This window comes from Amycolatopsis sp. (assembly GCF_036008905.1).
Lineage (GTDB): Bacteria > Actinomycetota > Actinomycetes > Mycobacteriales > Pseudonocardiaceae > Amycolatopsis.
The window spans coordinates 1-55,972 of record NZ_DASYMU010000017.1 but is presented as its reverse complement, the minus strand read 5'-3'; the positions used below and the strand labels follow the sequence as shown (position 1 = coordinate 55,972).

Sequence of the window (55,972 nt, the reverse complement as noted above, 5' to 3'; positions counted from 1 at the left end):
CGGATCGACCCGGCGAGCCCGGAAACGGCCCACTTCGTCGCGGAGTAGAGGTTGCCGCGGCGGATGTGGCGCCCGGCGACGGAGCCGGTGAGCACGAGGTGCCCTTTCGTGGTGGCGAGCGCGGGAAGTGTCGCGCGGGCGGTGTACGCGGCGCCGAGGACGTTGGTGCGCACCATGTCGCCCCACTTTTCGGGATCGGTGCCGCCGTTGCCGAAGAACGACACGTCGACCATCTGCCCGGCGTTGGCGAACACCGCGTCGAGCCGCCCGAAATGCTCGACGGTCTCGGCCGCCGCGGCCGAGATCTGGCCCCAATCGGCGACGTCGGCGGCGAGGGCGAGCGCGCCGAGTTCTTCCGCGAGCGGTAACAGGGACTCGCGTTTGCGGGCGACGAGCGCGAGGCGGTAGCCCTCGGCGGCCGCGCGGCGTGCGGTGGCCTCGCCCAGTCCTCGTGAGGCTCCGGTGATCAGCAGAACTTGGTCCGTCATGATCCCCAAACTATGGGAAAGTGCTGCCATGCGAGCGATGCGAGGGTTACTGATCCTGGCGGGCACGGTCCTGCCGCTGCTGCTTCCCGTGACCGCGAACGCGGCTTCCCGGTCCGAACCGGCGTGGCAGCCCACCCCGACCGGGGTCGACGCGCAGCTGCGCGGGCTGGACGCCGTCGACGGGAGGACGGCGTGGGCCAGCGGCAGCAAGGGGACGATCCTGCGCACGACAGATCGTGGGCAGACCTGGAAGCAGGTCGCGCCGCCGGACACCGCGACCCTCGACTTCCGCGACATCCAGGCTTTCGACGCCGATCACGCTGTCGCCCTGTCCATCGGCCCCGGTGACGCCTCGCGTATCTACCGGACCGCCGATGCCGGGCGCAGCTGGCAGCTGACTTTCCGCAACACCGAGGAGACCGCGTTCTACGACTGCGTCGCCTTCTTCGACGCCCAGCGCGGCTTGGCGATGAGCGACCCGGTGGACGGCAAGTTCCGCGTGCAGTCGACGTCCGACGGTGGCCGCACCTGGCGCCCGATCCCCGCCGAAGGCATGCCGCCCGCGCTTCCCGGCGAGGCCGGTTTCGCCGCCAGCGGCCAGTGCATCACCACGTCGGGCCCGTTCGACGCCTGGATCGCGACCGGCGGCGGCGACCGCGCGCGGGTCCTGCACTCCGGCGACGGCGGCCGGCACTGGCAGGCGTCCGACACCCCACTGCCGAGCAGCCCGTCGGCCGGTGTCTTCGCGCTGGCCTTCCGTGACCCGTGGCACGGTGTCGCCATCGGCGGTGACTTCGCCGCCCCCGACGCGCCCACACCCGCTGTGGCACTGAGCAATAACCGTGGGCGCACCTGGGAAGCCCCGCCGCAGGCCCCGGCCGGGTACCGCTCGGGGTTGGCGTGGGTCGGGCTCACCTCGGTCATCGCCGTCGGCCCCGGTGGCAGTGACATCAGCCGGGACGGCGGGCGGCACTGGACGTCGTTCGACAGCGGCAGTTACGACACTGTGAGCTGCAGCCGGCTCGGTGAGTGCTGGGCGAGCGGTGCCCACGGCGCCGCCGCCCGCTTGACGCGCTGAGGGACATGTCGCGAACGGCGCGTTAGTGTCACTCAACGACCTGAACGCGTCGTTCATGGCAGGTCCGCCCGCGGGATCGAGCGCACATCGGGGCGGGGCCGTGCCGCGGCGGCTCGGTAGGTGGCTCGTAGTTCCTCGGCGACGGCGGCCGGATCGGTGCGAAGCCGGGTCGGAAGCGTCTGGACGACGAGCACGCCCGCCGAGGTGTAGCGGACGTCGCGGTTGAGCGTCCTGGCGTAGCCGTTGCGCCCGAAGTGGAAGTCGTACGAGTCGATTTCCCATGTCATGGCGACTTCGTCGCACCAGGCGTCGGGATTCGCGATGTACTGGCCTTCGGGGCCGCGCAGTTCGAAGTTCCAATCCGGCGCGGGGAGCCCGGTGCGGGCCCATACCGCCATCGCGTCGATCTCCGCGACCGATCGAGCGCCGTTGAGCACCTTGTCGAGTATTTCGCGCGGCACGGCGGTCCCCCGTTGGCTGCCTTCGTTGAGTTCGCGGCGCAGGTGATACGGATTGACCCGTCCCCGCTGCACCGCTTCGGTCATCAAGGCGCTGACCGGATCGAACGCCCGCAGCCGTCTGCACTCGTCGAGCACCGCCCGGACCAGCGGCGCCAGCGGCAGCTCGGACCGGACAACGGGAACGGGCAACCGGATCGTTCGCTCGACGATCACGTAATCGCTGCTCTTGACCTTCCGCTCATCGGGAACGAGCAGATGAACCCGTCGATCGTCGGGCGGACTTCGCAAACCTTGGAGACGGCAAGCTTCGGCACCGGTCACCACCGCGTCCGGTCCGCCGTAGAGCAACGCGGCTTCGACCAGCTGACGCCGAGTGGGTTCGGCGGAGCTGAGCAGCACGACGCCCGGAAGCGGCCGCTGCCACGGACCCCCCGGCACACACCTGCGGTACGCGGTGCGAGCCGAAACGCCCAGTCGGCACAGTTTCGCGACGGTGATGGCTCCGCCGCGGCTTTCCCGGTGCAGGGCCTGCGGATCACGGGCCCACTCTCCTCTTTTCATACCTGGACCGTCGGCTCTCCTGCGCACCTCCTCCAGTACCCACTTCGAATCTGTGGATACCCGCTAGTCGCTTGCTCTGCCTGTGGACAACTCGGGACGCCATGAACGACGCGTTGGTGTCACTCAATGCCCTGAACGCGCCGTTTGCGACATCCCACAACACGCGGCGACTCGGCGGAGCAGCCCTCCCGAAAGGGGCGCGGGCGGCGGGCTACTGTTATGCGGGTGTCCACCGCACGCGCCGAACGCCTGGTCAACCTGGTGCTGGCCCTGCTGTCCACCCGGCAGTACCTCACCGCCGAACGGATTCGCGGGATCGTCCCCGGGTATGCCGACGCGGCCAGCGACGACGCCTACTTCCGGATGTTCGAGCGTGACAAGACCGAGTTGCGTGAGCTCGGTATCCCGCTCGAGACGGGCCGCAACTCCGCGTTCGACTCCATCGAGGGGTACCGGATCGCGCGCCGGGATTACGAGCTCGGTGAGATCGACCTGGCGCCGGACGAGGCGACGGCGGTGGGGCTCGCGGTGCGGCTGTGGGATTCGCCGGAGCTGACCGGGCAGGCCCAGGGTGCGCTGGTGAAGCTGCGTGCGGCGGGGGTCGAGGTCGACAACGACGCTCGCATGGTCGTCGAGCCGCGGGTGCGGACGGAACCGGCGTTCGGGCCGCTACTCGCGGCAGTGCAGAACACGCAGGCCGTGCAGTTCGAGTACCGGCGTTCGGGGTCGCCGGAGCGCCGCATGCGGACGCTGGAGCCGTGGGGCGTGGTGTCGTGGAAGGCCCGCTGGTACGTCGTCGGGCATGACCGCGATCGTGACGCTCCCCGGTGTTTCCGGTTGTCCCGGATCACCGGGCAGGTCAAGCCGGTCGGCAAACGCGGTGTCGTGCAGCGCCCCGAGGACGTCAATCTGCTGCAGTTCGTCGGGGCGACCGGGGATTCGGAGCCGACGCCCATTTCGACGGCGCGGCTGTGGGTCGCCGACGATCGCGCGGCCGGGGTCCGGCGGCGCGGCAAGGTCGTCGGGCGGACCACGATCGGCGACGACGAGGGTGACGTCGTGGAGATCGAGTTGCACTTCCCGGAGAGCGCGGCCGACTGGATCGCCGCGCAGGGCCCGGACGTCCTGGTGCTGGAGCCCGACGTCCTCGCCAAAGGGGTCCAGGACAGGTTGGAAGCCGTGTTGCAGCAGGGGAGTGGGAGATGAGCGGGTCCACCGACCGGATGCCGCGGTTGCTCGCGCTCGTGCCGTACCTGCTGGCGCGCCCCGGGATCAACATCGACGAAGCGGCACAGGATTTCGATGTCACGCCCAAGCAGCTCCGCAAGGATCTCGAGCTGCTGTGGATGTGCGGGCTGCCCGGGTATGGGCCCGGCGACCTGATCGACCTGTCCTTCGAGGGCGAGACGATCACCGTCACCCACGACGCCGGGATGAGCCGCCCGCTGCGGCTGACCGGTGGTGAGGCGACGGCGCTGCTGGTGGCGTTGCGGGCGCTCGCCGAGACACCGGGCGTGCTCGACACCGACGCCGTGCGCCGCACCATCGCGAAGATCGAGTCCGCCGCCGGGCAGGCCCAGCCGTCCGGGGTCGTCGTCGGCGGCGGGGTCCGCGAGGGCAAGGAAACCGCGCGGACCCGCGAGACCGTGCGAGGTGCGCTGCAGGCCGGGCGTGCGGTGCGGATCAGGTACTACACCGCGTCGAAGGACGAGATCACCGAGCGCACGGTCGACCCGATGCGGCTGCTGATCGTCCAGGCCGTCGGGTACCTCGAAGCGTGGTGCCGCCGGGTCGAAGGGGTCCGGTTGTTCCGGCTCGACCGCGTCGACGAGATCACCGTGCTCGACGAACCCGCGGCACCCCCGGCGCACGCGGTGCCCACCGACCTGACCGACGGGGTCTTCTCCGCGCGGCCCGACCAGCCGGAGGCCGTGCTGGTGCTCGCGCCCGACGCGCGGTGGGTCGCGGAGTACTACCCGTGCGAGGAGCTCGACGAGCTCGAAGGCGGCCGGCTGCGGATCAGGATGCGCTACGGCGACGAGTCCTGGATGGTCCGGATGGTGCTCGGACTCGGCGGCGACGCGAATGTGGAGAAACCGGGCGAATTGGCGTCGGCAGTTCGTCAACGTGCGGCTGACGCGCTGGCGCGGGCTCGTCACCTTTCGTCTACCTCGGGGCGCTAGGCTGATCACCGTGTCCTACGCCCTGGCCATCGCACTCACCGTTCTCGCGGTGCTCGTGTTCGCCGTGGTGCTGGTCCGGCTGCTGAGAGTCTTGCGCCGGTTCACCAAGACCATGAGCATGGTGGCTACGAACACCCAAGACCGGGCCGGGATGCTCCGCGCACGCTCCGCCGCGCTGAACCTGGCGGTAGAACAGCGGCGCCACCGAACCGAAAACCAGTAACATCGCATCCAGACGCAGATAGGAGACCACCATGCTGAACGGATTGCAGCCGTGGCACTTGATCATTTTGGTTCTTGTCGTGGTCTTGCTGTTCGGCGCCAAGAGGCTTCCGGATGCCGCGCGGTCCATCGGCAAGTCCATGAAGATCTTCAAGGCCGAAACCAAGGATCTTGTCGGTGACAAGGACAAAGACACCGAGGTGACCGAAGAGGTCGAGACGAAGCAGCTGCCGAAGGCCGCCACCCCCGTGGCTCCCGCGGCGAACGCGACCGACGCCCAGGTCGCCGAGCTGCAGCGCCAGCTGGACGAGCTGAAGAAGAACCAGCCCGCCGCGGCCCCGGTCGAGCCGGTGCACAAGAACGTCAGCTGAATCAGGTTAGGCAAGACCCGGTTATCCGTTCGCCGAGCGCGCTTCGCACGAAGCGTGTCTCCGGCGAACGCTGACGAGAACGGATCGTTCAGTGGCGGACCCCGCCTCCGAAAAGCCCGAGCGCCGCGGGAGCAAGCGCACCAAGCGCAGCCGACGCCGCAACCCCGACGGCACGATGACGCTCATCGAGCACGTCTACGAGTTCCGCCGCCGCTTGGCCTACGGCCTGATGGCGATCGTGCTCGGCGGGATCTTCGGGTTCATCTGGTTCGGTACCAAGCTGGGGCCCATCCCGTCGCTCGGTGACCTGATGACCGGCCCGTACTGCGCCCTGCCCGCGGGCCCGAACGGGGTGCGGATCGAGTTCAACGACCGCGGCTGCGAACTGCTGCAGACCAAGCCGTTCGAAGCGATCATGATCCAGTTGAAGGTCGGTGTCGCGGCCGGCATGGTCGTGTTCGCGCCACTGTGGCTCTACCAGGTGTGGGCGTTCATCGCGCCAGGGCTGTACTCGAAGGAACGCAAGTACGCGATGACCTTCGTCGGCTTCGCGAGCCTGCTGTTCGCCGCCGGCGCCGTCCTCGCCTACGTCCTGCTCCCCAGCGCGTTGAAGCTGCTCATCGGCGGTTTCGGCGGCGGGCAGTTCGCCACCGCACTCGCCGGTGCCGACTACATCTCGTTCATGCTGTCCCTGCTGCTCATCTTCGGTGTCAGCTTCGAGCTGCCGTTGCTCGTGGTGATGCTGAACCAGGTCGGCGTGGTGAAGTACGTCCAGCTGAAGAAGTGGCGCCGCGGGATCATCATGGCGCTGTTCGTCTTCGCCGCGTTCGCCACGCCCGGCTCGGACCCGTTCTCCATGCTCGGCCTGGCCGGCGCGCTGACGGTCCTGTTCGAGATCGCCATCCAGATCGCCCGCTTCCACGACCGCAGGCTCGGCAAGAAGCGCGCGGCCGAAGGCATCGACAACCTGGACGACGACGAAGCCGCGCCGTTCGACTACACCCCGAGTACGGCCGACGAACCCGCTTCGACGAGCCCCGCCGGCAAGACCAGCACCGACGACATCACCTGACGCGCCCGGTGGGCATCCACGCGGCTTTGGCCGTGCATCCCGCTTCCGGTCACGGTGCCGCCGCGAAGATCGCGGGCACCGTGGCCGCGCGCCTGCGTGACGGCGTCGACAGGCTCGATCTGCTGGTCGCGAACACCGTCGCCGAGTCTCGTGAGCTGATGAGGCGTGCGGGGTCCGAAGGGCTCGACGTGCTCGTGGTCCTCGGCGGGGACGGTGCCGCGCATCAGGGCGTGCAGTTCTGCGCCGGGACCGGGGTGACGCTCGGGCTCGTCCCGTCGGGCACCGGCAACGACCTCGCCCGCGCGCTCGGCATCCCGCCGGACCCGGTCGCCGCCGTCGACGCGCTCGTGGGGAACCTGCGGGCCAGGACGCGGCGCAAGATCGACCTCGGCCAGGTCGGGGACACCTGGTTCGCCACCGTCCTGTGCTGCGGGTTCGACGCGCTGGTCAACGAACGTGCCAACGCGATGCGCTGGCCGGCCGGACCCCGGCGCTACGACCTCGCGATCGTCGCCGAACTCGCCGCGTTCCGCCCGCGCCCGGTGCTGGTGCGCACCGACACCGAAACCGTCGAACTCGACGCCACGCTCGTCGCGATCGGCAATACGGCGTGGTACGGCGGCGGAATCCCGATCTGCCCGGACGCCAGCCTCGACGACGGTTTCTTCGACGTCACCGTCGTCGGCCGCGTCACCCGGCGCGAGCTCGTGCGGATCCTGCCGAGCCTGCGCGCCGGCCGCCACCTCACGCACCCCGCCGTGCGGACGCTCAGGGCCCGCGAGATCCACCTCGACGGCAACACCTGGCCCGCCTACGCCGACGGTGAGTCACTGGGCTCCCTGCCGCTCTCCGCCCGCTGCGTCCCGGGTGCGCTGACCGTCGTCTGAGGGCACGGGGTGGTGGTGGGCCGGGGTGTACGCGAGTGCTGACCCAGCGCGGGTCGTGAGTGTTTACGAGTGTTAGAACACTTGTTGCCACTCACGACCCCCACCTGACCAAGTGCCGTTCTGCGCACCCGGGACAGCCGTAGCCGATCACTCGGGGCTACCGAATGCGGAGTGTCAGGGGAGTGTGGAACGCTGATGAGGTGGCCACTAGCCCTTCTCTTCCCCCGGCCGAGGCCTATGCCGCGGCCAAGCGACGCGGGAAGTACCCCCAGCTGACCCGGTTCGCCGCCGAGGCGTCCTTCGAGTTCGACGATTTCCAGGTCCGCGGATGCGAGGCGCTGGAGGACGGACACGGCGTGCTCGTCTGCGCGCCCACCGGCGCCGGCAAGACCGTTGTCGGCGAGTTCGCGGTGCACCTCGCGCTCGCCGAAGGCCGGAAATGCTTCTACACCACGCCGATCAAGGCGTTGTCGAACCAGAAGTACGCCGACCTCGTCGCCCGCTACGGCACCGACGCGGTGGGGCTGCTCACCGGGGACACCTCGATCAACGGCGGCGCGCAGGTCGTCGTGATGACCACCGAGGTCCTGCGGAACATGCTGTACGCGAAGTCGTCGACCATCGACGAGCTCGCCTACGTCGTGATGGACGAGGTCCACTACCTCGCCGACCGCTTCCGCGGCGCGGTGTGGGAGGAAGTGATCCTCCACCTGCCCGAGCACGTCCGCGTGGTGGGGCTGTCCGCGACGGTCAGCAACGCCGAGGAATTCGGCGAATGGCTCGTCGAGGTCCGCGGGGACACCGCTGTCGTGGTCAGCGAGCACCGGCCCGTGCCGTTGTGGCAGCACATGATGGTCGGCCCCCGGATGTTCGACCTGTTCGAGGGCCAGGACGAGACCACCCCGAACGCCGAACTGCGCATCAACCACGCCCTGCTGCGCCGCACCGAGGAGGTCGGGCGGATGCACGCCCCGGCCGGGCTCCGGCGCCGTGGTGCCCCGCAGCGCGGGCCGCGCTACCGGCCGCCGTCGCGGGTGGAGACCGTGGAGAAGCTCGACGCCGCCGGGCTGCTGCCCGCGATCGTGTTCATCTTCTCCCGCGCGGGCTGCGAAGCGGCCGTCACGCAGTGTGTGCGCGGCGGGCTGCGGCTCAACAACCCCGAAGAGGTCGAAGAGGTCCGCCGGATCGTCGTCGAGCGCACCAAGGGCCTGCCCGAGGGCGACCTCGCAGTCCTCGGGTACTGGGAGTGGCGTGACGCGCTGGAGCGCGGGATCGCCGGGCACCACGCCGGGATGCTGCCGGCGTTCAAGGAGACCGTCGAGGAGCTGTTCGTCCGCGGGCTGGTGAAGGCGGTCTTCGCCACCGAGACCCTCGCGCTGGGCATCAACATGCCCGCCCGCACGGTCGTGCTCGAACGACTGGTGAAGTACAACGGCGAGGCCCACGTCGACCTCACCCCGGGCGAGTACACCCAGCTCACCGGCCGCGCCGGGCGCCGGGGCATCGACATCGAGGGCCACGCGGTCGTCGTGTGGCAGCCCGGGCACGACCCGAGGCAGGTCGGCGGGCTCGCCTCCACCCGGACCTACCCGCTGCGCTCGTCGTTCCGGCCCGGCTACAACATGGCGATCAACCTCGTCGCGCAGGTCGGCGCGGAAAAGGCGCGGGATCTGCTGGAGCAGTCCTTCGCGCAGTTCCAGGCCGACCGGTCGGTCGTCGGGACAGCGCGGCGCATCGAGCGCAACAAGGAAGCCCTCAAGGGCTACGCCGAGGCCGTGAGCGGCGACTTCGAGGAGATGCTCGAGTACGTCGAGCTGCGGGCGAAGATCTCCGCCCGTGAGAAGGCGTTGTCGCGGCAGAACACCGCGGGCCGGCGCGCCAGCACCACCGACTCGCTGGAGAACCTGATCCGCGGCGACGTCATCGCGGTGCAGAACGGCCGCCGCTCCGGGCTCGCCGTGGTGATCGACCCGGGTCTCGACACGCTGCGTGAGCCGCGCCCGGTGGTCGTCACGCAGGACGGCTGGTCCGGCCCGCTGTCGGTCGCGGACTTCTCGTCCCCGGTCGAGTCGCTCGGCACGGTCCGGCTGCCCAAGCACATCGAGCTGCGTTCGCCGAAGGTCCGCAAGGACATCGCCTCCACCCTGCGCAACACCGGAATCTCGATGCCGGGCCGGGAGAAGCGCCGCTCCGGCGCCAACGAGGACGGCGAGCTCGCCGCGTTGCGCCGGGCCCTGCGCGGACACCCGAGCCACGGGCTCGCCGAGCGTGAGGCCAACCTGCGCTGGGTCGAGCGCTACCAGCGGCTCGCTTCCGAAACCGAAGGCCTGGAGCGGAAGGTCGCCGCGACGACCCATTCCCTGGCACGGGAGTTCGACCGGATCCTCGGGCTGCTCGGCGAGCGTGGCTATCTCGGCGTCGAGGGCACCGAGAACGGCGAAGACCGCGTCACCGAGCACGGCCGCCGGCTCGCGCGGCTCTACAGCGAGTCCGACCTGCTCGCCGCGGAATGCATCCGCCACGAGGTGTGGACCGGGCTCGCGCCCGCCGAACTCGCCGCGGTCGTCTCGACGCTGGTGTTCGAGGCGCGCCGTGACACCGCGGGCGAGGCACGGCTGCCGTTCGGCAAGGTCCCCGAGGCCTGGCAGGAGACCGTCCGCATCTGGCTGGAGCTCACCGAGGACGAGGTCCGTCACAAACTGGGCCGGACCAGGGAACCCGACGCCGGATTCGCCTGGCCGGTGTACCGCTGGGCCCGGGGTGAGTCGCTGGAGAAGGTGCTCACCGCGGCCGAGGCGAACGGGCAGGAGCTCTCGGCGGGTGACTTCGTCCGCTGGTCGCGCCAGGTCATCGACCTGCTCTCCCAGATCCGTGACGTGCTCGGCCGCAGCGACCCGCTCGGGTCGGTGGCCGCCGACGCCGTCCGCGCGCTGAAACGTGGTGTCGTCGCGGCCGGCGCGTCCTAAGGCGTGTCCCAGCGGCGTGTCACGGGTTTTTCACGGACTACGCCCGTCTTACCGGCGATATGGTTGGATCTCGCACAAGTACGACAGTTAATCGTCCTGACCACGGTGACTTTGGCGGAGGAAACTAGATGAGCACGCCGTACGGCGGCAACGACCCGCAACAGTGGGGCCAGCAGCCCCGGTACGGGCAACAGCCGGGTGGCGCGTATCCGCCGAGCGGACCGCAGCCCCAGCAGCCCGGTTACGGTCAGAGCCCCCAAGACCCCCAGCAACAGCAATGGGGCCAGCCGCAGAACCCACAGAACCCGCAGCAACCCCAGTGGGGCCAGCAGCCGCCGCCGTACGGGCAGCAGCCGGGTTACCCCCAGCAGCCCTACGGCCAGCCGCAGGACCAGCCCGGCGGCGCGTACCCCCAGACCAGCCCGCAGCAGTACGGCCAGCCGGGCCAGGGACAGCCGGGTCAGTACGACTACGGCCAGCAGCAGCCCGGGTACCCCGGCGCACCGGCGGGGGAGAAGACGTCCAAGAAGGGCTTGTTCATCGGCCTCGGCGCGCTGGTGGCCGTGCTGATCGTGGTCGGCGTGCTCGGCTTCGTCGCGCCGGCGTTCTTCGTCACGAAGGTCTTCGACAACGCCGCCGTGCAGACCGGTGTGCAGAAGATCCTCACGGAGAACTACAAGATCGAGGGCGTCACCGCCGTCACCTGCCCGGCAGAGCAGGAGGTCAAGGACGGGGTCACCTTCGAGTGCACCGCCACCGTGGCCGGTAAGACGCAGACGGTGCCGATCACGGTCAAGGGTGCCGACGGCAACTACGAAGTCGGCACTCCAGCGGCCAAATAGATGACCGATCACGCCGTCCGCCCGCTCGGACCCGGCGAGGTCCGGGCGGCGGGTGATCTCTTCCGCTCGACGCTGTACGTCAAGCCTTCGACGGACGAGGAATGGGTGTATGGCGAGGGTGCGTACCAGCCGGGACGCACCCTCGGCGCGTTCGACGCCGACCTGATCGGCACCGCCCGCTCGTTCGACTCCGCGCTGCTCGTCCCCGGCGGCCGGTGGCTGCCGATGGCCGCGGTCACCGGTGTCGGGGTACGCCCGGACCGGACGCGGCGCGGTGTCCTCTCCGAACTGATGCGCGCCCAGCTGGGCGAGTTCGCCGAGCGCGGTGTCGCCGTCGCGTCGTTGTACGCCACCGAGGGGCCGATCTACGGCCGGTTCGGCTACGGCGTCGCGACGCTCGGCAAGTCCTACGACGTGGACCGCCGTCGTGCCCGGCTGCGCCCGGACGCCCCGGCTGGCGGCGAGATCACGCTGCTCGGCCTGGAGGAGTCCCTCGAACAGCTGCCGAAGCTCTACGACGACCTGCCGCACGCCCGGCCCGGGGCGATGACCCGGCCGTCGTACGCCTGGCCGAACTTCGACGGCCACGCGCGCCGCTCCCCGCTGCCGGTGCACACCGCCGTGTTCCGCGGGCAGCGCGGTGTCGAGGGGTTCGCGTGCTACTCGGCCGGGAACGTCGGCTCCGGTCACGAGGTCGTGGAGGAGGCGGAGGTGCATCTCATGCACACCACCACCCCCGCCGCGTTCGCCGGGCTGTGGCGGTTCCTGCTCAGCCTCGACCTGATCGCCCGCGTCAAGGCCTATCAGCGGCCGATGGACGAGCCGCTGGAACTGATCCTCGAGGACCCGCGGCGCGCCGAGACGTCGAAGGTGGACGACGCGACCTGGCTGCGGCTGGTCGACGTCGAGGCGGCGTTGTCCGCGCGGGAGTACACCGGCGACGGGTCGGTGGTGCTCGAAGTGACCGACGCGCTGCTCCCGGGAAACTCCGGCCGGTACCGGGTGGCCGCGGACGGCGTCGAGCGCACCACGGCCGAAGCGGGCCTGCGGCTGGATGTCGCGGAGCTCGCGATGCTGTACCTGGGCAGCTGCCGGGCGTCGTCACTGGCGGCCGCCGGACGGCTCGAAGTGACCGGCCCGGACGTGCTGACCACGGCGGATCTGCTGCTCGGCACGCGGGTCAGTGCCTGGTGCGGTAGTTTCTTCTGAATTTCGTGATCAAGATGGCAGGGGTGTTCGGGGTGGGAATGCGGATCGTCGCGGCCGGGCTGGGATGCCTGGGCGTCGTGTTGCTTTCGGGATGCGGGAGTGACGCCGGTTCGCCGGTCGTGCCCGCGACGACCCAGACGGTCACCTACACCCCGTCTTCGCCCGGTAGACCCGGCGACCCCGCGGCGTCGGCCACGAGCACCGGGCCGCGCGCGAAGATCTTCGACCAGGCGGCCGTGCAGGACTCGGTCAAGCGGATCCTCACCGATGACTACAAGGTCGAGGGCATCACGACGGTCACCTGCCCGGCGAAGCAGGATGTCAAAGAAGGCAGCACCTTCGACTGCGCGGTCGCGCTCGCCGACGTCGTCAAGAAAGTGACGCTCACGGTCACCAGCGACGAGGGCGACTACGAGGTCAGCGCCCTCCAGTAGCGCCGGTAATTCGGCGGGGCCGCGGCTGGGTGCTCTGGCAGGATCGCGCGCATGAGCGACTTCACCGTGCGCCCGGTTGCCGAGGGCGAACAGCGCGCCTGCCGCGCCGTTCTGGCCCGGTCACTGCACGCCCAGGCCTTCGACGACAAGCAATGGGACGCGATGAGCGCCTCCTTCCCGGCGGAGCGGAAGTTCGCCGCGTTCGACGGCGAAACCCCGATCGGCATCGTGTCGTCGTTCGCCACGGAACTGCTCGTCCCCGGCGGCAAGGTGCTCTCCACGGCAGCCGTTGACGGCGTCGGTGTCCGGGCCGACTGGACCCGGCGCGGCGTGCTCACCGCGATGATGGCCCGGCAGTTGCCCGATTTCGTGGAGCGTGGCCACGTGCTGGCCGCGCTCCACGCGAGCGAGTCGACGATCTATGGCCGATTCGGCTACGGCCCGGCCACCTCCATCAAGTCCGTGCGCCTGCGCAAGCCCCGTGCGAAGTGGCGCGAGGAGGTGCCGGCGAACGGGCGCGTCCGGTTCCTCACCGCGGACGAGGCCGTGAAGCTCGTCCCGGAGATCTACCGGCGCATCGGCCTGTACCGGCCGGGAATGATCGCCAGGCCCGACGTGTGGTGGCCGGCGAATTTCGACACCCGCGTCACCTCACCCGGCACCTTCCAGGTGGCCGCGCACACCGGTCCCGACGGCGATGACGGGTACGCCGTGTTCACCGTCGTCGACCAGCGGACCTTCGATCGCCCCGAAACCGGGGCGGCGGTGCAGATCCGCGAACTCCGGGCGTCCTCGCCGGAAGCGGTCGCCGGGCTGTGGCGGTTCCTGCTGAACATCGACCTCGTCTCCGAGGTCCGCGGCCGCGGCCGCCCCGCCGACGAGCCGATCGCCGGGATGCTCACCGACCTGCGGTCCTGCGAGGTCGTCGGCGCCGGGGACGAACTGTGGGTCCGGCTCGTCGACGTCGAGGCCGCGCTCGACGCGCGCACCTACTCCGACGCCGAACCGGTCGTCCTCGAAGTCCACGACCGGCGGCTGCCCGCCAACTCCGGGCGGTACCGCGTCGGCCCCGACGGTGCCGCGCGGACCGACGCCGCGCCCGAGGTGCGGCTCGACGTCGATGTGCTGGCGATGCTGTACCTGGGGGAGTGGACGGCGACCGCGCTGGCGCAGTGCGGCCGGCTCGAGGTGCTCGACCGGGCCGCGCTGCCGAGGCTCGACGAACTGTTCCGCAGCGCGACGATCCCCTGGTGTGGCACCAACTTCTGACGCCGCTACCGGGTCAGCAGCACCTTCCCGATGACCGTGCGGGCCTCGATCGCCGCGTGCGCGTCGGCGGCCTTCTCCAGCGGGAAGGACGGGCCGAGGAACGGTGTGATCCGGCCCTCGGCGGCCGCGGCGACCGCGCGCTCCGCGAGCACCTTCGCCTCGTCCGGCGCGAGCTGCACGTCTGCGATCCCGCGCACGGTGACGCCACGACGGTCCGCCTCCGCGGGATCGATCGGGGCGAAACCGCCACTGGGCGCGCCGTGCGCGGAGAACCGGCCGCCGTCCGCGGTCACCCCGAACGCGTCCGCGCCGACCTGGCCGCCGACGCCGTCGAACACCAAATCCGCGCCCTGATCATCAGTCACCGCGCGCACCTGCTCGGCCCAGTCCGCGTGGGTGTAGTCGACCGCGGCCTCGGCGCCGAAGTCGCGGGTCAGCTTGAGCTTCGCCTCGCCGCGCGCGGCTCCGACGACCCGGGCTCCGGCCTCGCGGGCCAGCTGGATCAGCAAGATGCCCATACCGCCGGCGGACGCGGTGATCAGCACCCACTCGCCCGGCCGGATGCCGGCGCCGTCCATGAGTTTCAGCGCGGTGATGCCGTCGGGGAACAACGCCATCGCCTGCCGCGGGTCCAGCTCGGCCGGAATCTCGATCAGGGCGTCCACCGCGACCAGGGCACGTTCGACGTAGGCGGCGCCGGTGTCGGCGACGACCCGGCGGCCGATCCACCCGGCGGGCACGTCCGGACCCGCCGAGAGCACCGTCCCGGCGACCGCGCCGCCCGGCACGTACGGCGGGGTGACGTCGAAATACTCACCGAGCTGCCCGCGCCGGATCTGGGTCTCGACGAACAGCACCCCCGACGCCACGACGTCGACCACGACCTGGCCGGGACCCGCGACCGGCTCCGGGGCCTCGCTCGGCACCAGCACGTCCGGGTCCCCGAACCGTGTCACCTGTACAACCCGCATGCGGACCACTCTCCTTCGCTTGTGGAGAGCAGTCTGAAACCTCAACCAATATTGAGGTCAAGAGCGGCGCGAGTCACTCCCCGGGCAGCGCCTTGAGCAGCCGCGTGACCGACCCGCCGAGGTTCCAGCGCTCGGACAGCTCCGCGACCCGGTCCGGATCGGCCGGGACGGCGGGCACCGGGTCCGGGCGCGTCAGCTCGACCGGCGCGTCCACCGCGACCCGCACCACCGTCGGTGCGACCTCGAGATAGGGCGCGGCCTCGGCCAGCTTCTGCCGCAGCTTGAGCGGCACGTCCCGGCTCTCGGCGCGGGCGGCGGCGATCAGGGCGTCGAGCGAGCCGAACTGGGTGATCAGCTTGGCGGCGGTCTTGTCGCCGATCCCCGGGACGCCGGGCAGCCCGTCCGACGGGTCCCCGCGCAGCGCCGCCATGTCGGCGTACGCGGCGCCGGCGTTGTCCACCGGAACGCCGTACTTCGCCGCGATCTCGGCGGGCCCGAGCGTCTCGGCCTTTGCCCAGCCCCGGCCGACGTAGATCACCGAAGCGGGCGTGGGCTCGTAACGCACCACCTGGAACAGGTCACGGTCGCCGGTGATGACCTCGACGGGACTGTCCTTCTCCCGCGCGGCGAGCGCGCCGATGACGTCGTCGGCCTCGTAGCCTGCGGACTCGGCGGTGGCGAACCCGAAGGCCTCCAGCAGTTCCAGGATGATCGGGATCTGCGGCGTCAGCAGGTCCGGGACCTCTTCCTCGTCGCCCTCCTGGGCGACCCGGTGCGCCTTGTACGAGGGCAGCAGATCGGTCCGGAACTGCGGCCGCCAGTCCGCGTCGAGACACGCGACGAGCCGCGAAGGCCGCCTGTCGACGAGGATCCGGGCGATCGTGTCGGCGAACCCGCGGACGGCGTTGACCGACGTCCCGTCGGAGGCCTTCATCGAATCCGGCAGCGCGTAGAACGAACGGAAGTACAGGCTCGCTGAGTCGAGCAGGGCGAGAGGTGCGGTCACTCCGACAGCCTGCCACGCCGGAAGCGCGTTGAATGGGAGGCATGGCGCCGCTGATCGAGAATCCGAGGTTCGCCCGCTACTTCGCCCGGTACGGGGCGAGACGCGAGGCCCTGGGCAACGCCGAACTCCGCGCGGAAATGCTGGCCGGGCTCACCGGGCGGGTGATCGAAGTCGGCGCCGGGACGGGCCTGAACTTCCGGCATTACCCCGAAGGTGTGGAAGTGGTGGCGGTCGAACCCGAACCCACCCTGCGCGGCAAAGCCCAGGCCGCGGCGCGCCCCGCCCCCGTGCCGGTGACGGTCGTCGACGGTGTCGCGGCCGACATCCCCGCGGAGGACGGCTCGGCCGACGCCGTCGTGGTCTCCGGGGTGCTGTGCTCGGTGGCCGACGTCCCCGCCGCGCTCGCCGAGTTCCGTCGGGTGCTGAAACCGTTGGGGGAGTTGAGGTTCTACGAACATGTCCGGTCGTCGCACGCGCTGCGCGGCCGGTTCCAGGACCTCGCCGATCCGCTGTGGTCCCGGCTGATGGGCGGTTGCCGCCCCAACCGCGACACGCTCACGACGGTGCGTGCGGCCGGGTTCCGCGTCGAGCGCTGGCGTGAGTTCAGCTTTCCCTACGGCGCCCGCTTCTCCGTCGTCGCGCCCCGCATCCTCGGCACGGCCGTCGCCCGCTAGATGGGTGGCCGAGCTGTGCCGGAGCATGCTGCCGGTGTGCGGTCGCCACGCCTGAACAAGCCTCCCTGTTCAACCAATGGTGTGTCGCTTCGGCGGCAACAGCGCCGCGCCCTTGATGGTCACGCCCCTGTGCAACAGTGATTTCGCCCCGGAACGGACGACGATCACAAAGAGCACGAAGCAGGATGCGACGAGCAGAAGGGCCGGAAAGGCCGTGTCCTGTTCGACTGCCCAGGGAATTCCGGATGTGAATATGGTGATCACGCCGAGCAGGCTCAATACAGTGCTCAGTCCGTAAATCAATCGCATGCGGTACGTGCGCTTGATGTCAAGGATCACGCAGGTCAGCGTCCTGTGGCAGGTGGGGCATATGATAGACTGATAAGTCTTTCCGGTCTTCGGTCGGGTAAAAACGAAATCGTATTCGTGGTATCGGACATAGGCGTAGCCGGGAGCGTAAATCTGCCTGAGAATGTGATGTAAGGTCACCGATGCATCGGTGCCGATATTCATCATTGGCGGTATCTCCCAGTATGACTTGTCGGGCCATTGTCGGGTCATTGTCGGGTCATTGTCGGGCCGGAGGGACAAGGGGTGCTCATGCGGTGCCTGCCGCCCGCGGCCGGCCAGACGGGGGTGCCGGTAAGGATCATGTCACCAGGCGCGGCCTCGCCGTCGTGCACGCCGAGGTGAAGGCGCCGAGACCTACTTCGGTGCCTGGAAGCCGCCGATCTTCTGCTCGAGCAGTTCGGCCAGCCGCAGCGGGGTGCGGTCCTCGAAGATCGGACCGATGAGCCGCACTCCCACCGGCAGAAGGCATGTTGTCGTGGAGGGTTTGCCTCACCAGTGAGATCCGCTTTGGTTCAGGCTGCGTTCTGGGCGCCAAAACGCAGGCCGTCGAGGAGGATCGCGGTGATGCGCACGGCTTCGTGGGCTCGCCCTGACTCCGCCCCCGAGCCCGCTCAACCTCGTCGGCGACCGGCGTGAACGCCTCCGCCAGCTCACGGGCCGACACCACCCGCTTGAACCGCGGATAGGCGGTCCGATCGATCGAAGCCCTCAGGCCCAGCTGGCGTGAGTGCAGAGAGGTCTTTGCGAATAGTCCTTTGCAGAGACTCTCTGCGGTCTAACGTGGAGGAATGTCCGAAGAACCCCAGCGCAAGCTCGCCGAACTCGACGCCCGGATGCTGCGCGCCCTCGCGCACCCGCTGCGGGTACGGATGCTGGATCTGCTGCGGGAGGACGGTCCGGCGACCGCGTCGGGCCTCGGACAGCGCCTGGGCGAGAGCTCCGGCACGACCAGCTGGCATCTGCGTCAGCTCGCCGTGCACGGGTTCGTCGAGGAGGACACCCGGCGCGGAAACCGGCGCGAGCGGTGGTGGCGCTCGATCCACGACGGCCACCATCTCCGCAGCGCCGACTTCCTCGGCAACCCCGAACTCGCCGGTCCGCTCAGCACCTACCTACAGTCGATGGTCGAGCAGCGCTACGCCGCCGAAGCGCAGTTCGTCGCCGAACTCCCGCAGTGGCAAGAGGTCTGGAAGGACAAAGTGACCTTCGGCGACACCCCTTTGTCGCTGACGCCCGAGGAAACCGCGGCACTGAGCGCGGAGGTCCAGGCGGTGATCGAGCGGTACCGCCGTGCACCCCGCGACGGTGACACGCCCATCCGCACGCACTGGGCCGCGTTCCCCCGGCGAGCCCGTTCGGAAGAGGAGTGAACCGGCGGGTCCCGCTGTTCGCGCTCGTCGCGGCGTCCGGTATCTCCTCGGCCGGGCTCGCGATGACGCTGATCGCGATCCCGTGGTTCGTCCTGGAGACCACTGGCAGCGGCACGAAGACCGGGGCCGTGGCCGCCGCGGAAACCCTCGGGCTGCTGATGTCGGCGGCGCTCGGGGGACCGGTGGTCGACCGGCTCGGACCGCGGCGGGTCAGTATCGGCGCGGACCTGGTGACCGCGGCCGCCGTCGGCCTGATCCCACTGGCCCACGCGACGGTCGGGCTCCCGCTTCCCGTCCTCCTCGGCCTCACGTTCGTGATGGGCATCGCCCGCGGACCCGCGGACACGGCCAAGCAGGTCGTGCTGGCGGACGTGATCGCCCGCGCCGGAGTCCCGGTCGAACGCGGGACCAGCATGGCCGAAGGCGCGGCCCGCATCGGCCGGATGACCGGGGCGCCGCTGGCCGGAGTGCTCATCACGGCGATCGGCCCGGTGCACGTCCTGTTCGCCGACGCCGGTGCGCTGCTGGTGTCGGCGTCGCTGGTGCTGTGCCTGCTCCCCGCCACCCGCGCCGCCGCGAATCCCGACGACGGCGGCTACCTGGCGAAGCTGAAGGAGGGACTGCGGTATGTGCGCGGCGACAACCTGCTCCGCGCGATGATCGGCATGCTCATGCTCACCAACGGCATCGACTACGGCCTCAGCGGCGTGCTCTACCCCGCCTACGGCACGCAGGTCCTCCACAGCAGCACGCTCATCGGCGTGATGATCACCGCCGTCGGCGCGGGCGCCCTGTTCGGGACGATCGTCTACGGCTGGATCGGCCACCGATTCTCCCGCTGGACCACCTACCTCGCGGCGTTCGCCGTCGTCGGCGCGCCCCGCTTCGCCGTGCTCGCGCTGGAGCCGTCACCGGTGTGGCTGGTGCCCGCCCTCGCGCTCTGCGGCATCGGGTCGGGCATGCTCAACCCGATCCTGCTCCCGGTGATCTACCAGCGGGTGCCCGAACACCTCCGCGGCCGGGTGCTCAGCCTGGTGGTCGCGGGCGCGCTCGCCGCGATGCCCGTCGGCACGCTGCTCGCCGGGATGCTGCTCGACAGCGTCGGCCTGACCGGTGTCCTGCTCGTCTTCGGCGCGGTCTACCTGGTGGTGACGTCGTTCCCGCTGGTGTTCGGTGTGTGGCGCGAACTCGACGCGCAACCCGCCAGGGCATCCGGGTGAGGACCGGCCGCCCGGACTAAGCTCGTGACCATGTCGCGCCGTTCCCTCCACACTCCTGCCCCCGACGCCGCCGCGCTCCGCGCCCGACTCGACCGCGCCCGCGGCGCCGCCGCGAAAGCGGACACCGACGCGTTGCTGATCGCCCCGGGATCGGACCTGCGCTACCTGATCGGCCAGGCCGGTGGCTCGTTCGAACGGCTCACCACGCTCGTCGTCCCGGCCGAAGGCGCGCCCGCGCTCGTCGTCCCGAAACTCGAAGCCCCGGGCTACGCCGACATCCCGGCCGACGAGCTCGGCATCGACATCCTCACCTGGGTCGACGGCGACGACCCGTACCGGCTCGTCGCCGGGCGCCTTGGCAAGCCCGGCCGCGTCGCGGTCTCCGACTTCACCCCCGCGCTGCACGTCCTCGCGCTGCGCGGCGCGCTCGGTGCCGCCGAGCAGATCCTCGCCGGCCCGATCGTCCGCGAACTGCGGATGCGCAAGGACGCCGCCGAGATCGACGCCCTGCGCAAGGCCGGCGCGGCGATCGACCGCGTGCACGCCCGTGTCGGCGAGTGGCTGCGCCCCGGGCGCACCGAAGCCGAGGTCGGCGCGGACATCGCCGCGGCGATCGTGGAAGAGGGCCACGACCGGGCCGACTTCGTCATCGTGGGGTCCGGCCCCAACGGCGCCAGCCCGCACCACGACGTGTCCGAGCGCGTGATCGAGCGCGGGGACGTGGTCGTCGTCGACATCGGCGGCCCGATCCCCGAGGGCTACAACTCCGACTCCACCCGCACGTACGCCGTCGGCGAGCCGCGGGACGCCGACGTCGCCGAGACCTTCGCCGTGCTGCTCGCGGCCCAGCGTGCCGCCGTCGCGGCCGTGCGCCCGGGGGTCACCGCGGAGTCGATCGACGCCGCCGCGCGCGACATCATCACCGACGCCGGGTTCGGCGAGTACTTCATCCACCGCACCGGCCACGGCATCGGCCTGGACGTGCACGAAGAGCCGTACATCATCAAGGGCAACGACCTGCCGCTCGAGCCGGGCATGGCGTTCAGCGTCGAGCCGGGCATCTACCAGGCCGGTCGCTGGGGCGCGCGGATCGAGGACATCGTCGTGGTCACCGAGACCGGTGTCGAGTCGTTCAACGGGCGGCCGCACGAACTGGTCGTGCTGGACGCATGAGCCATCCCGCCTCACTCGAACCGCTCGACCAGGCGATCGCCAAGGAACTGGCCGCCGACGGCCGGTGCAGTTTCACCGACCTCGCCGAGCGGGTCGGGCTCTCCGTTTCCGCCGTGCACCAGCGGGTCCGCCGCCTGGAGCAGCGCGGCGTGATCCGCGGGTACAACGCCCGGCTGGACGGCGCGCAGATCGGCCTGCCGCTCACGGCGTTGATTTCGCTGACGCCGAACGACCCCGGCGCTCCCGACGACTACCCCCAGCGGCTCGACCACATCACCGAAATCGAGTCGTGTTATTCGGTCGCGGGGGACGAGTCTTACATTCTGCTCGTGCGGGTGGCTTCGCCACTTGCACTGGAAGATTTGCTGCGCCGGATCCGGGAAGCGGCTAAAGTCTCCACCCGTACCACGGTCGTGCTTTCCACGCCGTTCGAAGGGCGTTCGCCCACTCTCTGAAACCGCAGCTACGAGCTTTGGCCGTATGACTGGTACGATAAAAGGTATGGCAACACGTAAGGTGACACTTTCACTGGATAGTGGGGCGCTCGAGTTCGCCGAGAGGGCCGCCAAAGCCCACGGGATTTCGGTTTCTTCCTGGCTTTCCAAGGCCGCCAGGCGCGAAGCCGTCCGCACCGGATACACCCCGCCTCAGGCCGGCCACGCGGAACACTCCGCGCTGTCGGACGAGGCCGAACGCGCCGCGGCGGAAGAGGACTTGCGTGCGGAGGGGTGAAGTCTGGACGTACCACCCTCCGACGGAGCAAGCCCGCGAACGGACCGTCGTCCTGCTGTCCTCGGACGGCGTGAACGACTCCGAACGCCCCTGGCTGCTCGGCACGGAACTGCTCGACAGGGATCCGCAGGACATCCTCGGCGTCGCGGTGGACGCGCGATTCTGGGTGTCGACGCTCAACCTCACCCGGCTCTACCGGCCGTGGTTCGCCGAGCGGCTCGCTGAGATCGACCACGAAGTCCAGGAACGCATCGACATCGCCCTGCGCGCCGCCCTCGACCTCTAGTTGGCGACTACCTCGGGCGCCGAGTGCAGTTTCCCGTCGGGCCCGGGCAGGCAGGCCGCGTTGCCCTTGCTCGTGCCGAGGAACTCCGTGAGGCACCGCCCGAGTTCGGCGTGCCCGTTCGCGTTGGGGTGGAACGACTCCTGCAGCGCGTGACTGGCCCGGTCGATCTGGCCGAGATCCTTGAGCTGCAGGGTCAACCGGCTGAACCACTCCTTCGCCGGGTCAGCGCCGCCGCTGCACGCCTCGTGCCCGGCTCCCGCCCGCGACAGGTCGAGGAACCGCGCACCGGACTGCACCGCGGCTTGGCGGATCCCCGCCGAGAGCGCCGGGACACCGTCGCGGACGACCCACTGCAGGTCCTCCGTCCGAAAAGGACACCCGTTGAGATTGCGCAGGTTCTCCGGGATACCCGGCCCGATCGGCGCCGCGTAGGACTGCACCACCAGCTGGTAGTCCGCCGGGATGTACCCGGCGTCGGCGAGCACCTTCTTCACGTCACCGACCGCGTTGGCGACCTTTGGCACCATCGCGTCGACCCGCTGCTTCCACACCGTGCGGAGTTGGTCGCTGCACGGCGGCCCGGTGGGGTTGAACCACGCCTTGAAACAGTCGGTCACCGCCGCGGAGAAATGCGGGTCGTCGTTCGCGCCGACGGCCACGACCACCGCCGCGACCCGATGCGTCTTGACGATCTCCGCCAGCTGCTGGGCCTGCGAGGGCTCGGTCCACTGCTTGGTCTCGCCCAGCGCCACCTGCGCCGCCGGCGCACCCGAACAGGCGAGGTCCACCCGCGCGTCGATCCCGCTGACCTTGGTCTGGTAGACCGCCGCGTTCGGCGAGCGGTGGCACCAGTTCCCGTTGAGCCCGCTGGTATCGGCGGTGTAGTTGCCGGCGCCCTCGCCGGACGCGGTGCTGTCGCCGAGCGCGACGATCGTCAGCGGCCCCGTCCCGGGCGGCCCGTCCCGGTCCGTGACAGGTTGGCCCTGCTGGCTCTCCGAGCCCGAAAAAACGAACACCCCCAAGATGATCGCCACGAACACCAAGGCCAAACCGCCGAACCACCACCGGTAACGTCGCATCGCCGCCGAGTCTACGGGCGATCAACGGTCGCTTTCCGTTAGCGGCCGAGAGTGTGCGGAGGCTCTCGATCTTCGCCATCTGTAGCGAAAATAGGCGCGGACCGGAGTCGACTCCTAGGTCGCGGTTCCGCTGTCGTCAGGTGGGGGTCTCTTGGATACTGAGAGATCACGTTATGTCGACCTCGCGCGGTGCGTTGGGCACGCAGGACGCTATGAAGGGGCCCTTCCTCTCGTCTTCTGCGAGGAAGGGCCCGCTTCATAGCGCGGGGTGGGCTTGGAAGTACCCCAATGCGGCGTTGGGGTCGTTCATTGCCTCCAACGCCGCATTGGGGTCACGACGCGGCGCGCTTTCTCACGAAAGTGCCTCTCTCGCAGAGTCCGCGCGACCCGCCAGCTGGAGTGAAAACTTTCCACCGCTCACAATGGCCCGCCAGGCCCCCATAAAGCTGTCGACAGATGGCGATGGGGCTTCAGCGGCCCGCGGCGGTGAGCACGCGGGAGAACACGTCGAGCGTGGCATCGAGGCCCATCTCCGGGCCGAACTGCACGAAGACGTGGTCGACCCCGAGCTCATCGAGGCGCGCGAGGTCCTCGACCCACTCCATCACGCTGCCGGAGAACAGCTTGCCCTGAGCGGGCCGCAGGCTTCCGGTGCAGCGCAGCACCACCGGCATCGAGTCCCATGCCCGGCCGGCGGCTTCCGTGGTTTCCCGCCACAGGGCCAGATCCGCGGCGAGATCGTCGAAGTTGTCGCGGTAGGGATGGAGCCCGTCGGCGATCCGCGCCGCCCGTCGTAACCCCGCCTCGGTCACATACCCGGCCACCAAAGGGATTCCGCCCGGCCGGGCCGGTTTCGGGCCGATGTCGGACTTCGGGATCGGGTAGTACTTCCCGTTGTGGACAACGGGATCGGGGCCCCAGACCGCCCGCATCGCGGCGAGGTGGTCGTCGAACCCGTCGCCCATTCTCGTGCGTGGTACGCCCGCGACCGCGAACTCCTCGGCCATCCACCCCGACGTCACGCCCGCGATGACCCGTCCGCCGGAGAGCCGGTCCAGGGTCGCCAGACGCTTCGCGAGCAGCACCGGCGGGTGGTACAGCACGTTGATCGCGCTGGTGCCGAGCATGATCCGGCTGGTGCGGGCCGCGATGAAACTGAGGGTTTCGAGCGGGTCGAACACTGTCGCGTACGACTCCGGCGGCATCGTGATCGGCACCGGCACGCCCGGCATGGTCACCGGCGCATGCGGCCGCAGCCACCGGTCGAGCGCCCACACCGAGTCGAGACCGAGGGTCTCCGCGTCGACGGCCAGCCGCACGAGGCTTTCGGCGTCGACACGCAGCCCGCCGTTGGGTAACCCGATTCCGACCTTCATGTCCGAAGTATCCCAGGAATCGGGCTGACCTGGCTTGTTACCTCGATGTGCCGCTGGGACAGAAAAGTGCCTTCTTCCGCCGCGAGCGCCGGGCACAGATGATGGCTCCAGTAACAAAAAGTGCACTCAGGAGGCGATCGTCATGACCGGAACCATCTACGAACCCGGACGGGGCCCCGGACCCGCCAAACCCACCGAAGAGACGCTGAGCCGCCTTCTCGCCGAACAGTCGATCGGCGCGCTGGCCACCACGAACCGCGAGGGCTACCCGCACCTGTCCACCATGGCCTATACCTGGGACCCGGCCGAACGGGTCGTGCGGATCTCTTCGGTGGTGGGCCGCGCGAAGGTCCTGCAGGTGGCCCGCGAACCCCGCGCCGCCCTCTACGTCAGCACCGCCGACCACCTGGCCTTCGCCGTCGCCGAAGGACTCGGCGAGGTTTCCCCGGTCAGTTCCGTGCCCGGGGACGAGACCGGGCGCGAACTGCTCGCGATGCAGCCCCCGTTCCCCGACTCCGCCGACGAAGCCCTGTTCCTGCGCAACATGGTCGAAGACCACCGCGTGGTGATCCGGCTGCGCGTGTCCCGGCTGCACGGCGGCGGCGTCGACGTTCCCCGCTGATCACGCCTCCGCGCGGCGCATCGCCCGCATGCCGACGCCCAGGCCGAGCGCCGCCGTCGCGAACGCAGCGACGACACCGCCCGCGACAGTGGCCGAGAAGATCTCGCCACTGAACAGCGCGCGCTCCGCGTTCACCAGGTAGGTCAGCGGATCGAACAGGGACAGCGTGCGCAGCCAGCCCGGCGCGCCGTCCAGCGGCAGCATCATCCCGGCGAGCAGGAGCAGCGGGAAGGTCAGCGTCTGCTGGATCGCCCAGAACAGCCATTCCTTGTTCTTCGACGCCAGCGCGAGGGTGTAGGACAGCGAGCCCAGGCCGACGCAGAACACCGCGAGCAATACGAGCCCGAGGAACGCGCCGGGATGCAGGCGGAAGCCGAACGGGATGGTGACCACGAGGATCAGCGCGGTCTGCGCGAACATCGGCACGATCTCCTTGAACGCGCGCCCCAGGATCAGCGCGGGGCGCCGCAGCGGCGACACCAGCATCCGCTCGTGCGCGCCGGTCTGTATCTCGAAGAGCAGGTTCGCCCCGGTGGCCCCGGCGCCGAACAGGCACGACATCACGATCGTGCCGGGGATGAACCACTGCAGCGCCGACTGCCCGGCGACCTCGTCCGGCAGCAGCGGCGCGAAGAGCACCAGGAAGAACAACGGCTGCACGAGCGAGAAGATCACCGAGAACGGGTCCCGGATGACCGGCCGCAGCTCGCGGGTGAACACGGTGACGGTGTCGGAGGCCAAGGTGGTGCTCATGCCGCACTCTCCTGAAGGGCTGGGGCGGCCACGTCTTCGCGCAGGCTGCGTCCGGTGAGGTTGAGGAACACGTCGTCGAGCGTGGGACGGGCGACCTCCACGGCGGCGACGGTGACGCCCGCTTCGTCGAGGCTCCGGAGCAGCTTCGGCACGAGCTGCGCGCCGCCGTCGGCCTGGATCGCCACGGTGGTGCCGGTCCGGCGGAGGTCGCCGCCGGGCAGGAAACCCTGCGCGTGCGCCATGGCCTTGCCGGCGTCCCGGTCGTGGTCGAATGTCAGCGTGATGCGGTCGCCGGCGTGCTCGGCCTTGAGCCGCGCGGGGGTGTCGTCGGCGATGATCCGGCCGTGGTCGATCACGATGACCCGCTCGGCGAGCTGGTCGACCTCGTCGAGATAGTGCGTGGTGAGCACGATCGTGGTGCCGTGCGTCGCGCGCAGCCCGCGGATGTGCTCCTGCAGGCTCGCGCGGTTCTGCGGGTCCAGGCCCGTCGACGGCTCGTCGAGGAACAGCAGGTCCGGCGCGTGGATGAGGCCCATCGCGACGTCGAGGCGGCGACGCTGGCCGCCCGAGAGTGTCGACACGACCCGGTCGGCGACGGCGTCGAGGTCCAGGGAGCCGATGAGCTCGTCGGCCCGGGCACGGGCGGCCGCGCGGTCGAGTCCGTACGCACGGCCCTGGCTGACCAGCTCGTCGCGGCCGCGCTGGCTGTGCCCGGCGCCGTTGCCCTGGCCGATGTAGCCGATCCGGCCGCGGACCCCGCGCTGCTGGGTGATGACGTCGAATCCGGCGACCTCCGCGGTGCCCGAGGTCGGCGGCAGCAGGGTGGTCAGCATCCGCAGGGTCGTCGACTTGCCCGCGCCGTTCGGGCCCAGCAGCGCGACGACCTCACCCGCCTCGACCCGCAGATCGAGACCTCGGACGGCTTCGACCGTCTCCTTCTTGACGGTGAAATGCCGGGTGAGGCCCCTGGCCCGGATCATCGTGGTGCTCTTTGTCGTGGTCATGCGAAAAGCCTAAAATCGATTCCGGCCACTTTTTGACCTGAATCCGGGGGAATCTGGAGCCATGGCGAGTACGAGCGCACGCATGCTGAGGCTGTTGTCCCTGCTGCAGACCCACCGGTACTGGCCCGGCGGTGATCTGGCGGAGCGGCTCGAGGTCAGCGAGCGGACCGTGCGCCGCGATGTCGACAGGCTGCGTGAGCTCGGCTACCAGGTCGACGCGAGCCGCGGTGTGGCCGGCGGCTACCAGCTGCGGTCCGGCACGAACATGCCACCGCTGCTGCTCGACGACGACGAAGCGGTGGCCATCGCCGTCGGACTGCGCGGTGCCGCCGGGGGAGCGGTGGCCGGGATCGAGGAGACCTCGGTGCGCGCGCTGACGAAAGTCGTCCAGGTGATGCCGCCCCGGCTGCGGCGCCAGGTCGACGCGCTGCGCTCCTACACCGTGCCGTCGTTCGGCGACCGCGGCCCGACGATCGACGCGAGCACGCTGACCACGATCGCCCAAGCCTGCCGCGACGACGAACGGCTGCGGTTCGGCTACGTCGCCCGGGGCGGCGAGGAAACCGCGCGGCACGTCGAGCCGCACCGGCTGGTCTCGACCGGACACCGCTGGTACCTCGTCGCGTGGGACGTCGAACGCCACGACTGGCGCACCTTCCGCGTCGACCGGATCGGGGGCCTCACCACCACCGGCGCCCGCTTCCGCCCGCGCGAGCTCCCCGGCGGCGACGCGGCCGCCTTCGTCCGCGACCGGATCGCCGCCATCCCGACCCGCTACCACCTCGTGGTGACCGTCAGGACGCCCGCGGCCGCGATCGAAGAGGTCGCGGCGTACACCGGCGCGACGGTCGAGCCGATCGACGAGGAGTCGTGCCGGTTCACCCTCGACGTCGACGAGCTGGACTGGCCGATCATGATCTTCGCGGCGTTCCGGGCCGAGTTCCGCGTCGAAGAACCCGCTGAGCTACGCGAATACCTCCGGGAAACCGGCGAGCAGTTCCTCCGCTCGATCGCCTAGCCGCCAGCTGTCGACAGATGGCGATGTCTCAGGAACTAAGAGATCACGAGATGTCGACATCTTGTCCTAGTCCAGCAAGGCCGTGAGGACACCGTCGAGGAGGCGGACGCGGCGGTCGGCGATACCGTGGACTTCGGCGTCGTGGGTGGCGACGATGACCGCGGCGCCTTCCTCCGCGCACCGCCGCAGCAGCTTCAGCACCGCCGGGGTACTCGCCGCATCGAGATGCGCCGTCGGCTCGTCGGTGAGCAGCACACGCGGACGCCCCGCCACCGCACGCGCGAGCGCGACCCGTTGCTGCTGCCCGAAAGACACCTCCAGCGGATACCGGTCCGCGAGCTCCGCGATACCCAGTTCCGTCAGCAACCCCGTCACCCGCGTCCGCACGGCGTCCCGGCTCGGCTTCGGGATGTCCGCGCGCAACCGCAGCGGCAGCGCGACGTTCTCCGCCACCGTCAGCTCCTGCGCCAGCCCGAGCGCCTGCGGCAGCACCGCGCAGGTGTGCCACGCCGGTGCCCCGGTGATCGGCACGCCGTCGAGCAGCACGCACCCGGCGTCGGGGGAGTCGAACCCGCACAGCAGCGCCAGCAGCGCGCTCTTGCCCGACCCCGACCGCCCGGACACGGTGACGAGCTCGCCCGCCGCGACCCGGAGTTCCAGCCCCCGCAACACTTCCACGTCACCGCTGGGATGGGCGAACCGCCGCCGCAGCCCCACCGCGCTCAACGCCGGTTCACTCACGACTGGCCCTCCAGGTCTTCCACTCGGTCCAGTATTCCCTTGCGCAGCCACGCCACGCGCGTCCCGAGTGCGATCAGCCGGTCGTCGTGCGAGGCGACGACGACGGTGAACTCCTGCGCGGCGAGGTACCGCAAGGTGTCCAGCACCAGATCCGCCGACGCTTCGTCCAATTGGGACGTCGGTTCGTCCGCGATGACCACAGTGGACCCCCGCGCGAGCGCGCAGCCGAACGCGAGCCGTTGCTGCTGCCCGCCCGACAACGCCGAGATGTTCCAGCCACCCGTCCCGCCGAGCCCGAGCTGGCCGAGGATGTCCTCGGGATGACACGTCGTGTGCGCCGATTCCGCCGCCGCGCGCAGGTTGTCGGCCACCGTCAGATAGCTCAGCAGGTTGTCCGTCGGGTTCTGGAACACCAGGCCGAGATGTTCTCGCCGCAACGCCCGCCGCTCGGCGTAGCGCAGCTTCCCGGTGTCGGCGCCCTCGAACCGCATCTCGCCGCGAGCGGGCCGTTCGAACAGGCCCAGCACCCGCAGCAGCGTCGACTTGCCCGACCCCGACGGCCCGGCCAGCACCGTGATGCCCCTCGCGGGGACGTCCAGGGTCACGTCGTGCACCCCGGTGACGGTGCCCATCGGCGTGCTGTAGTCCACGCCCACCCCGGTGAGCCGGAAGATCGGTTTGGTCACTGCGTCAAGCACGGATCAGCTCCGCGGTCCGGGCGGTACGCACCGAGCGCACCGCGATCCCACCGGCCAGCAGGACGACGAGCACCCCGACGCCGACCACCCCGGTGATGAACAAGGTCGGATCGGGCAACGCCGCCCGCGGCGCCAGGAACGTCGCCGGGTCGAACCGCGGCACGGCGAGCCCGGCCACCGAAACCCCGCAGACCACCCCGGCCAGCACCGCCATCCCGGCGAGCGCGCCCAGTTCGATCAGATGACTGCCCAGCAGCGCCCGAGGCCGCATGCCCATCCGCAGCACGAGCGCACCGGCGAGCGCGTTCTGACGACGCCGGACCTCGACGGCCACCAGCAGCGCCAGGATCGCGACCACGCCGAGCACCGCACCCAGGAGCGCCACGAACGAGAACGTCCACGACACGACGTAGAACGGCAGCGCGTCGAGGGCGGTGTCCTGGCTGACCCGGTCCACCGCCAGCAGGTTCGCTTTGGCCAGCGCGCCCGACACCACGTCGGCCGGCGAGCTCGACAGCACCGTCCACCGCGGCAGTTCCCGGATCTCCTGCGGCGTCAACGCGTTGCGGGACACGACGTACCCCGGGTTCGTGCCGATCATCGGGAACAGCGGCAGGTCCGCGATCGGCGCCGCGTCGGGCAGGCCCGGCAGCCGCAGGGTCTGCTTGGCGTTCGGCGCGATCCGGATCGCCGGGATCCCCGCTCCGGTGCGGGTGTCGATGCGCCGGAGCAGCTCCGACACCGTGTCGCGGTCCAGCCGGCCCAGCTCCGCCGCGGTGGTGAACGTGGCCGGGTCGACGACCATCACCACACTGCCGGTCCCGGTCGTCGTCCCGACCAGGGAACTGGTGGCGGCGAGCTCGGCGGGCAGCGGGGGCTCACCGAAGCCGACCCCGCTCTCGGTGTCGACGCGGGTGTTGGCACCGACGAAGATCCCGGACTTCTCGCGCAGGGCGTTTTCCTGGCCGTTCCCGATACCGATCCCGGCGGCCAGCGTCCCGATCGCCAGCGTGCTGATGACCAGGACCCCGGTCACCGGCGCACGGGCACTGGCGAGCCGCCGGATCGCCAGCTGCAGCGCCGGGCGCGACCAGAACCGCGCGCGGTGCGACGCGTACAGCAGCAGCCACGCGACCCGCGCCGCGAGCAGTCCCGCGGTCAGGACCACACACACCGGATAGGTCAGCGCGACCGGATCGATCTGCGGCAGCGGTTTCCCCAGCTTCGACGCCGCACCGTACTCGATCATGCGGCTCCAGCCGAGGAACGCGAGCCCGGCGGTGACCAGCTCCCACGGGAACGCGCCGAGCAGCCGCAACGCGTTGGTCTTGCGGCGGATCCGGCCGAGTTCGAAGTCCCGGTGCGCCCGCGAGCGCACGACCAGCACGATCAGGCCGAGGGAGAACAGCAGGATCAGCGCGGCGACACCGATACTCAGCAGCACCGCCGTTTCGTCGACCCCGCCCGGTGGTCCGTAGACACCGAGCAGCGTCCGCGCGAGCACAGTGCCGGCAGCACCACCGGCGACGATGGGCAGGCCGAGTTCCGCGATCGCGAGCCCGCCGAGCGCCCCCGGCCCACTGCCGCGCGAGGACAGCAGCCTTAGCTGGGCGAAGCGGCGCTGGTACCACTGCAGCGCGACGGTCGCGATGCTCGCGCAGCCGACGAGCACGCTGATCGCGGCCAGCGGAAGGATCGAGACGGCGACGTTGGACTGCGCCTGGGTGGCGATCTGGGTCGAGCGGTCGAACGGGACCTGGGACACCAGCACCCCGCCCAGTCCTTGCGCCCGGAGATCCGCCTCGACGTCGGCGACCATCGCCTTCCCCCGGTCGACGAGCTGCTTCGCCTCGCTCAGCGTGCGTGGCGGGGTTTCGTAGAACGAGATGTGCAGATACTGGTAGGTGCGCACCTTCAGCGCCGACACCGTGTCGTCGAACGTTTTCTGGTCGGTGGCGAAGAGCACCGAGTCGAGCGGGTCGTTCACCAGCCGGTTCACCACGGCCGTGCTCTGCTGTGAGCACCACCAGCGCGGCGGCGGGGTGCTGAGCTCGCGGTAGACCCCGGTGACCGGCGGCGACGGGATCCCGCTCCAGGACGCGGTCGAACCGACGCCGATGTGCTCGGCACCGGAGACCACGTCGCCCACCCAGATTCCGGGCGCGCGCGTGCCTTGGATGAGCTGGAGCCGGTCGAGGGTCTGCGTGCCCCGGTACGCGAGCACCGTCTTGTAGAGCCCGTTCGTACCGGCGAATTCCGTTCCCAGGATCGGCGTGTACGCGCCCACCACCGGCGTGCTGAACCCGTGCGCGGCCGCCTGCCGCCGCACGGTCGCGATCGCCGCGGGCGCCGACGCGACGTCGACCCTGGTCTTGCTGAACGTCGGCCCGTAGTTGTCCGGGCAATCGAGGGCGGCCTGGTACTGAGCCGTGGCCCCGCCCGCGGCGGAGGCCTGCAGCACCGCCGCCGTCCCCAGGAAACACGCCAGCAGCGCTGTCACCGTCGCCACGACCATCGTCAACGGACTCGAAAGGGCGGCCCGCGGCGCAGCGCGCCACGGCATGGTCACTCTGAGTCGTTTTCCTAAGCCCCGGCCCACCCCACGTCGCATGAAACCGCACGCTATCGCGGAAAAGTCACGCGGAGCCAGGTTTTTTCGGAGTGTTAATTATTGACGCGTGGTGACCATGGTCTCGTTGGTCATGATCTTCGCAGGAACTCGGCGAGGGCGGCGGCGAGTTCGCCGGGCAGCTCCTCGGCGATGTGGTGCCCGCAGTCCAGGCCGCGCCCGGTGATCCCCGGCGCCCACGCTCGCCACACCGCCAGTGGATCTCCGTAGAGCTCCTCCATGTCGTCCCGCTCGGCCCACAACATGAGCGTCGGGCAGCTGATTTGACGCCCTGTGGTCTTGTCGGCGTCATCGGCGGCCCGGTCGACGACGAGCCCGGCGCGGTAGTCCTCGCACATCGCGTGCACGGTCCAGGGATCGCGGATGGCCCGCAGGAAGTCCTCGTGGTTCTCCGCACCGAGCCGCTCGGCGGTGTTGACGGTGTCTATCTGGTACCACGTGTCCGGATCGGCGCAGATGACCCGCTCGGCCGGTTTCACCGTCTGTCCCAGGAAGAACCAGTGCCACCAGGCCGCCGCGAACTTCGCGTCACACCGGGCGAGTGCTTCCCCGAGCGGCACACCGTCCATCACGACGAGCCGCGTGACCGCTTCGGGATGGTCCAGCGCGGTCCGGTAGGCCACCAGCGAGCCGCGGTCGTGACCGGCGACGGCGAACCGCTCATGGCCCAGCGACCGCATCAGCGTGACGCAGTCCTGGGCCATGGCCCGTTTCGAGTACGGCGCGTGATCCACGGTGGTCGGCGGCTTCGACGACTCGCCATAACCGCGCAGATCCGGGCACACCACGGTGAAACCCGCGGCCACCAATGCCGGCGCGACGCGGTGCCAGGTGGTGTGCGTGCGCGGATGGCCGTGGAGCAGGAGCACCGGCGGCCCGGAACCGCCGTGGCGCACGCGCAGGGTCACCCCGTTGACGTCGCGGGATTCCAGCGTGAAGCCGTCGAACACGCGCGGCCCCTACTTCGACGCGCTGCGGACGGCGAGCGGGTCGCCCGGTGCCTTCGCCTTCGCCGCGATCATGCGTTCCCCGAGTTCCTGGAGTTCCTTACGCCCCATCGCCTTGCGGACCTCCGGGAACCATTCCTGTTCCTCTTCTTCGACGTGGTGGCGCACGTTTTCGGTCAGCACGGTCACCTTCGCGTCGAAAGTCTCGTCCGAGGGGTCCAGTTTGGACAGTTCCGAGAGCATCCAGACCACGACATGGTGTTCCTCCACGCTTTCGAGGACGTGATCCTTGGTCTCCGGCGCGGCGGCGCGGGCGGCGGGGTAGAAGATCTCTTCCTCGATGTAGGTGTGCGTGGTGAGCTCCTTGATCATCGAGTCGACGAGCTTCCTCTTCTCCGCCGCCGCGTTCTCACCGGCTTTCTCGAACTGCTTGAACAGCTTCTCGACCGTCTTGTGGTCGTTTTTCAACAGCACGATCGCGTCGTTCGACACGGCACCTCCCGGGCTCACCGCCGCGACCTGTGGCGAGGCCGCTGACCCCCTGATTGTGCGGTGTGATCAGGGGGTTCGCAGGCCAGGGAAAACGGCGTTTACGCGAGTCTGGAACGGGGTATCCGACCCCGGCTGACCGGCCCACACCCCGGTGGCAGCGGCGGATTCGGCGTACTCGCGGAAATCGCGCGCCGGACGGCCGAGTGCGCGTTGCACACCGTTGGTCAGGCTGGAGTTGCGGCCGTCGAGGACTTCGGTGAACAGGTAGGTGAACAGCGCGATGTCGTCGGCGGGCAGCTCGTACTGTACGAGCGTGGCGGTGTAGTCCTCGGCCGAAACCCGTTGGTACGTAACTGCTTTGTTCGACGCGGCGGCGATCTCCGCGGTCGCCTCGCCGAAGGTCAGCAGCCGCGGTCCGGTCAGTTCGTAAAGCTCGCCGGCGTGCCCGGGTTCGGTCAGCGCGGCGACGGCGACGTCCGCGATGTCGTCGGCGTCCACGAACGGCTCGCGCACATCGCCGATCGGTAGCGCGATCTCTCCGGCGAGAACCCCGTCCAGCAGGAAGCTTTCGCTGAAGTTCTGGGCGAACCAGCTCGCCCGCAGGATGGTCCAGTCCACCCCGGCGTTCCGCACGAGCTGCTCGCTCTTCTGGGCTTCCTCCTCGCCGCGGCCCGACAGCAGTACCAGCCGCTCGACACCGCGTTCGACCGCGAGCTTGGTGAAGGTGCCCACGGCCTCCGCCGCGCCCGGTACCGCGAGGTCGGGGTAGAAGGACACGTAGACCGCTTTGACCCCGTGCAGCACGGCCGCCCACGTCGACCGGTCCTGCCAGTCGAACGGCGGCTGCCCGGAGCGGGAGCCGATGCGGACCGGCACGTTCCGAGCAGTCAGCCGCCGCGCGATCCGGCCGCCGGTCTTGCCGGTGCCGCCGAGGATGAGGATGGGGGAGTTCGTCTCAGTTGTCATGGCTCTTAGGTAACTAGGGTTCCGTGAGACCCTCCATAGCCGAAAAGCGCAACTCCATACGCCAGCGTCCAGGGGGCACCACTGCCACCTGTCGACAGATGGCGAACACTCGCGCACGAGATGTCGACAGGTTGTGATAGTCGGCGTCTGCAACTATCGCCATCTGTCGACAGGTGGCGAAAGGCAGTCGGGGGCGTGTCTGGCATCGGGTGTCAGATACGGCTTTGGTGACTACGATGGCGGGCGTGGTGGCTGAATCAGGTGTCTCCCTGCGTGAGCGAACGCGGCGCGCGGTCCAGGCGGAGGTGGCCGAGGTCGCGATGCGGCTGTTCGTGGAGCAGGGCTACGACGCCACGACGATCGACCAGATCGCCGCGGCCGCGGGCATGTCCAAGCGAAGCGTCTTCCGGTACTTCGCGACCAAGGAAGACGTCGTCTGCGGCAAGTACGAGCTGGTGGGCGAGCAGCTCGCCGCCGAGCTCCGGAAAAGGCCGCTGGACGAGCCGCTCTGGGAGTCGCTGCGCCGGATCTTCGACGGGCTCCTCCCGTACGTCGACGACGCGAACAACCGGGCCTTCGCGGTGTCGATCGAGAGGATCGTGCAGGTCACGCCGGCATTGAGGGCGCGCTACCTGGAGAAGGTCGACCATATGGAAGCCCTGTGCGAGCAGGTCGTCCGCGACCGCCTGGCCGAGCTCGGCCGCCCGTCCGCCGACGGTGATCCCCGCCCCCGGGCCGTCGTCGGGGCCGCGTTTTCTTGCCTGCTGGCCGCGCAGAGCGCCGCCGTCGCCGAGTGGAACCGGCGGAGCTTCGCCGATCTCCTGGACGAAGCCATGGCGTCGATGAGTCCAGCTCCTCTCTGATCGACCCGGTGGCCGACGACCGGTCGTGTGCCGTGTCATGAGTGTCACTTGGTGCCATGTTTGCCATCAGATACCGTGGATTGCACAGACTGCCAATGCCATAGGAGAGCGCCATGGCCAAGACCATCGTCATCACCGGGTCCAGCGACGGGATCGGGGCGGCCGGCGCCCGGCAGCTCAAGCGGGACGGGCACCAGGTGGTGGTCGTCGGCCGCTCCCCGGAGAAGACCGCGGCGGTCGCCCGCGAGCTGGACAGTGACTTCTTCGTCGCCGATTTCGCGCGGTTCGACGACGTCCGTGCGCTGGCAGCCGACCTCGATGCGAAGTACCCGCGGATCGACGTGCTGGTGAACAACGCGGGAGGCGTCTTCGGCGACCGCGCCAAAACCGTCGACGGTTTCGAGAAAACCTTGCAGGTCAACCATCTTTCCCCGTTCCTGCTGACCAACCTGCTCCTGCCGAACCTCCTCGGCGCCCGCGCTTCGGTGATCCAGACCTCGAGCGCCGCCGCGCGCCTGTTCGGCAAGCTCGATCTCGACGACCTCGACAACGACCGGAAGTTCACCCCGCGCAAGGCGTACGGCGACGCGAAACTCGAGAACATCCTGTTCACCACCGAACTGCACCGCCGGTTCCACGACCAGGGCCTGGCCTCGGCGGCGTTCCACCCCGGCTCGGTCGCCACCAGCTTCGCGACCCAGAGCGACAGCGCGATGAGGTTCGTCTACAACAGTTCGTTCGCGCGGCGCTTCCTCACCACGCCGGATCAGGGCGCCCGGCAACTCGTGTGGCTTGCCGCGGGAACCCCCGGCACGGACTGGCACTCCGGCGGGTACTACGAGAAAGGCAAGCCCTCCACCAAAACCAGCCCCCAGGCCACGGACGCCGAGCTCGCGCGGCGGCTCTGGGAGCGCAGCGCCGAGCTCGTCGGCCTGCCGGTGAAACCGTAGCTTTCAGAACCGCCCGAGCAGCCAGTTCCCGGCCTTGCCGGGTGCGGGGTCCAGGGATGCGGCGGCGCCCGCCGGGGAGATCACCCTGGTGCCGGAACCGGCTTTCACCGGGTTGGACGCACCGGCTGCTGGGTATGTCTCCGGAGACGGCAAACCGGACAAAGGAGAAAAACGATGGCCGGACTGATCAACCGCGTGAAGACGTTCCTGCGGAGCCCGAAGGGCAAGGCGCTGACCGACAAGGCCCGCCGCGCGGCGAGCGACCCGCGTACCCGCGAGCGGGCCCGTGACGCCGCTGCCCGCTTCCGCCGCAAGCGCTGACAGCCGGCCGGGGGAGCCTCAGGTCCGGCCGGTTCCCCGGAGCAGGCTGTCCACCGCGAAGTCGGCAGCCTGCGCCGCGTCGATGTCGGGGAACTCGTGGGCCGCGACGTTCACAGTGTGGATCAGGAGAGCCTGGATCCACCCTTCCGGGAAATCGTCGCGGAAGAGGCCCTCGTCGACGGCCCGTTCGATGAACGCGGCGACCTGGGCGATGAACTCCGCCCGCCGGTCGCGGATGACGGTGTCCGCGCGCATGCGCTGGAGTTCCACCGGCCATTCGCGCGTCGCGGTGATGATGCCCTCGACGTACCGGTGCAGTGCGACCGCGACGGGGGCTTCGGTCAGCCGGGCGGCGGCGATGGCCTTTCCCACGGCGTCGAGCCTGGCTTCGTAGACGGCCGCGAGCAGGGTCTCCCGTGAGTCGAACCTGCGGTACACGGTCCGCCGATCCACTTCCGCCGCGGCGGCGATGGCCGCGATGGTCGTGGTCGGATCCTGCGCGAGCAGGCGTGCCCCGGTCCTCAGCACTTTCTCGATATTGCGCGCGGCGTCAGCTCTCATGATCTCTCGACGATACTCGTATGGGGCACATGATGAGGGTTGTTCTACATCACTATGGCACTCATAAATATAAATGCTACATTAATGAGGCAGAACATCCTTGAGATTGTGAGACCCGTGATCACCTACGACAAGCTCTACCTCGGTGGCCGCTGGATCGCCCCGGCCAACCCCGAACTGCTCGAAATCCGCTCGCCGCACGACCGCCGCCTGCTCGGGCTCGCCGCGCAGGGCAGCCCCGCCGACATCGACCTGGCCGTGGCCGCCGCCCGCGAAGCCTTCGACCACGGTCGCTGGCCGCGGATGACGCCGGAAGCGCGCCAAGAGGTCGTCGCCCGTTTCACCAAGCTGCGCGGTGACCGCGCCGAAGACGCCGCCGCGCTCATCAGCGCGGAAAACGGCGCCCCGCTGTGGTTCACGAAGTGGGGCGCGCCCGCGCTCGACCGGCAGGCCGAGGCTTATCTGGACGCGGCGAAGAACTTCGGCTGGGAGGAGACGCTTCCGTCGAAGGCCGTTGTGCGCCGGGAACCGATCGGTGTGGTCGCCCCGGTGATCCCGTGGAACTCGCCGTACATGGCGGCGACGGTCAAGATGATCCCGGCGCTGCTCGCCGGGTGCACGGTCGTGCTCAAGGCGTCCCCCGAGAACTCCCTGAGCATCCTGCGCCTGGCCGAATCCTTCACCGAGGCGGGATTCCCCGAAGGCGTCGTCAGCATCATCCCGGCCGACCGGGAAACCAGCGAGCACCTCGTCGCCCACCCGGGCGTCGACAAGATCGCCTTCACCGGTTCCACCGCCGCCGGACGCCGCATCGCCTCCATCGCCGGTGAGCAGCTCAAGCGCGTCAGCCTGGAACTGGGCGGGAAATCCGCCTCGATCATCCTTGAGGACGCCGACCTCGCCGCGGTCACCGAAGGACTGAAGTTCGCGTCCTTCGCGAACAACGCCGAGAACTGCCAGGCCCACACCCGTATCCTCGCGCCCCGCAGCCGCTACGACGAGATCGTCGACGCGCTGAAGACCCTCGTCGAGAGCTTCAAGGTGGGCGACCCAGCCGATCCCGAGACGTTCATCGGCCCGATGATCCGCGCCGACCAGCAACAGCGCGTCCAGAACTACATCCGGCTCGGCATCGACGAAGGCGCGCGCCTGGTCACCGGCGGCCCGGAAACCCCCGAAGGCCTCGACGGCGGCTTCTACGTCAAGCCGACGCTGTTCGCCGACGTCGACAACAAGATGCGCATCGCCCAGGAGGAGATCTTCGGCCCGGTGGTCGTGGTGATCCCGTACGAGGACGAAGACGACGCCGTCCGCATCGCGAACGACTCGCCTTACGGACTCGGCGGCGGGGTCTGGACCACCGACGCCGACCACGGTTTGGAGATCGCGCGCCGCATGGCGACCGGCGGCGTCCGGATCAATGCCGCGCCCCCGGTCTTCGACGGCCCGTTCGGCGGTTACAAGGCCAGCGGCATCGGCCGGGAAAACGGCACGGTCGGGCTGACCGAGTACGTCGAGCACAAGACGATCGCCGTCTGATGGCAGGGGAAACCCTCGCGACACGACTGGCGGAGTGGGTCGTCGCGCTGGACTACGAGCACCTGCCGCCGCGCGCGATCGAGATGGCGAAACTCCTTGTGCTGGACCAACTGGGCCTGCAGCTGCGCGGCTCGACGCTGGCTTCCGTGCAGCCGCCGCGACGACTGGTCGAGGCGATGGGCGCGGCGCCGCAGAGCACGCTCGTGCGCTCCGCAACGCGGACGGCCGCGCCCTATGCCGCCTACGTCAATGGCACCTTGGCCAGCAGCATCGAGTTCGACGACGCGCACGTGGCCGCTTGGCACGTCGGTTCGTACGTCGTGCCGAGCGCGCTCGCTTTCGGGGAGCTGACGGGCGCGTCCGGCCGCGAGGTGATCACGGCTATCGCCGCCGGGGCACAGGTGATGGCGTTGCTGGGCGCCGAAACCCGGCCCGCGATGCTGCGCGACGGCTGGCATGGCGCGAAGATCCTCGGCACGTTCGGCGCGGCGGCCGTCGCGGGCAAACTGCTCGGGCTCACCGCCGGCCGGCTCGCCCACGCCTTCGGCATCGCCGGCAGTGACGCCGGCGGCACCATGGAATACGAGGCGAGCGGCGGCGAGGTCAAGCGGCTGCACGCCGGTTCCGCCGGCCGCACCGGATCCCAGGCGGCGCTGCTGGCGAAAGACGGTTTCACCGGTCCGCTGACAATCTTCGAGGGCGAGCGGGGTCTGTTCCGTTTGTTCGGCGACACACGCGAGGTCTCGGGCTTCGATGGGCTGTGGGACCACTTCCACCTCGTCGACACGATGTTCCGGCTCTACCCGGTGGTCGGAACCGCGGCGCCGGTGCTGGACGCGGTGCGCCAGGTGTGGAACGCGGAGCTGAACTGGCGGGACGCCGAAGAGATCCGGCTCGGGCTGCCCGCGTACGCCATCGGGCACGGCGCGGCCGTCACCCGCCCGGCGAACACGGTGTCGGCCCAGTTCAGTACCGCGTTCAGTGTCGCGCTGATGCTGGTGCGCGGCCGCAACCGTCCCGAGGACTACTCGAATCCCGTGCTGTGGACCGACGCCGACCTGCTGTCCGTGGTCGACAGGATCGTGCCGTACGCCCATGTTTTCGTCCCCGAGCAACCGACGTTGAGCTGTCGGCTCGACATCACGCTCACGGACGGACGCGTGCTTTCCCATACCCAGCGGGGTTTTCGCGGGCACCCGGACAATCCCGATACCGACGACCACGACGTCGAGACCAAGTTCCTCGACAACGTCGACGGCGTGGTCGAGCCATCCGTGGCGCGGGAGATCGTCGAGCTGGCCGGTGCGCTCGACAAGCTCGACGACGTCACCGGCCTGATGCGACTCACAGCCGAGTCTGGCCACCGTTGATCTCGTAGACCGACCCGGTGGCTCGTGAGTGGCTACGAGTGTTAGAACACTTGTTGCCACTCACGAGCCACCTGGCCGCTGTCTTGAGCTCCGAAGGATTTCGGGTAGCCCAGGTAGGCATCTCTACCTGCGGAAACGTTAGAGCGGTACTCCTGAACTCTTGCCTGATCCTCTCGTTGCCGCGAGCATCGGGGCATGCTTCAATGCGCTCATGGGTCTTGATGAGCTGCGTACCCTGCTCGCCCGGCATGCCCGCCCCGACGCGACCACCGCCATCGACGGTGTCCTGATCTCGAAGGTCGAGCACGCGGCCCCGCCGTCGCCGTCGATGTCGGGCACGGTGATGGCGCTCATCGCGCAGGGCGCGAAACACATCGCGCTGGGTGACCGCGTGTACGAGTACCGCGCCGGCCAGTACCTCATCGCCTCGGTCGACCTGCCGATCACCGGCCATTACGTCGACACCGGTCCCGGGCGGCCGGCCGTGGGCTTCGGCCTGACCCTGCATCCGGCCACCGTCGCCGAGTTGCTGCTGCAGGCGGCCCCCGGAGACCTCGTGTCCGGCGGTGGCACGCCGTCCGGCATGGCTGTCAGCACCGCGCCCGCCGAGCTCATCGACGCGGTGACCAGGCTGGTGCGCCTGCTCGACCAGCCACGCGACCGGGCGGTGCTCGCACCGTTGCTCAAACGGGAGATCCTCTGGCGGCTCATCGCCGGCGAGCAGGGCGCGACCGTCCGCCAGCTCGGCCTCGCCGACAGCAGCCTCGCCCATATCGCGCGGTCGGTCCGGTGGATCCGCGACCACTACACGAAGTCGTTCCGCGTCGAGGACGTGGCGCAGCTGTCCGGCATGAGCGTGTCCGCGTTCTACCGCAACTTCCAAGCGGTCACCGCGATGAGCCCGATCCAGTTCCAGAAGCAGATCCGGCTGCAGCAGGCGCGCCTCCTGCTCGCCACCCATCCCAACGACGTCACCGACGTCGGCATCCGCGTCGGCTATGACAGCCCGTCACAGTTCAGCCGTGAGTACCGCCGTCAGTTCGGCGCGCCGCCCAGCCAGGACGCCACCCGCCTGCGCGGGTTGACGCCCGACCCAGCCCTGGCCTGATCGTTTGAGGACGTCGCCGGAAGATCAGTGCAGTGCGCGTCGCAGGAGGGCTTCGGAGGCTGACAAGAAACGATCGACATAGGCGTCGTCGATGCCTTCTGTCGGCAGGATCGGCTGGGCCTGGTGACCGAACATGAGGCCGCGGTTGTTGTCGAGTTCCGCCGCGAACAGGAGCGGCACGATGCGCTTCGCATAGGTTTCGGGTGACTGCATGAACAAGCCGACGGCACCCTCCACTAGTTTGTGAGTGACGCTGCCGTCGCCGAGTAAGTTGCTTCGGATACCGGTTTTGATGAGGTAGGGGCCCAAGCCGAAGAATGCCGGACCGGGGAACCTGTCCTTCGCCCCGAGGACGAGGATCTCGTTCCCGGCGATGGTGTTGGCGTGCGCCGCCAACGATTTGTAGCTTCGCTCGGAGTTGAGGTCGTCAGGGTCGCCGATCGCTCCCGTGCCGGGTGAGCCCATGACGAAAACGCGAGGCCGGGGTGCGCCGTCCTGACGTCCTGATCCCAGTTTGGGGCTGAGACCCTGCAGTATCGCGAGGCGGCTCAGGTAACTGATGGCCACATCACGCTCGACGTGCTCGGGTGTCTCTTCGCGCGTCTTGGCCGCGATGATTCCCGCGGTGAAGAGCACCACGTCATAGGATTCCGAGGGGAGTTCGCGCCCCAACCTGGCGGATTCGTCCATTGAGGACAGATCGGCGGCCACAAAGGTCAGCCGGGGATCGGGGGCGTCGCGAAACGTCCGCCCGACCACTGTCACCTCAGCACCTCGCGCCAAGGCCTGCCGGGCGATCGCTTGGCCGAGGCCGTTGGTCCCGCCGATGATCGCGATCTTCTTCGACGAGAGGTCGAGCTGTCCGATCGGCGTCGGCCGGAGAGTCACCCGCCGATCCGGAATCCCCTTCGCCGAGGTCTTCTTCCGCTGGGAGGTTCGGGAATCACTGGGAGTCGAGTTCTTCGCGGCGTTCACGGTTGTTCCTTTCGACGCCATGTCACGGTGTCTGGTCTTGTTCACTGGGGCGCTGCGAGCAGCTCTCGCACGCGGGGGATCACTTCACGTCCGTAGAGCTCGATCGTCGCCATCCGTTGTTCGTGGGGGACTCGCCCGACGGCGTAGGCGAGGTCGAATCGGCTGAGCTTGAGCAACCGGACAGCCGCCGCCAATTTGGTCGCCACGGTTTCCGGCGATCCGACGAACAGTGCCCCCGTGGCGATCTCGGCCTGGAATTTCTTCATCGTCGGGGGTGCCCAGCCGCGCTCGCGCGACGCTGATTCGAACATCTCCGCCCAGTGCGGCCATTGGATGTCGACAGCCTCTTCGTCGGTCTTGCCCACGTATCCGAGCGAGTGCATGCCGACGGGGAGCAGCGGGTGGCCGTGTTCTTCGAGGGCGCGTTCGTAGAGGTCTACGTAGGGCGCGAACCGGCTCGGTGGTCCGCCGATCACGGCCAGCATCAGCGGCAGGCCGTAGCGGGCGGTCCGGATGACCGATTCCGGGCTTCCACCGACACCCACCCACGTGGGGAGATGGCCTTCGGGAAGGGGAGGGCTCACGTACTGGTCGGTGAGCGGAGACCGGACCGTGCCGGACCAGGTGACCGGCTGGTTCCGGGTCAGGCGCAGGAGAAGGTCGAGTTTCTCCTCGAAAAGTGTTTCGTAGTCGGCGAGATCGAAGCCGAACAGCGGGAACGAGTCGGTCAGCGAGCCGCGGCCCACGATGAGCTGGGCGCGGCCGTCGGACACCGCGTCGAGGGTCGCGAATTCGGTGTACACCCGGACCGGATCCTGCGTGCTCAGTACCGTCACGGCCGTGCCGAGGCGGATGCGCTCGGTTCGGCCCGCGATCGCCGCCAGGATCACGTGGCCCGCGGAGTCCATGAAGTCGGGCCGGTAGTGCTCGGCGATGTTGAAGGAGTCGATCCCGACGCTGTCGGCCAAGACGGCCTCTTCGATCGTGTTGCGGATGACGACATCGCCGTCGACCGGCTGCCCGGACTTGTCGACGCTCACGTAGGCGGGCGAATCCAGGCCGAATTCGAAGTCCTGCACTTCCATTGCCGTTCCCTGTCTGTCTTGGCCTCGCGGTCGGCCACGAGGTGAGTTACTTCTAGTTACTGGTGTACTCTGTAGTAACCGGTAACTTCAACCGAGCCTTAGGTCACCTCGCGGTAACCAGGCAGAGGAGAGCCCATGTCCCATGCGAAACGAGTGACCGAGACCCTTCGCTCGATGGGGCGAATATGCATTGAGCACGACCCCGAAGTCTTTCGATCGGTGCTGGAACGCATCGGTGACAAGTGGAGCCTCCTGTTGATCGGAATGCTCCAGGGCGGCCCGATGCGGTTCACCGAGCTGCTCCGCACGACCCCGGGGATCTCGCGAAGGATGCTGACGATTACGTTGCGGGCACTCGAGCGCGATGGCCTCGTCGACCGCACGATCTACGCGGAGGTACCGCCTCGCGTCGAATATCGGGTGACGGAACTCGGGCTCTCACTCTCGGAGCCCGTTTTGCGGCTGGCGATGTGGGCAGCCGACCATCAGTCGGCGATCATCGCCAACCGCACCGCCTTCGACGCGGACGCCCAGGAGTAAGACCGCGCCAACGGGCTTATCGCCCCGGCCGGTGACCCCGGGGTGACGGGGTGACGGGGTGACGTCAGGATCGCGCCGCGGCAACGGGTGGAGTGGTGGCCGCGCGGTCCATGACGGGCACGCGGCGGCGACGGGTGCGAGGGAGTCCATGGCGGCTTTTGCATTGCCAAGGCTGCTGATCGGCATCCTGCATTCAAGGAAGTCCGACCGGGATTTAGGTGTCTTTGGCACTTCTCTCGAGGTATACGGCGAGGTTCGCCAACGAGGAGGTCAGCCCTTCAGCGTGATCCTCGGCGGAGATACCGTCGGGGACGTCGTCGGCACGGATCTCCACCCGCGTACCGGAATCGACGGCGGTGACCTCCCAGGTCATGGTCATCGTGCCGGCGTAGGCGGGGTCGTCGGAGACGAATTCGACCGCCTGCACCACACGTACGCCGGGGACGATGTCGACGAATCGTGCTTCGACGACGTCGGAGTCGGGCGTGGCTTTGCCGGGTGAACTCGACGCGTCCGCGTAGGTCAGGATCAGCCGGTACGACCCTCCCGGGCGCGCGTCGAATCGGTCGAACCGGCCGCTCATCCCCGCGGGTGGCAGCCAGGTTTTGAGCGCGTCCGGGTCGACGAGGGCGGCGTACACGCGTTCCGGCGGGGCGGCGATCACCCGAGATCCGCTGTCGGTCCGTGGCATGGCGCCATGCTAGTGCGCCTAAACAAGCCTCGGGGAGCTTTCGCGGGCCTCCCCGAGGCTCGGTCGTCCTGGCTCAGCCCGAGTGGTCGGCCCACCAGCGGCGGCCCTCGTCGGGCAGCGTGGACATCGGGTCGTAGTACGGGTAGCGCTCCTGGAGAGCCTCGGCCTGGTCGGCGATGTTCTCCCGGTCGACGCTGGTCAGGTAGTTCTTCGTCCAGTACGAGATGCCCTTGACCCGGTCGTACTCCGCGAGCTGGTGCACCCAGCGTTTGCCGACATACGGCACGTCGCACACGATCCGCGGCGTCGCGTACCCGGGCAGGTAGCCCATGATCGCGTGCTGCAGCTCCTGCGCTTCCCACACCGCGACCCGCCAATGCTCGGCGTTCGGGATCATGTCGCACAGATAGAAGTAGTACGGCAGGATGTTCGCCTCGCCCTGCAGCGCGAAGCACAAGTCGAGCAGCTCGGCGGGGGAGTCGTTCACTCCGCGCATCAGCACGCCCTGGTTGCGGACGTCGCGGATGCCGACGTCGAGCGCGGTGCGGGCGGCTTCGGCGACCAGCGGGGTCACCGACTGCGCGTGGTTGACGTGGGTGTGGATCGCCAGGTTGACCCCGCGGCGCTGCGCGGTGACGGCGACGCGCTCCAGGCCCTCGACGACCTTCGGCTGCAACCAGTGCTGCGGCAGCCCGGCCAGCGCCTTCGTCGCGAGCCGGATGTCGCGCACGGACTCGATGTCCATGAGCCGCATGAGAAACGACTCGAGCTGCGGCCACGGCACGTTCGCCACGTCGCCGCCGGAGACCACGACGTCGCGCACGCCCGGGGTGCGCTTGAGGTAGTCGATCATCGCGTCCTGCCGGTCGACCGGCTTGAGCTCTAGCTTGTGCTTGTCCACCTGCGGGGTCGAATTCCCGACCAGGTCCATCCGGGTGCAGTGCCCGCAGTACTGGGGGCAGGTGGAGATCAGCTCGGCGAGCACCTTGGTCGGGTACCGGTGGGTGAGGCCCTCGGCGACCCACATCTCCGCCTCGTGCAGCGAGTCGCGCTCGGAGTGCGGGTGGCTCGGCGCGACCGGGTCGCGGTCGCTCTTGACCGGCATCATGTAGCGCCGGATCGGGTCCGCGTAGAAGGCGTCGGTCACGTCGGTGCGGACGTCGGGCGCCATGGTGTTGAGCATCTGTGGCGGCAGCAGCATCGACATGGTGGCCATGTCGCGCTGGTCGGCGGCGAGGTCGTCGTAGAAGCGGTCCTCGAGCAGGTCGCCCATGAGCGCACGGAGCTGCTTGATGTTGCGGACGCAGTGCACCCGCTGCCACTGCGCGTCGCGCCACTGGGCGTCGGTGACGTCACGCCATCCGGGGAAACGACGCCAGTCGGGCTCGACCAACTCCGATCGGGAGTAGTCGTACGGCTGCTCGAACGTGTCCGCGACAGGCGAGACAGGTTCCTGGATCACAGTCATCTGTACTCCTCAGGGTCAGGAAGTCGTGAAAATATCCTGCCACATCGCATGGACGGCGTAAATATTGTTGTTTTCGACGTTACCTGGCACAGTCTTTATTAACACCAGGGTCGCCCCGCACTCCGGCGGCCGGAGGGCACGGAGCAGACTCGGGACGTGCTTGATTCACAAAAGACCACGCTGCTGCTGGGCGGCCGTATCCACTCACCGAACTCGTCCGACGCCACCGCGCTCGCCGTCACCGGCGGCACCGTGGTCTGGGTCGGCCAGGACGGCCCCGCCAAGGCGCTGCACCCCGGCGCCGAGATCGTCGAGCTCGACGGTGCCTTCGTCACTCCTGGGTTCGTCGACGCGCACGTCCACGCCACCGCGACCGGGCTGCACCTGACCGGGCTCGACCTCACGACCGTCCGCGACGCCACCGAACTGCTCGCCGCCGTCCGCGACGCCGTCCGCCCGGGCGAGGTGCTCATCGCCCACGGCTGGGACGAATCACAATGGACCGCGCCGCGCCTGCCCAGCCGGATCGAACTCGACGCGGCTGCCCAAGGCGCCGCGGTGTACCTCAGCCGCGTCGACGTCCATTCCGCGCTGGTGTCGAGCGCCCTGGTCGAGCTGACCCCGGAAGCCCGCGGCGTCGACGGCTGGTCCGAGGACGGCCCCCTGACCCGCGACGCCCACCACCGCGTCCGCGCCGCCGTCCGCCAGGCCGTCACCCCCGCCCAGCGCCGCCGCGCCCAGGAAGCGTTCCTGGCCACCGCCGCCGCTCGCGGGATCGTCAGCGTCCACGAATGCGGCGGCCCCGACATCTCCGGCGAGCAGGACCTCCGCGACCTGCTCACCCTCGCCGACGCCCCCACCAGCCCCGAAGTCATCGGCTACTGGGGTGAGCTCGGCGCTGTCGACACCGCTCGCAGCCTCGGCGTCCGCGGCCTCGCCGGAGACCTCTTCGCCGACGGCGCGCTGGGCTCCCACACCGCCGCCCTGCGCGCGCCCTACACCGACGAACCCGGCACCTCGGGCGCCTCCTACCTCGACGCCACCGCCATCGCCGACCACGTCATCGCCTGCACTGAAGCCGAACTGCAGGCCGGTTTCCACGTCATCGGCGACGCCGCGGTCACCGAAGTCGTCGAGGGCTTCCGGCTCGCCGAGAAAACCTGCGGCCGCCGCGCGATCGCCGCGCGCCACCACCGCCTCGAACACCTCGAGATGGTCGACACCGAGCAGGCGAAAGCGTTGGCAGGCTGGGGCGTCGCGGCCTCCATGCAGCCACAGTTCGACGCCGCTTGGGGCGGCACCGACGGGATGTACGCCGCCCGCCTCGGCGACCGCGCACCCGGCCTGAACCCGTTCTCGATGCTCGCCTCCGAAGGCGTGCTCCTCGCGTTCGGCTCAGACTCCCCGGTCACCCCGCTCGACCCGTGGGCCTCGGTCCGCGCCGGCACCTACCACCGCACACCGGGCTCCGGCCTGTCCGCGCGAGCGTCCTTCACCGCCCACACTCGCGGCGGACACCGCGCCGCCGGCGTCTCCGACGGCATCACCGGCAACCTCGTCCCTGGCGCCCCCGCGCACTACGCGATCTGGGAAGCCGCCGACCTCGTCGTGGCGACCTCGGACTCCCGCGTCCAGCGCTGGTCCACCGACCCCCGCTCCGGCGTGCCCGCCCTCCCGGCCCTCGGCCCCGGCGCAGACCTCCCGCGCTGCCTGCGCACCGTCCGCTCCGGCCACGTCCTCTACGACACCTTCACCTGAGCCCGCGAGACGCTATGAACGGACCGTTCCTCTCAAGAAACGCCAGGAACGGTCCGTTCATAGCGCTCCGCACGGCCGCCCGTGCCCCGAAAAGTGGCGTGAATGCCACTCCGGGGACCCAGGCGGCCCGACGGCGACTTCACCCGCGTCGCTTAAGGTCACCTTGTGTCCACCACCGCTGTCGACGAGGCGTCCGCGGCGCCTGAAGAACCCCCGCGCCGACGACGGTTCTCGCGCGCCTGGCTACTGCGATTCGCCGCGTCCGGGGTATCGGGTTTCGGCCTGTACCTGAGCTTCGCGCCGCGTCCGCTGTGGTGGCTCGCGCCGCTGGCGTTCACCGGGCTCGCCCTCGTGCTGCGCGGCCGCAGCTTCCGCGGGGCGTTCGGGTACGGCTACGTCTTCGGTGTCGCGTTCTTCCTCCCGCTGCTCACCTGGCTGCAGGCGTTCCTCGGCCCCAGCTTCGGCCCGTGGCCCTGGCTCGGGCTCTCCGCCGTACTGGCGCTCTACCTCGCGCTCGTCGCCGGGCTGATCACACTGGTGACCCGCCTGCCACTGGCCCCAGTGTGGGCGGCGCTGCTCGTCATCGCCGCGGAGACACCGCGCGCCTGGTTCCCGCTCGGCGGTTTCCCCTGGGGCCGCGTCGCGTTCAGCCAGCCCGAAGGCGCCTTCCTGCCCCTCGCCTCGGTAGGCGGCGCGCCGCTCGTCGGGTTCGCCGTGGTCCTGACCGGCTTCGGGATAGCCGCGCTCATCCGCACAGTGTTCATTCAAAAAGGCCGCACCCGCGAATGGCGCCGCCTCGCCGTCCCGCTCGCGGCAGCGCTGGTCCCCGCCATCGCCGGCCTCGCCCTCTGGCCCACCATCGGCACCGAAGCGCAAGACGGCACCTTGACCGTCGCCGCTGTCCAGGGCAACGCCCCCGACGTCGGCATCGCGCTCGAAGGCATGCGCGGGGTCCTGCGCGCCAACCACCTCGCCGAAAGCCAGGTCCTGCTCACCGACATCCGCGCCGGCCGCGTCCCCAAGCCCGACCTCCTCATCTGGCCCGAGACGGCGACGGCGCTGCGCGGCGACGACCCCGGCATCGACCAGATGGTCGCGAGCTTCGGCATCCCCGCGATCATCGGCGCGCAGACCTGGCGCCCGGACGGTGGCGTCCAGAACTCCGCGATCGCGTGGGACCCGGTCACCGGCCCCGGCAAGGAGTACAACAAGAGCCAGCTCGTCCCGTTCGGCGAGTACGTCCCCGCCCGCGACCTCGCCCGCCTGGTCACCCCGTTCGTCGACGACACGAGCGACATGACCCCCGGCGACCGCACCAACGCCGCGCTCGACGTCGCGGGCACCAAAGTCGGCGTGTTCATCTGTTACGAGGCCGCGTTCGACCACCCCGCCCGCGACGCCGTCGCCCAGGGCGCCGAACTGCTCGTCGTGCCCACCAACAACGCCTGGTACGGCCCGGGGGAGATGAGCTACCAGCAGCTCGCGATGTCCAGGCTGCGTGCGGTGGAACACGGCCGGGCCGTGGTGGTCTCGGCTACCAGTGGGGTGAGTGCCATCGTCAGGCCGGACGGTACGATCGCCAGGTCGACAGGTCTTTTCACGGCCGCGTCACTGGTCGAAAGCGTGCCGCTGAGGCAAACGACTACGCTATCGGATCGACTCGGTGTGTGGACGGAGTACGGACTGGTCGGGGCGGCGCTCGCAGGGCTGCTGGCCGGGGTCGTGCTCCGTTTTCGCACTCGGCGCACGGCCACCGAGATAGCACGATCGCAAGCGCCGGGATAGAGACCCGGCGCCGAGGGAGGACAACGGATGGCGCTGACGTCCCGCCAGGCCCAGGGGATCGACCCGGTGCTGGTGGTGATCCCGACCTACAACGAACGGGAGAACCTCGGCCCGATCGTGAAGCGGTTGCATACGGCGCTTCCCAAGGTCCATGTGCTCGTCGTCGACGACGGAAGCCCGGACGGCACCGGCGAACTCGCCGACGAGCTGTCCGACGCGGACGAGCGCGTCAACGTCATGCACCGCACGGAGAAGGCCGGGCTGGGCGCGGCGTATGTCGCGGGCTTCCGCTGGGCGCTGGAGCGGGACTACGCCACCATCGTCGAGATGGACGCGGACGGCTCCCACGGTCCCGAGGACCTGCCTCGGATGCTCGAAGCCCTCGAAGACGCCGATCTGGTCGTCGGCTCGCGGTACGTGCCGGGCGGCAGCGTCGTCAACTGGCCCAAGCGCCGGGAGCTGCTCTCCCGCGGCGGAAACCTCTATTCACGGGTCGCGCTCGGGGTGAAGGTCAACGACATCACCGCGGGGTTCCGGGCCTACCGGCGTGAGGTGCTGGGCAAGCTCGATCTCGACGCGATCGCGTCGCACGGCTACTGCTTCCAGATCGACCTGACCTGGCGCACCGACGAGGCCGGGTTCGAAATCGTCGAGGTCCCGATCACCTTCACCGAGCGCGCGATCGGAGAGTCGAAGATGAGCGGCTCCATCGTGCGCGAAGCCGTGATCCGGGTCGGCAGCTGGGGAGTGAAGCGCCGCTGGCAGCAGCTGCGCAGCCTGGTCAAGAAAACCTCCTGAGAAAGACGGCTCTTGCAGACCATGGGCAACACCGTGAGCGTTGACGACTCCGTCCCGCGTCCGGCCCCGAAGACCTCTCCCTGGTCCCGCGTCCGCAACGCGGTGACCGCCTTGTACCCCGTTCCCGAACCGTCCCGGACGCCCCGCGGGCGGATGGTCGCCTGGTATCTCGCGGGATTCGCCGCGGCAGTGGCGTACCTGCTGCTGATCCCGGCCGGCCGCTCCCGCGTCGACCACATCTGGGCCGAGGACGGTGCCCGCTTCCTCCTCGACGGCGAAACCCTGCCGCTGTGGCGCGCGCTCATCGAGCCCTACGTGGATTCGGGATATCTCCACACGATCCCGAGGCTCGGCGCCGAGCTGGCCGCACAGCTCCCGCTGAGCTGGGCGGCAGCCAGCATCGCGGTCACCGCCGCCGTGCTGCGGGCGGGAGTGGCGCTGCTGGTGTTCACCGCTTCGGGCGGGGTGCTGCGCTCACGGACGCTGCGGGTGGCGCTCGCCGTTCTCGTCGTCGTCGCGCCCGTGACCAACGCCGAAGCCATCAACAACCTGGCCAACCTCCACTGGTTCGTCTTCTTCGGCGCGTTCTGGCTGATGTGGTGGCGCCCGGTGGCGCGCTGGCAGACAGCGCTCGTCACGGTGGTGTTGTTCCTGGCGGTGACGTCCAGCGCGCTGGTGGTGCTGCTGGCCCCGCTGGCGCTGGCCCGGTTCGCGCTGCCCGACCGGCGCCAGTGGATCCCCTCCATCGGCTACTTCGCCGGCCTGGTCATCCAGGGCGTCACGATGCTGAGGACGCCCCGCGTGGCACATTTCGACATGCCCGTCGATCTGCGGACCGCCGCGCTGAGCGCGTTGTCGCGGGTCCCGCTGGTGACGTTCACCGGTTCCGAGGACGTGGCGCGGTTCTACGAGGCGTTCGGCTATGGGCCGTTCCTCGGTGCGCTGGCGGTCGTCGCGGCACTGGCTGTGGTGGCGCTCCGGTGGGGCGGTGCTCCGCGCATCGTGTTCGTGACCGTGACACTCGGGTACGCCGCGCTGTCGCTGTGGTTCTCGCTGTCGCAGAACTGGCACTGGTCACCTGAGCTGCTCCAGCCCGGCGTCGTGCTCGACGGGCAGCGCTACAGCGTGGTTCCGTGCCTGATGCTGCTCGCCGTGATGGCGATCGGCCTGGACCGGATCCCGAAACCGGGCTTGCGGCGCGCGGGCATGGTCGTCATGGCCGTGGTACTGCTGACCGGCGTCGTGCGCCAGCTGCCGATGTCCTCGGGGCGGCTCACCGGCGTCCCCTGGGATCAGTCGGTCGTCACCGCGAAGCTGGAGTGCGCCCGAGGCGCGTCGATCGGCGTCCTGCAGCTCGAGCCCACCGTCCCGGACAACTGGGTCGTCAAGCTTCCCTGCCAGTACGTGGGCTGACCGACAAACACGAGAAAGCCCCCCGTGACTTCGCGGGGGGCTTTCCTTGTTAGTGGTGGGAGCTAGCTACCAGGTGGCTGTTGCCACTCAGGCCGAGCGCGAGGTCCGGCGACCCTTGAGCTCGGCGAGACGTTCGTTGAGCAGGTCCTCGAGTTCCGGGATGGAACGCCGCTCCAGCAGCATGTCCCAGTGGGTCCTCGGGGGCTTGACCTTCTTCTGCTCGGGCGCTCCGCCGTCTACGATCTCGGACTCGCTGCCGTGCAAGCGGCATTCCCAGACCGAGGGGATCTCGGCGTCGTCTGAGAACGGCACCTCGAACTCGTGGTTCTTGGGGCACGCGTAGCGCACGGTGCGCCGCGGCGCGAGGTCGTGATTGCGGTCTGTCTCGTAGCTGACCGCTCCCAGCCGGCTTCCACGGAGTACACGGTCGGCCATGATGGGGTCCTTTCAGTCGGCTCCGGTTAGAGCCTTGGCGGTGCTCACCCTATGCAACGAGCGGATGGCCCGAGAGATTCCCGGACTCTCATGTCGTCGCTCACGATGAGCTGCGTCACCCGTCGGCAACAGCTTCCTACAGTGGGAGTGATTTCGTGCGGTGACGTGACGCGCATAGTGCGTTCTTCATGGTGATATCCCCCATACGGGCTATTTCTGACCCTAATCAGGTCAGCTGGAGCTGACCGTGCTGAGCCGTCGAGGGACCAAGATCTCCAAGGCGAAAGTGCCGCCGACATAGTACCTGATAACGGACGGTAGTAATTTCAGCATCTGTGGGTGAATATTCAACCGCGGGTGCTTCGGTATCGGCCACGACAACGGTGTCACCCGCACGCAGAACAACACCGTCACTCACCCGGGCATTGAACCGCCCGGCCAAACCGCACCAGCACAACACCTCCACCTGAACCGGCTGCAACTCGTCGGCCACCTCGAACAACCGCCGTGCACCCGGGAACAACCTGCTCAGGAAATCCGTCGCGATCCCGAAGCAGTAGACGTCGATCTGCACCTCATCGGCCAGCTCGGCGAGCTGGTCGACCTGCTCGGGGGAGAGGAACTGCGCCTCGTCCACCACGATGTAGTCGACGTGGAGCCCCTTCGACCACTGCTCCCGCACCAGCTGCCGGATATCGGTGGCCGCGCCCACCTCCGTCGCCTGGCGCGTGATCCCGATCCGGCTGCTGATCTGCGGCGCACCCGACCGGTCGTGCCGCACCAGCACCAGGCCCCGGCGCCCCTGGCGAGAGTGGTTGTGGTCGATCTGCAGCGCGAGCGTCGACTTCCCGCAGTCCATCGGGCCGTAGCAGAACTTCAGCTTCCCAACGACCGGGGCGGTGCGTCGCGATCCCACCACCGGCACCGATGACAACGCATCGGTCGGGTCGGATTCGCTCTCCTTGAGGACAGTCACGAAAATCAACCCTATCGGGCCGTCACAGCAGCGCCGGCGGCCGGTTCCCGGCCGCCTCGATCGCGCGGCGCACCGGCACCATCCAGGTCAGCACGAAACCGGCGATGAAGAACACCGTCAACGCGATGATGGCCAAGCGGAAAGACCCCGTCGCCTGCCCGATCCCGGCGAACAGCAGCGGACCGAGCCACGACGTCCCGCGCTCCCCGACGGTGTAGAGCGAGTAGTACTGCGCCTCCTTGCCCACCGGGATCATCTGGCTGTACAACGACCGGGACAACGCGTTCGTGCCCCCGAGCACCAGCCCGATCCCGACCGCCACCGCGTAGAACTGCAGCTGCTGCCCGGCCTCGATGAAGAACGCCGACCCGATGACGAGCACCCACACGGCCAGGCTGCCGAGGATCGTCTTCTTCGCCCCGATCCGCTTCGCCACCATCCCGTGCAGCACGCCGCCGAAGTACGCGACGAACTGGATCACCAGGATCGTCACGATCAGGACCTCGTCGGCGAACTTCAGCTCGTCCTTGCCGTACTGCGCCGACACCGTGACCACCGTGTTGATGCCGTCGGTGAAGATCAGGTAGCTCCCCAGGAACGCCAGGGTCAGCGGATACGCCTTCGCCGCCTTCAGCGTCTCCTTCAGCTCCGCGAAACCCGCCGTGACCGCCGCGACGCCCTTCTCGCGCCCGTGTGGCGCCTGGTGCTGATGCAGCCGGCGCAGCGGGATGATCGTGAACAACGCCCACCAGATCCCCGAAGACAGGAAACAGATCCGCACGGCCAGGCTCTGGCTCATGCCCAGGCTGTCGTGACTGAGGTACAACGCGAGCTGCAGCGCCAGCGCCAGCCCGCCACCGAGATACCCGAACGCCCACCCGCGCGCCGACACCGCGTCCCGCTCATCGGGCTCGGCGATATCCGGCAGGAACGAGTAGTAGACGATCAGCGAAGCGCCGTACCCGACGTTCGCCAGCATGAACAGCACCACACCGAGCTGCCAGTTCGACCCCGCGACGAAGAACATCAACGCCGACGCCACCGCGCCCAGCATCGCGAACGACCCTAGGATCAGCTTCTTGCTCTGGCTCCGGTCCGCGATCGCCCCGACGATCGGCAGCACCAGCACCTGGATCACCGTCGCCGCCGACAACAGGTAGCCCCACAGCGACCCCGCCGGGAAATGCAGCCCCAGCAGACTGATGTCGCAGTTCTGCAGCTTGTTCTCGACCCCGTCCGACCCGACACACGGCGCCGGCCCGTTCAACGCCACATTCGCCTTCGCGTCCGCGGCCGCCACCGAGCTCATGTACAGCGCGCCGAACACGGTCGTCACTGAGGAGTAGAAGGGGGAGTTGGCCCAGTCGTAGAAATACCAGCCGCGCTGCTCCCGCTTCCGGTCGCGGGTCTCGACGGTCGTCATGCACGGGCTCCTGATACCTCTGTGGCGAATGGGGCCAGCGGAGACTACTGGGCGTGGCCGCACCGCGGGTAAGTTCCGCGCAAACCTGCCCGTTTACTCCCAAATGTGACACGCCTCAAGAAAGTCACCCCTGACGGGGCGTGTCGCGTTGCACGTATCACCCGTGTGGTGTGTGATGCCGCAGTTTCTCTTGTGGCCTATGGGTCGGTTACTTACTGTGCAGGCATGGTCATTCGAATGCTGGTCAGACTGGTTCTCGTCGCCATCGCCGCGATGGGCCTCCAGCTCGCGACGAGCACAGTGGCCTCCGCCGACCCGGCCGGCACCGCCTGGGCCAAGCTCCGCATGTGCGAATCCAGCGGTCGCTACAACACCAACACCGGTAACGGCTACTACGGCGCCTACCAGTTCGACCTGCCCACCTGGCGCAGCGTCGGCGGCGCCGGACGCCCCGACCAGGCCAGCCCCCGCGAACAGGACCACCGCGCCCTCTACCTCTACCGCATGCGCGGCTGGCAGCCCTGGGAATGCGCCGGCAAGCTCGGCCTGAAGGCCGACGCCGACGCCCGCAGCAAGCGCACCCCCAGCTACGACGAATCCGCCTACATCGGCGGCGGAGGCACCATCCCGTCACCGCCCGTCGGCGCCCCCGGACCCAAACCCGCCTGGCCCGGCGTCGTCTACGACTTCGGCGACTGCGCGGAACCGCTCAAGGCGTTCCAGCTCCGGATGAACGCCTTCGGCTACGGCTTCACCGGCACCGGCTGCTACCTCGACAAGACGAGGACAGCCGTACTCGACCTCCAGCGCGCCAACGGCATCAAGGACTCCGGCCTGCTCGGCCCGAAGACCTGGGAAGCCGCCTGGAGCGGGAAAGCGCCCCGCTGAACTCCGCCATCTGTCGACAGGTGGCGATGTCTTAGCTTCTAAGAGATCACGTGATGTCGACATCTCGTGGGCCTGTGAGGATCAGCCGCAGCTCGTCGGCTGGCCGGGCGGGGGAACGAAACGAACGCCGATGGACCGCATCAACATCGGCATCGAGCGATGCAGCTCCCGCTCCCAGTACGGCCAGCTGTGCGTCCCCGCGCCATAAAGGCACGTCGTGACCTTCGCTCCGACCTCCTTGAGTCGCTCGGCGGTCGCAACCGCCTGAGGACCGAGTGCCTGCTCCCGGATGTCCGGCTCGGTACCCGGCGGTTCGAGCGGCCCCGGCTCACCGTTACCCGCGGACAGGAACACCGGCACACCGCGCAACCTCCCGGCAAGGTCGTACGGATTGTGCGCCGCCCAGACACCGGCGTCCGCGACCGGATCGCCCCACAACGCGTTGGGATCAGCGCCGTACGAAGCCACCAAACCCTGGATCCCGACGGAAGTGGCCACACCCTGGAACCTCGTGTGCACCAGACCGCTGTACGCCGCCACCGACTTGAACATGCCCGGATTCCGCGCCGCGTACGACAATGCGCCGAACCCGCCCATCGACAGCCCCGCGATCGCCCGATCCTGACCGGACCGGTACCGCTGCTCCAGCAACTGCCGCAACTCAGTGAGATGGAACGTCTCCCAAGCCGGACCCGACAGCCAGTTCGAGTAGAACCCGACATCACCGCCCTCGGGCATCACGATCAACGCGTCGAGGTCCTTGGTGTACTTCTCCACATCGCTGTAAGTGGTCCACTCGACCTGGCCGACCGCGACCGTGCAGCAACCGTGGAGCAGATACAGCGTCGGCCACTTCTTCCGCGGATGCGCTGCC

Annotated in this window: 57 protein-coding genes and 1 pseudogene (1 of these 58 cut by a window edge); 34 read left to right on the top strand and 24 right to left on the bottom strand. The window is 69.2% G+C overall.

Annotated features, from left to right (window positions below):
• A protein-coding gene (locus VGP60_RS03245) for an SDR family oxidoreductase (protein WP_327546313.1) crosses the window boundary here: on the bottom strand, window positions 1-488 show its 5' portion. It extends 202 nt beyond the left edge of the window; the window shows 488 of its 690 coding nt (coding positions 1-488); the start codon lies at window positions 486-488; its stop codon lies off the left edge, out of view.
• 37 nt (window positions 489-525) lie between these two features.
• Here VGP60_RS03245 and VGP60_RS03240 point away from each other — a divergent pair, with 37 nt between their 5' ends.
• Window positions 526-1,566: an oxidoreductase gene (locus VGP60_RS03240; RefSeq protein WP_327546351.1), complete on the top strand. Its 1,041-nt coding sequence runs from the start codon at window positions 526-528 to the stop codon at window positions 1,564-1,566.
• A 53-nt stretch (window positions 1,567-1,619) separates the two neighbouring features.
• On the opposite strand, the gene VGP60_RS03235 is transcribed toward VGP60_RS03240, so the two are convergent.
• Window positions 1,620-2,588 (bottom strand): hypothetical protein, encoded by a 969-nt coding sequence (locus VGP60_RS03235; protein WP_327546312.1) that lies wholly within the window; start codon window positions 2,586-2,588, stop codon window positions 1,620-1,622.
• 225 nt (window positions 2,589-2,813) lie between these two features.
• On the opposite strand from VGP60_RS03235, the gene VGP60_RS03230 reads away from it, so the two are divergent.
• The 12 genes and pseudogenes from VGP60_RS03230 to VGP60_RS03180 all read left to right on the top strand — a co-directional run bounded on the left by VGP60_RS03230 (window position 2,814) and on the right by VGP60_RS03180 (window position 14,043).
• Window positions 2,814-3,794, top strand: a complete 981-nt coding sequence (locus VGP60_RS03230) for a helix-turn-helix transcriptional regulator (RefSeq protein WP_327546311.1) — start codon at window positions 2,814-2,816, stop codon at window positions 3,792-3,794.
• A pseudogene (locus VGP60_RS41655) lies at window positions 3,791-4,135 on the top strand (protein pafC); the annotation flags it as partial. The gene VGP60_RS03230 and the pseudogene VGP60_RS41655, both read left to right, overlap by 4 nt.
• Window positions 4,121-4,771 (top strand): helix-turn-helix transcriptional regulator, encoded by a 651-nt coding sequence (locus VGP60_RS03225; protein ID WP_414640284.1) that lies wholly within the window; start codon window positions 4,121-4,123, stop codon window positions 4,769-4,771. The pseudogene VGP60_RS41655 and the gene VGP60_RS03225, both read left to right, overlap by 15 nt.
• A 10-nt stretch (window positions 4,772-4,781) precedes the next feature.
• The gene (locus tag VGP60_RS03220) at window positions 4,782-4,994 is read left to right on the top strand and encodes a bacteriophage holin (protein ID WP_327546309.1); all 213 of its coding nucleotides are present in this window, start codon (window positions 4,782-4,784) and stop codon (window positions 4,992-4,994) included.
• Between the two features lie 31 nt (window positions 4,995-5,025).
• A complete protein-coding gene (tatA, locus tag VGP60_RS03215; protein WP_327546308.1) occupies window positions 5,026-5,364 on the top strand; it encodes a Sec-independent protein translocase subunit TatA in 339 nt (112 codons plus the stop codon).
• A gap of 91 nt (window positions 5,365-5,455) precedes the next feature.
• Window positions 5,456-6,436: a twin-arginine translocase subunit TatC gene (tatC, locus tag VGP60_RS03210; protein WP_327546307.1), complete on the top strand. Its 981-nt coding sequence runs from the start codon at window positions 5,456-5,458 to the stop codon at window positions 6,434-6,436.
• Window positions 6,437-6,444: 8 nt separating this feature from the next.
• Window positions 6,445-7,323: a diacylglycerol/lipid kinase family protein gene (locus VGP60_RS03205; RefSeq protein WP_327546306.1), complete on the top strand. Its 879-nt coding sequence runs from the start codon at window positions 6,445-6,447 to the stop codon at window positions 7,321-7,323.
• Window positions 7,324-7,487: 164 nt separating this feature from the next.
• A complete protein-coding gene (locus VGP60_RS03200; RefSeq protein WP_414640282.1) occupies window positions 7,488-10,289 on the top strand; it encodes a DEAD/DEAH box helicase in 2,802 nt (933 codons plus the stop codon).
• A 128-nt stretch (window positions 10,290-10,417) separates the two neighbouring features.
• Window positions 10,418-11,131 (top strand): DUF4333 domain-containing protein, encoded by a 714-nt coding sequence (locus VGP60_RS03195; protein WP_327546304.1) that lies wholly within the window; start codon window positions 10,418-10,420, stop codon window positions 11,129-11,131.
• A complete protein-coding gene (locus VGP60_RS03190; RefSeq protein WP_327546303.1) occupies window positions 11,132-12,340 on the top strand; it encodes a GNAT family N-acetyltransferase in 1,209 nt (402 codons plus the stop codon).
• A 14-nt stretch (window positions 12,341-12,354) separates the two neighbouring features.
• Window positions 12,355-12,774: a DUF4333 domain-containing protein gene (locus VGP60_RS03185; RefSeq protein ID WP_327546350.1), complete on the top strand. Its 420-nt coding sequence runs from the start codon at window positions 12,355-12,357 to the stop codon at window positions 12,772-12,774.
• A 51-nt stretch (window positions 12,775-12,825) separates the two neighbouring features.
• Window positions 12,826-14,043 carry a GNAT family N-acetyltransferase gene (locus tag VGP60_RS03180; protein ID WP_327546302.1) on the top strand — a complete coding sequence of 406 codons (1,218 nt, stop codon included), beginning with the start codon at window positions 12,826-12,828 and terminating at the stop codon, window positions 14,041-14,043.
• Between the two features lie 5 nt (window positions 14,044-14,048).
• Here VGP60_RS03180 and VGP60_RS03175 read toward each other — a convergent pair whose 3' ends face one another.
• Both VGP60_RS03175 and VGP60_RS03170 read right to left on the bottom strand, forming a co-directional pair.
• Entirely contained in the window at window positions 14,049-15,014 is a 966-nt protein-coding gene (locus VGP60_RS03175) for a zinc-binding dehydrogenase (protein ID WP_327546301.1), read from the bottom strand.
• A gap of 73 nt (window positions 15,015-15,087) precedes the next feature.
• Window positions 15,088-16,020, bottom strand: coding sequence for a 5'-3' exonuclease (locus tag VGP60_RS03170; RefSeq protein ID WP_327546300.1), 933 nt, complete (start codon window positions 16,018-16,020; stop codon window positions 15,088-15,090).
• Window positions 16,021-16,061: 41 nt separating this feature from the next.
• On the opposite strand from VGP60_RS03170, the gene VGP60_RS03165 reads away from it, so the two are divergent.
• Window positions 16,062-16,694: a class I SAM-dependent methyltransferase gene (locus VGP60_RS03165; protein WP_327546299.1), complete on the top strand. Its 633-nt coding sequence runs from the start codon at window positions 16,062-16,064 to the stop codon at window positions 16,692-16,694.
• Between the two features lie 69 nt (window positions 16,695-16,763).
• Here VGP60_RS03165 and VGP60_RS03160 read toward each other — a convergent pair whose 3' ends face one another.
• On the bottom strand, window positions 16,764-17,210 hold the full coding sequence (locus tag VGP60_RS03160; protein WP_327546298.1) for a hypothetical protein: 447 nt from the start codon (window positions 17,208-17,210) through the stop codon (window positions 16,764-16,766).
• A 623-nt stretch (window positions 17,211-17,833) separates the two neighbouring features.
• Between VGP60_RS03160 and VGP60_RS03155 the strand changes: the two genes are divergently transcribed.
• Genes VGP60_RS03155 through VGP60_RS03130 form a run of 6 tightly spaced genes read left to right on the top strand, consistent with a single transcriptional unit; the run spans window position 17,834 to window position 21,826 of the window.
• Window positions 17,834-18,415, top strand: a complete 582-nt coding sequence (locus tag VGP60_RS03155) for a helix-turn-helix domain-containing protein (RefSeq protein WP_327546297.1) — start codon at window positions 17,834-17,836, stop codon at window positions 18,413-18,415.
• Complete coding sequence (locus VGP60_RS03150) at window positions 18,412-19,635, top strand: MFS transporter (protein WP_327546296.1); 1,224 nt, start codon at window positions 18,412-18,414, stop codon at window positions 19,633-19,635. Before VGP60_RS03155 ends, VGP60_RS03150 begins: the two co-directional genes overlap by 4 nt.
• Window positions 19,636-19,665: 30 nt before the next feature.
• Window positions 19,666-20,808, top strand: a complete 1,143-nt coding sequence (locus VGP60_RS03145) for a Xaa-Pro peptidase family protein (RefSeq protein WP_327546295.1) — start codon at window positions 19,666-19,668, stop codon at window positions 20,806-20,808.
• Complete coding sequence (locus VGP60_RS03140) at window positions 20,805-21,263, top strand: Lrp/AsnC family transcriptional regulator (RefSeq protein ID WP_327546294.1); 459 nt, start codon at window positions 20,805-20,807, stop codon at window positions 21,261-21,263. Before VGP60_RS03145 ends, VGP60_RS03140 begins: the two co-directional genes overlap by 4 nt.
• Window positions 21,264-21,309: 46 nt before the next feature.
• Window positions 21,310-21,540 (top strand): hypothetical protein, encoded by a 231-nt coding sequence (locus VGP60_RS03135; RefSeq protein WP_327546293.1) that lies wholly within the window; start codon window positions 21,310-21,312, stop codon window positions 21,538-21,540.
• Entirely contained in the window at window positions 21,527-21,826 is a 300-nt protein-coding gene (locus tag VGP60_RS03130; RefSeq protein ID WP_327546292.1) for a hypothetical protein, read from the top strand. Before VGP60_RS03135 ends, VGP60_RS03130 begins: the two co-directional genes overlap by 14 nt.
• On the opposite strand, the gene VGP60_RS03125 is transcribed toward VGP60_RS03130, so the two are convergent.
• Both VGP60_RS03125 and VGP60_RS03120 read right to left on the bottom strand, forming a co-directional pair.
• Window positions 21,823-22,905 (bottom strand): GDSL-type esterase/lipase family protein, encoded by a 1,083-nt coding sequence (locus tag VGP60_RS03125; protein WP_327546291.1) that lies wholly within the window; start codon window positions 22,903-22,905, stop codon window positions 21,823-21,825. The two genes, VGP60_RS03130 and VGP60_RS03125, sit on opposite strands and share 4 nt — an antisense overlap.
• A 470-nt stretch (window positions 22,906-23,375) precedes the next feature.
• Window positions 23,376-24,281, bottom strand: coding sequence for a TIGR03619 family F420-dependent LLM class oxidoreductase (locus VGP60_RS03120; RefSeq protein ID WP_327546290.1), 906 nt, complete (start codon window positions 24,279-24,281; stop codon window positions 23,376-23,378).
• Between the two features lie 142 nt (window positions 24,282-24,423).
• Between VGP60_RS03120 and VGP60_RS03115 the strand changes: the two genes are divergently transcribed.
• Window positions 24,424-24,903 carry a pyridoxamine 5'-phosphate oxidase family protein gene (locus VGP60_RS03115; RefSeq protein WP_327546289.1) on the top strand — a complete coding sequence of 160 codons (480 nt, stop codon included), beginning with the start codon at window positions 24,424-24,426 and terminating at the stop codon, window positions 24,901-24,903.
• Here the strand turns inward: VGP60_RS03115 and VGP60_RS03110 are convergent, their stop codons facing one another.
• Window positions 24,904-25,656, bottom strand: a complete 753-nt coding sequence (locus VGP60_RS03110) for an ABC transporter permease (RefSeq protein ID WP_327546288.1) — start codon at window positions 25,654-25,656, stop codon at window positions 24,904-24,906.
• Window positions 25,653-26,636: an ATP-binding cassette domain-containing protein gene (locus VGP60_RS03105; protein ID WP_327546349.1), complete on the bottom strand. Its 984-nt coding sequence runs from the start codon at window positions 26,634-26,636 to the stop codon at window positions 25,653-25,655. Before VGP60_RS03105 ends, VGP60_RS03110 begins: the two co-directional genes overlap by 4 nt.
• An 85-nt stretch (window positions 26,637-26,721) precedes the next feature.
• Here VGP60_RS03105 and VGP60_RS03100 point away from each other — a divergent pair, with 85 nt between their 5' ends.
• Window positions 26,722-27,678: a YafY family protein gene (locus tag VGP60_RS03100; protein WP_327546287.1), complete on the top strand. Its 957-nt coding sequence runs from the start codon at window positions 26,722-26,724 to the stop codon at window positions 27,676-27,678.
• A 66-nt stretch (window positions 27,679-27,744) separates the two neighbouring features.
• Here VGP60_RS03100 and VGP60_RS03095 read toward each other — a convergent pair whose 3' ends face one another.
• The 6 genes from VGP60_RS03095 to VGP60_RS03070 all read right to left on the bottom strand — a co-directional run bounded on the left by VGP60_RS03095 (window position 27,745) and on the right by VGP60_RS03070 (window position 34,151).
• On the bottom strand, window positions 27,745-28,419 hold the full coding sequence (locus VGP60_RS03095; protein WP_327546286.1) for an ABC transporter ATP-binding protein: 675 nt from the start codon (window positions 28,417-28,419) through the stop codon (window positions 27,745-27,747).
• Window positions 28,416-29,051 carry an ABC transporter ATP-binding protein gene (locus tag VGP60_RS03090; RefSeq protein ID WP_327546348.1) on the bottom strand — a complete coding sequence of 212 codons (636 nt, stop codon included), beginning with the start codon at window positions 29,049-29,051 and terminating at the stop codon, window positions 28,416-28,418. The genes VGP60_RS03095 and VGP60_RS03090 overlap by 4 nt, the downstream gene beginning before the upstream one ends.
• A gap of 58 nt (window positions 29,052-29,109) precedes the next feature.
• Complete coding sequence (locus VGP60_RS03085; protein WP_327546285.1) at window positions 29,110-31,680, bottom strand: ABC transporter permease; 2,571 nt, start codon at window positions 31,678-31,680, stop codon at window positions 29,110-29,112.
• A 137-nt stretch (window positions 31,681-31,817) separates the two neighbouring features.
• Window positions 31,818-32,696 (bottom strand): alpha/beta hydrolase, encoded by an 879-nt coding sequence (locus VGP60_RS03080; RefSeq protein ID WP_327546284.1) that lies wholly within the window; start codon window positions 32,694-32,696, stop codon window positions 31,818-31,820.
• Between the two features lie 9 nt (window positions 32,697-32,705).
• Window positions 32,706-33,185 carry a hemerythrin domain-containing protein gene (locus tag VGP60_RS03075; RefSeq protein WP_327546283.1) on the bottom strand — a complete coding sequence of 160 codons (480 nt, stop codon included), beginning with the start codon at window positions 33,183-33,185 and terminating at the stop codon, window positions 32,706-32,708.
• 66 nt (window positions 33,186-33,251) lie between these two features.
• Window positions 33,252-34,151, bottom strand: a complete 900-nt coding sequence (locus VGP60_RS03070) for an NAD(P)H-binding protein (RefSeq protein WP_327546282.1) — start codon at window positions 34,149-34,151, stop codon at window positions 33,252-33,254.
• A gap of 245 nt (window positions 34,152-34,396) precedes the next feature.
• On the opposite strand from VGP60_RS03070, the gene VGP60_RS03065 reads away from it, so the two are divergent.
• The 3 genes from VGP60_RS03065 to VGP60_RS03055 all read left to right on the top strand — a co-directional run bounded on the left by VGP60_RS03065 (window position 34,397) and on the right by VGP60_RS03055 (window position 36,285).
• A complete protein-coding gene (locus VGP60_RS03065) occupies window positions 34,397-35,014 on the top strand; it encodes a TetR/AcrR family transcriptional regulator (protein ID WP_327546281.1) in 618 nt (205 codons plus the stop codon).
• Window positions 35,015-35,127: 113 nt separating this feature from the next.
• Complete coding sequence (locus VGP60_RS03060; RefSeq protein WP_327546280.1) at window positions 35,128-35,964, top strand: SDR family NAD(P)-dependent oxidoreductase; 837 nt, start codon at window positions 35,128-35,130, stop codon at window positions 35,962-35,964.
• A gap of 174 nt (window positions 35,965-36,138) precedes the next feature.
• The gene (locus VGP60_RS03055; protein WP_327546279.1) at window positions 36,139-36,285 is read left to right on the top strand and encodes a hypothetical protein; all 147 of its coding nucleotides are present in this window, start codon (window positions 36,139-36,141) and stop codon (window positions 36,283-36,285) included.
• 18 nt (window positions 36,286-36,303) lie between these two features.
• Here VGP60_RS03055 and VGP60_RS03050 read toward each other — a convergent pair whose 3' ends face one another.
• On the bottom strand, window positions 36,304-36,846 hold the full coding sequence (locus tag VGP60_RS03050; RefSeq protein WP_327546278.1) for a TetR family transcriptional regulator: 543 nt from the start codon (window positions 36,844-36,846) through the stop codon (window positions 36,304-36,306).
• Window positions 36,847-36,963: 117 nt separating this feature from the next.
• Between VGP60_RS03050 and VGP60_RS03045 the strand changes: the two genes are divergently transcribed.
• The 3 genes from VGP60_RS03045 to VGP60_RS03035 all read left to right on the top strand — a co-directional run bounded on the left by VGP60_RS03045 (window position 36,964) and on the right by VGP60_RS03035 (window position 40,863).
• Window positions 36,964-38,385 carry an aldehyde dehydrogenase gene (locus VGP60_RS03045; RefSeq protein WP_327546347.1) on the top strand — a complete coding sequence of 474 codons (1,422 nt, stop codon included), beginning with the start codon at window positions 36,964-36,966 and terminating at the stop codon, window positions 38,383-38,385.
• Complete coding sequence (locus VGP60_RS03040) at window positions 38,385-39,755, top strand: MmgE/PrpD family protein (RefSeq protein ID WP_327546277.1); 1,371 nt, start codon at window positions 38,385-38,387, stop codon at window positions 39,753-39,755. The genes VGP60_RS03045 and VGP60_RS03040 overlap by 1 nt, the downstream gene beginning before the upstream one ends.
• A 211-nt stretch (window positions 39,756-39,966) precedes the next feature.
• Entirely contained in the window at window positions 39,967-40,863 is an 897-nt protein-coding gene (locus VGP60_RS03035; protein ID WP_327546276.1) for an AraC family transcriptional regulator, read from the top strand.
• 24 nt (window positions 40,864-40,887) lie between these two features.
• Here the strand turns inward: VGP60_RS03035 and VGP60_RS03030 are convergent, their stop codons facing one another.
• Entirely contained in the window at window positions 40,888-41,838 is a 951-nt protein-coding gene (locus VGP60_RS03030; protein ID WP_327546275.1) for an SDR family NAD(P)-dependent oxidoreductase, read from the bottom strand.
• Between the two features lie 41 nt (window positions 41,839-41,879).
• The gene (locus VGP60_RS03025; protein WP_327546274.1) at window positions 41,880-42,923 is read right to left on the bottom strand and encodes an LLM class flavin-dependent oxidoreductase; all 1,044 of its coding nucleotides are present in this window, start codon (window positions 42,921-42,923) and stop codon (window positions 41,880-41,882) included.
• Between the two features lie 219 nt (window positions 42,924-43,142).
• Here VGP60_RS03025 and VGP60_RS03020 point away from each other — a divergent pair, with 219 nt between their 5' ends.
• Window positions 43,143-43,463 carry a helix-turn-helix domain-containing protein gene (locus tag VGP60_RS03020; RefSeq protein WP_327546273.1) on the top strand — a complete coding sequence of 107 codons (321 nt, stop codon included), beginning with the start codon at window positions 43,143-43,145 and terminating at the stop codon, window positions 43,461-43,463.
• Window positions 43,464-43,677: 214 nt separating this feature from the next.
• Here the strand turns inward: VGP60_RS03020 and VGP60_RS03015 are convergent, their stop codons facing one another.
• Both VGP60_RS03015 and VGP60_RS03010 read right to left on the bottom strand, forming a co-directional pair.
• Window positions 43,678-44,154 (bottom strand): SRPBCC family protein, encoded by a 477-nt coding sequence (locus tag VGP60_RS03015; protein WP_327546272.1) that lies wholly within the window; start codon window positions 44,152-44,154, stop codon window positions 43,678-43,680.
• Window positions 44,155-44,227: 73 nt separating this feature from the next.
• Complete coding sequence (locus tag VGP60_RS03010; protein ID WP_327546271.1) at window positions 44,228-45,622, bottom strand: lysine 2,3-aminomutase; 1,395 nt, start codon at window positions 45,620-45,622, stop codon at window positions 44,228-44,230.
• Between the two features lie 156 nt (window positions 45,623-45,778).
• Here VGP60_RS03010 and VGP60_RS03005 point away from each other — a divergent pair, with 156 nt between their 5' ends.
• From VGP60_RS03005 to VGP60_RS02990, 4 genes are all read left to right on the top strand, one after another.
• Complete coding sequence (locus VGP60_RS03005; protein WP_327546270.1) at window positions 45,779-47,380, top strand: amidohydrolase; 1,602 nt, start codon at window positions 45,779-45,781, stop codon at window positions 47,378-47,380.
• Between the two features lie 165 nt (window positions 47,381-47,545).
• Window positions 47,546-49,165, top strand: a complete 1,620-nt coding sequence (lnt, locus tag VGP60_RS03000; RefSeq protein ID WP_327546269.1) for an apolipoprotein N-acyltransferase — start codon at window positions 47,546-47,548, stop codon at window positions 49,163-49,165.
• A 27-nt stretch (window positions 49,166-49,192) separates the two neighbouring features.
• Complete coding sequence (locus tag VGP60_RS02995; protein ID WP_327546268.1) at window positions 49,193-49,963, top strand: polyprenol monophosphomannose synthase; 771 nt, start codon at window positions 49,193-49,195, stop codon at window positions 49,961-49,963.
• A gap of 33 nt (window positions 49,964-49,996) precedes the next feature.
• Window positions 49,997-51,376, top strand: a complete 1,380-nt coding sequence (locus tag VGP60_RS02990) for a hypothetical protein (protein ID WP_327546267.1) — start codon at window positions 49,997-49,999, stop codon at window positions 51,374-51,376.
• A gap of 87 nt (window positions 51,377-51,463) precedes the next feature.
• Here the strand turns inward: VGP60_RS02990 and VGP60_RS02985 are convergent, their stop codons facing one another.
• The 3 genes from VGP60_RS02985 to VGP60_RS02975 form a co-directional block, all read right to left on the bottom strand.
• Window positions 51,464-51,811, bottom strand: a complete 348-nt coding sequence (locus VGP60_RS02985; RefSeq protein ID WP_327546266.1) for an RNA polymerase-binding protein RbpA — start codon at window positions 51,809-51,811, stop codon at window positions 51,464-51,466.
• A gap of 226 nt (window positions 51,812-52,037) precedes the next feature.
• Window positions 52,038-52,787 (bottom strand): thymidine kinase, encoded by a 750-nt coding sequence (locus tag VGP60_RS02980; RefSeq protein WP_327546265.1) that lies wholly within the window; start codon window positions 52,785-52,787, stop codon window positions 52,038-52,040.
• Between the two features lie 22 nt (window positions 52,788-52,809).
• Complete coding sequence (locus VGP60_RS02975) at window positions 52,810-54,210, bottom strand: MFS transporter (protein WP_327546264.1); 1,401 nt, start codon at window positions 54,208-54,210, stop codon at window positions 52,810-52,812.
• A 237-nt stretch (window positions 54,211-54,447) separates the two neighbouring features.
• Here VGP60_RS02975 and VGP60_RS02970 point away from each other — a divergent pair, with 237 nt between their 5' ends.
• On the top strand, window positions 54,448-55,098 hold the full coding sequence (locus VGP60_RS02970; RefSeq protein ID WP_327546263.1) for a transglycosylase family protein: 651 nt from the start codon (window positions 54,448-54,450) through the stop codon (window positions 55,096-55,098).
• An 81-nt stretch (window positions 55,099-55,179) separates the two neighbouring features.
• Here the strand turns inward: VGP60_RS02970 and VGP60_RS02965 are convergent.
• Window positions 55,180-55,972, bottom strand: a 793-nt coding sequence (locus VGP60_RS02965; RefSeq protein WP_327546262.1) for an alpha/beta hydrolase family protein, incomplete at its 5' end; no start/stop codon positions are given.

Coding starts and splice junctions, on each gene's coding strand:
- VGP60_RS03240 (WP_327546351.1), top strand. CDS start 526: ATGCGAGGGTTACTGATCCTGGCGGGCACGGTCCTGCCGCTGCTGCTT.
- VGP60_RS03235 (WP_327546312.1), bottom strand. CDS start 2,588: ATGAAAAGAGGAGAGTGGGCCCGTGATCCGCAGGCCCTGCACCGGGAA.
- tatA (WP_327546308.1), top strand. CDS start 5,026: ATGCTGAACGGATTGCAGCCGTGGCACTTGATCATTTTGGTTCTTGTC.
- VGP60_RS03200 (WP_414640282.1), top strand. CDS start 7,488: ATGCGGAGTGTCAGGGGAGTGTGGAACGCTGATGAGGTGGCCACTAGC.
- VGP60_RS03195 (WP_327546304.1), top strand. CDS start 10,418: ATGAGCACGCCGTACGGCGGCAACGACCCGCAACAGTGGGGCCAGCAG.
- VGP60_RS03190 (WP_327546303.1), top strand. CDS start 11,132: ATGACCGATCACGCCGTCCGCCCGCTCGGACCCGGCGAGGTCCGGGCG.
- VGP60_RS03185 (WP_327546350.1), top strand. CDS start 12,355: ATGGCAGGGGTGTTCGGGGTGGGAATGCGGATCGTCGCGGCCGGGCTG.
- VGP60_RS03180 (WP_327546302.1), top strand. CDS start 12,826: ATGAGCGACTTCACCGTGCGCCCGGTTGCCGAGGGCGAACAGCGCGCC.
- VGP60_RS03175 (WP_327546301.1), bottom strand. CDS start 15,014: ATGCGGGTTGTACAGGTGACACGGTTCGGGGACCCGGACGTGCTGGTG.
- VGP60_RS03165 (WP_327546299.1), top strand. CDS start 16,062: ATGGCGCCGCTGATCGAGAATCCGAGGTTCGCCCGCTACTTCGCCCGG.
- VGP60_RS03160 (WP_327546298.1), bottom strand. CDS start 17,210: ATGATGAATATCGGCACCGATGCATCGGTGACCTTACATCACATTCTC.
- VGP60_RS03155 (WP_327546297.1), top strand. CDS start 17,834: ATGTCCGAAGAACCCCAGCGCAAGCTCGCCGAACTCGACGCCCGGATG.
- VGP60_RS03145 (WP_327546295.1), top strand. CDS start 19,666: ATGTCGCGCCGTTCCCTCCACACTCCTGCCCCCGACGCCGCCGCGCTC.
- VGP60_RS03140 (WP_327546294.1), top strand. CDS start 20,805: ATGAGCCATCCCGCCTCACTCGAACCGCTCGACCAGGCGATCGCCAAG.
- VGP60_RS03135 (WP_327546293.1), top strand. CDS start 21,310: ATGGCAACACGTAAGGTGACACTTTCACTGGATAGTGGGGCGCTCGAG.
- VGP60_RS03125 (WP_327546291.1), bottom strand. CDS start 22,905: ATGCGACGTTACCGGTGGTGGTTCGGCGGTTTGGCCTTGGTGTTCGTG.
- VGP60_RS03120 (WP_327546290.1), bottom strand. CDS start 24,281: ATGAAGGTCGGAATCGGGTTACCCAACGGCGGGCTGCGTGTCGACGCC.
- VGP60_RS03115 (WP_327546289.1), top strand. CDS start 24,424: ATGACCGGAACCATCTACGAACCCGGACGGGGCCCCGGACCCGCCAAA.
- VGP60_RS03110 (WP_327546288.1), bottom strand. CDS start 25,656: ATGAGCACCACCTTGGCCTCCGACACCGTCACCGTGTTCACCCGCGAG.
- VGP60_RS03105 (WP_327546349.1), bottom strand. CDS start 26,636: ATGATCCGGGCCAGGGGCCTCACCCGGCATTTCACCGTCAAGAAGGAG.
- VGP60_RS03100 (WP_327546287.1), top strand. CDS start 26,722: ATGGCGAGTACGAGCGCACGCATGCTGAGGCTGTTGTCCCTGCTGCAG.
- VGP60_RS03090 (WP_327546348.1), bottom strand. CDS start 29,051: ATGGGCACCGTCACCGGGGTGCACGACGTGACCCTGGACGTCCCCGCG.
- VGP60_RS03085 (WP_327546285.1), bottom strand. CDS start 31,680: ATGCCGTGGCGCGCTGCGCCGCGGGCCGCCCTTTCGAGTCCGTTGACG.
- VGP60_RS03070 (WP_327546282.1), bottom strand. CDS start 34,151: ATGACAACTGAGACGAACTCCCCCATCCTCATCCTCGGCGGCACCGGC.
- VGP60_RS03060 (WP_327546280.1), top strand. CDS start 35,128: ATGGCCAAGACCATCGTCATCACCGGGTCCAGCGACGGGATCGGGGCG.
- VGP60_RS03055 (WP_327546279.1), top strand. CDS start 36,139: ATGGCCGGACTGATCAACCGCGTGAAGACGTTCCTGCGGAGCCCGAAG.
- VGP60_RS03050 (WP_327546278.1), bottom strand. CDS start 36,846: ATGAGAGCTGACGCCGCGCGCAATATCGAGAAAGTGCTGAGGACCGGG.
- VGP60_RS03040 (WP_327546277.1), top strand. CDS start 38,385: ATGGCAGGGGAAACCCTCGCGACACGACTGGCGGAGTGGGTCGTCGCG.
- VGP60_RS03035 (WP_327546276.1), top strand. CDS start 39,967: ATGGGTCTTGATGAGCTGCGTACCCTGCTCGCCCGGCATGCCCGCCCC.
- VGP60_RS03025 (WP_327546274.1), bottom strand. CDS start 42,923: ATGGAAGTGCAGGACTTCGAATTCGGCCTGGATTCGCCCGCCTACGTG.
- VGP60_RS03015 (WP_327546272.1), bottom strand. CDS start 44,154: ATGCCACGGACCGACAGCGGATCTCGGGTGATCGCCGCCCCGCCGGAA.
- VGP60_RS03010 (WP_327546271.1), bottom strand. CDS start 45,622: ATGACTGTGATCCAGGAACCTGTCTCGCCTGTCGCGGACACGTTCGAG.
- VGP60_RS02995 (WP_327546268.1), top strand. CDS start 49,193: ATGGCGCTGACGTCCCGCCAGGCCCAGGGGATCGACCCGGTGCTGGTG.
- VGP60_RS02985 (WP_327546266.1), bottom strand. CDS start 51,811: ATGGCCGACCGTGTACTCCGTGGAAGCCGGCTGGGAGCGGTCAGCTAC.
- VGP60_RS02975 (WP_327546264.1), bottom strand. CDS start 54,210: ATGACGACCGTCGAGACCCGCGACCGGAAGCGGGAGCAGCGCGGCTGG.
- VGP60_RS02970 (WP_327546263.1), top strand. CDS start 54,448: ATGCTGGTCAGACTGGTTCTCGTCGCCATCGCCGCGATGGGCCTCCAG.